The following is a 55016-nucleotide window of genomic DNA, read 5'->3' as shown; positions in this document are numbered from 1 at the left end:
CACCCGATCAAACGCGCGCACCACCTCGACCATGCCTTCGGCTCGCGGGCTCAAGCGCAGCAGATCGGCGCCACCGTTGACCAGCGCGGGGTAATCCGCGAGCAGGTTGGTGACCTCGGCCGACATCGTCTGAATGCCGTTCAAGGTGAACAACGCCTGCCCTTCCTGACTGCTCAACGCCATGCCATCCGGGTAGTTGATGCAGCAGAACTGGCAGTCATCCTTGGGCCGGTTTTCCGCGCGGGCGGTGAAGCAACGCGCTGAATAGGCCAGCGGCAAATGGCCGTAGGCAAAGATTTCCACTTCGGGCAACGGTCGGCCCAGTTCGCGCACCTGCGCCAGCACATCGGCGATCAGGCCCTGGGAGCATTCCACAGGGGGCACCCAGCGCTGCATGCCCGCGTCGAGCAGTTGCACCAGGGCGTGGCCGTTATACAGGTTGAGCGCCGGGCCGCCGACAAAGGGCAATTTGCGCTCGATCAACATCTGCACGGCGCCCATGTCGTTGGCCTCCACCAACAGCTCGCCGTTGTCGCACAGGCGGCGCAGGCTCGACAGTTCGGAGGCGGCTTCGATCAGCGTGAGACTCGACAACACGATCTGCGCCTGGCTGCTTGCCTGCAATTCACGCCCCAGGCCCAACCATTGATCCAGCGATAGCGCGCGGCGTTTGGCGCACACGGTTTCGCCCAGGTAAATCACGTCCAGGGGCAAGCCGGCCATGTCCGCATAGAAGCGGCCCAGGTGTTGCTTGTCCCAATAAAACAGCACCGGTCCCAGGCTGAGTTTCATCTGTGTCTCCTCACTGCCATGCACGATGGTAGGCGCCGAGCGTGGTCTGGCTGCCTTCGGATAACCCAGCCAGCACCTGGCGCCATTGGTCCTTGACCACAAAGCTGGCCGGCGCGCTACGGTGGACGTCCAGCGCGGCGCGCCAGACACGGGTGACTTGTTCCACATAGGCCGGGCTGCGTTGCCGGCCTTCGATCTTGACCGCTGCCACGCCGATGGCGCTGAGTTCGGGCAGCAGGTCCAGGGTGTCGAGGCTGGTGGGTTCTTCCAGCGCATGGAAGCGCTTGCCGCCCACCAGGAAGCGGCCTTTGCACAGAGTCGGGTAACCGGCGGGCTCGTCGGGGGTGTAGCGGTCGATCAGCACTTCACTGAGGCGTGCGCTCAGGCCGTCGGCGTCGTCGCTCCAGCGCACCGCCTTGGCCGGCGAACACACGCCGCACAGGTTGGGCGACTCGCCGGTGATATAGGACGACAGATGGCAACGGCCCTCGGCCATGATGCACAGGCTGCCAAAACCGAACACTTCGATGGGCACCGGACTGCTCGCGGCCACCTGCCTGACCTGGGCCAGGGACAGCACCCGTGGCAATACCGCACGGCGAATAGCGTAGCGCTCGGCATAGAACTTCAATGCCGCCGCGTGGGTGGCCGAGCCCTGCACCGACAGGTGCAACGCCATCTGCGGGTGCTGGCGGCTGGCGTAGTCGAGTACGCCGGGGTCGGCGGCAATCAGGGCATCCACGCCGTGGTCCGCCGCGCGGTCGACCGCACGTTGCCAGCGTGCCCAAATCTTCGGCTGCGGGTAGGTGTTGACCGCCACATACAGCTTGCGCTGGTGCTGGCGAATAAAGTCAACGGCACCGTCGAACTGCTTGTCGTCCATGTTCAGCCCGGCGAAATGCCGGGCGTTGGTGTCATCGCGAAAGCCTACATACACCGCATCGGCGCCTTGGCGCACGGCGGCTTTGAGCGCAGGCAGGTTACCTGCCGGACAGACCAGTTGCATGAGAGCTCCTTATTCAAAACCGGCAAAGGACAGAAATGGCACCGCCGCGCCCTTGAGCACTTGCTGCTCGCGCTCGACGATCACCAGGCCATCGGCCCAGCAGGCCGGGACGAGCATCGCCGAGCTTTGCTGGGGGTGCAGGGTCGCGCGCAGTTGCCCATCGCTGCCAGGGCTCAAACGTGCGCGCAGGTACTGGCGGCGCTTGTTGGGTTTGCCCCATTCAAAAGCGGCCGGCACGCTGACGGGCACCGGCAGTACCCGCTCCGTGCCCTGGGCCCGCAGCAGGAACGGGCGCACCACGATCAGCGCCGTGACCAGCGCGGCCGTCGGGTTGCCCGGCAGGCCGATCCAGTGTTTGCCCGCCACTTGGCCAAACGCCAGGGGTTTACCCGGCTGGATCGCCAGGCGCCAGAACTCGACCTTGCCCAGGGCCTGGATGGCCTGTTTGAGGTGATCTTCTTCGCCCACCGATACGCCGCCGGTGGTCAGCAGCACGTCGCATTCGGACGAAGCCAGCAGCAGCGCATCGCGGCTGGCCGCCAGCGCGTCGGCCATCACGCCGTAGTCATGCACCTCCACTCCCCAACCGCGCAGCAACGCCGCGACGAGGTAGCGGTTGCTGTTGTAAATCTGCCCCGGCGCCAGTGACTCGCCGGGTTCGCGCAGCTCATCGCCACTGCTGAGCAGGCACACCCGCAGCGGCCGGTAAACCTTGACCCGGGGGATGCCCGCCGCTGCCAGCAAGCCGATTTCCTGGGCGCGCAGACGCTTGCCGACGCTCAACACAGGCTGTCCACGTTGCAGCTCTTCGCCGCGCTTGCGCACGTGTTCGCCCAGGCGCAACGGCGGGCACCAGATACGTTGGCCATACACCCGACAGCGTTCCTGCGGCACCACGCTGTCGGCGCCGTGGGGCAGTGGCGCGCCGGTAAAGATCCGCACGGCTTGCCCGGCCTGCAACGGCACGTCACTGCTGTGCCCGGCAGCGATGCGCCCGCTCACTTCCAGGTAACCGCCCTGCTCCGGTACGTCGAACGCACGCAGTGCATAGCCGTCCATGGCGCTGTTGTCCCAACCCGGCAGGTCGAGGGGTGAGAACACTTCTTCGGCGGTCACCCGCCCGAGGGCCTGGGCCAAGGCGATCACTTCGGTGGACGGCGGCGGCGGTGCCTTGGCCAGCAACTGTTCAATGGCCTCCTCCACCGGCAGCAGGTCGCCGCTGTCGCATACGTTCATGAGCGTACCTCACAGGCGGCGAGCGCCTGGTCGGTCTGCGGCTTGAGGTGCGGCACGAAGTTGCATGGGCCGGTGCGGCTGTCCAGTTGGCCGACCAGAATCTGATCCCACGCCGTGCGACAGGCGCCCGGCGAGCCCGGCATGCAGCACACCAGCACGCCATTGCTGATGCCGGCCAGCGCGCGCGATTGCAGGGTGGACATGCCGATCTCCGCCAGGGACACCTGGCGGAACAATTCGCCAAATCCGTCCACCTGCTTGTCGAGCAACGGCAGCACCGCCTGAGGCGTGTTGTCGCGCGCAGTGAAGCCGGTGCCGCCGGTCATCAGCACCACTTGCACCTGGGGGTCAGCGATCCACTGGGAAACGCGCGCGCGGATCTGGTAGATGTCGTCCATCACGATGGCGCGGTCGATCAAACCGTGGCCGGCGCGCTGCAGGCGGTCCACCAGGGTTTGCCCGGAGGCGTCGGTGGCGTAGGTGCGGGTGTCGCTGATGGTCAGCACCGCGATGTTCAGGGAAACAAAACTGCGTTGGGTCAGATGGGCCATGATCCAGGCTCCAGGCATTGAAAAGTGCGCTCAGCCTGCACCGCAATGGGCGCAGGGCCTATTCCTCCGAGGAGGTATGCCTTCAGGGGGCCAGGCGCGTGCGCTGCCACTCGCCGGCATACAGGCGGAAGTCGAGGCGGTCATGCAAACGGTCGGGCCGGCCTTGCCAGAATTCGATGCGCTGCGGTTGCAGGCAGTAGCCGCCCCAGTGTTCGGGCCTTGGCGGTTGCCGGCCGGCAAAGCGCTCGGTGACCTCGCGCAAGCGGCTTTCCAGCTCGCTGCGATGGGCCAGGGGCTGGCTTTGGGGCGAGGCCCAGGCGCCCAATTGGCTGGCGGTCGGTCGCGCGTCGAAGTAGTCATCCGAAAGCTCTTCTGCTGCGCGCGCCACTGGGCCTTCGACGCGCACCTGCCGCTCCAGGCCCGGCCAGAAAAACGTCATGGCGGCGTGGGGGTTGTCCGCCAACTCCTGGCCTTTGGAGCTCTGGTAATTGCCAAAAAAGAAAAACCCGTCGGTGCTGAAGCCCTTGAGCAACAGGATCCGGCAATGGGCATGGCCCCGGCTGTCCACGGTGGCCAGCGCCATGCTGTTCGCCTCGGCTGGCGGGACTTCGGTCTTGCGTGCCTGCTCCAGCCATTGGCCGAACAGCACCAGCGGGTTGTCCTGCGGGGCGTCATCGCGCAGGCCATAGAGGGTGTAGTTGCGGCGCAGTTGCGCGAGGGACAAGGGCATGGGGCGGTCCTCCAGGAAGTTCGGCACAGTGTGGGAACTACCGCCGTGTTATCCCTTGACCGCGATCAACATTCGTCCGCGGCATGACGCCGCACAGCGCTACCACAGCGACTTGGCCAGGATCACGATCAGCACCATGTGCGCCAGGATGCTGCGCCGGATCCACGCCGCCCGTTTGGGGCTCAGGCGTTTGTGGGTCAGCCAGTGCGCCAGCAACAGGTAGTGGCCGATGATGCTCAGGGCCAGAGTGATTTTCAGGCTCAACAGCAGCGCGAATCGCCCGGTCCACGGCATGCCCCAGTAGTGCCACGCCAGGCCGATGCCCGCGCCGTACAGCAGCAGCACCACGCCATGCAGCACCTGGCGCGAACGCCGGGCAATCGCGTGCTCAGCGGTGAACTGCGCCGACCAGGCCAGTTCCTGCCGGGCGCTGTGCCAGATCACCACTTCAAAAAACAGCGTGCCGATAAAAGCGATGGCCGCCAGCAGATGCACGATCAATAACCACGAATACAGCATCGGTCTCTCCTAGCCGGGGTGCCCATCGACGCGCGACTGCATCAGCATCGGCCCGTAGCGCCACAGGTACAGCCCAAACCCGACGGACCAGCACAACCCGGCCAGCCACAACCCCGCCATCGGCCACACCGGCACCAGCAACACGCGGCACACACAGGCCAGGTTCAGCAGTGCAAAGGCCGGGGTCATCCCGCCCGGCGGCTGCAAGGGCCGGCCGGTATGGCCCAGGCTGACCCGCGCGATCATCGCCAGGATCAAGCCGCCCATGGCGCCCACGGTGAGCGCATGCACCGCCAGGCTGGGGTTGAGCGGCGCACCGATATGCCACAGCGCCATGCCCAGGCAGGCTACGGCGAGCCAGGCATACGCCAGGTGCAACGACCAGAGCAACGGCACCCGCCACAGACCACGATCATGCCAACGGAACAGGCGGATCAGGTGCCCCAGCCCGAGCGCAGCGAACAGCAGGCCGATCCACGGGCTTGCGCCCAGTGCAGGCCCGACGGCATACAGCACGGCGATCAGCAGCGAGCCACCGAGCAACGTAAGGTCCAGCCACGCCCAAGGCTTGACCGCCTCGACCCGGCCCAACCCGCGCTGGGTGAAAAACGGAATCACCCGCCCGCCGATCAGCCCCATCATCGCCGCCACCAGCCATAGCCCGGTCAGTACCGACTGGCGCTGCAAGCCCGCGTCGTTGCGCAGCAAACCATACAGCGACAGGGCATCGGCCACCGTTAGCAGCGCCAGCACCAGCACGATCGGGTAGTTGCGCTTCTGCTTCACCTGCCACAGGCTCCAGCCCATCACAGCGGCGACGGCCAGGGGAAAAGTCAGTTCCAGCACCGCCAGCAGCGGCCAATGCAAGTTGACCAGCCACCCCAGACGCGCCGCCAGCCAAAGCCCGGCGAGCAACGCCAGCGCTTTGCCGCTGATGCCTGGGCGGCCGGTCCAGGTCTGCACCGCCGTGAGCAGGAACCCGGCGATGATTGCCAGGCCAAATCCGAACAACAGCTCATGACGATGCCACGCCAGCCAACCGCCGGCGGGTTGCCAACTGCCGGTGCGCCCGCCCAGGGCCAACAGCCATATGGGGATCGCCAGCGCCGCCAAGACACAGGCGCCGAGGAAGAATGGCCGGAAAGCCAGGCGAAACAACGGGGTAATCGACATGGCCTTGCGCCGATCGAGCACTTGCATAACACGGTCTCCCTTGAAGGACTGCGGCAATCTTGCGCCGATGCCTGCGCGTTGCCCTTGTCGCAGATCAAGTCGCATACCCACCGCAACGCTTACGCTTGCACCTGCAACTTTTGCCGTGCTCTGGAGCCATGATGAAAAACGCCTATGTCCCCCTCGCCTGGTTTGTGATCCTTGGGTCCATGCTGGCCGCCGCCAGCGGCCTTTCGCTGGGGCTGGTGTGAACGCCCCACTGCTGTTCAAGGAGCCGGGCACGGTGCTGCACCGCGTGCACCACCAGATCCTGCGCAGCCACCACCTGTTCGAGCCGTTGAACGAGCAGGAGTTGGACGAGTTGATGGGCAGCAGCCAATTGCTGAGCATCGACAAGGCCGAGCCGCTGTTCCGCCAGGGCGAACCGGCCGATGCGTTTTACTTCGTGATTGCCGGTGCGGTGAAGATCTACCGCCTGACCCCCGATGGCCAGGAGAAGGTGTTCGAGGTGATCGGCGAACGCCAGACGTTCGCCGAAGCCATGATGTTGATGGACACGCCCAACTATGTGGCCTGCGCCGAAGCGGTGTGCCCCACCCAGTTGTACCGTTTGTCCAACGCCACTTACATGCGGCTGCTGCACAGCAACAGCCGCCTGACCTTCGCCCTGCTCGGCACGTTGTGTGTGCGCCTGCATCGGCGAGTCAACGAGATCGAGACCCTGTCGCTGAAAAACGCCACCCACCGTGTGGTGCGCTACCTGCTGACCCAACTGATGCGCCTGCACAGCACCGCCGCGACGTTCGAACTGCCGATGGCCAAGCAACTGATTGCCGGGCATCTGTCGATCCAGCCGGAGACCTTTTCGCGGATTATCCGGCGGCTCATCGACGAAAAAATCATCACCCAGGACGGGCGTCAGATCGCCATTCTCGACCGGCCGCGCCTGGAGCAATTCGAGTGAAAACCTGCCTGTACTGCCAGCACCCCTTACGATGAAGCCGTTCATATGCAGAACCTGAAACGGCGAGGATCCTCTCTAGCTGAAGGGTTTGATGAGGCTCGATTGGGTTGACGGGCAAGCTCAGGGTGTGAAGGCGCAGTGTCAGGCACCGGATTGGTCGACTGATCCACCGCTTTCGCGAGCAAGCCCGCTCCCACATTCCGGATTCGGTTCACTTCGGGCAATAGGCAACTCAAACAACCCGCACAACTCATCCACCCGCGTGCGCCCCGCCGGCAGCACGCACAAGAACTGCGCCGACAATTCAATCAGCCCCTCACAGTTCCACTGCTCCAGCAGCGGCCAGATCGTCGAGAAATGCCGTGCGAACATCACCCCGTAACGCCGCTCGATGGCCTGGATATCCAGCTCCAGGTCACAGGCCAGGCGCTCTGCCACGTACTCGCGCAGCGCATCGCCGGTGTCGCACTGCCAGCCCTGGCACGTGGCGAGCTGGCCGTTGCCCAGCGCCTGTGCGTAGCGCTGTTCGTCCGTGGCGTTCTGCGCGCACAGCGTGTCGATCTGGCTGATGGCGCCCAGGCCCAGCCCGATGTGATCGCAGTAACCATGCAGGGTGAAGCCTTCGCACGTGCGGCTAAGCCGGCCGCGTTCCTGGGCCTGGGTAAGGTCATCGTCGCCTCGGGCGAACTGGCCCAGGCCGATGTAGTGGTAACCCGCTGCGTCCAGGCGTGCGAAGCACAGCTGGCGCATGGCGGTTTTATCCGCCGCGCTGCACAGGGCCTGGGCCGGTTGCGCCGGGTAGCGACTTGGCGGCGTGGCGTAGTCGAACACCTGCAAGCGGTCCGGCTCCAGGGCGATCAGGCTGGCCAGCTTGGCCTCGAAACTGGCCAGGGTCTGCCAGGCGCTGCCGTAGCCCAGGTCGACACTGACCGAGCGGAAGTCGAAGGTCCGCGCGGCATCGATCAACGACTCGATCGGCGCCGGGTCGCGGCAGTACGCCCGGGAATAGTCGTCCTCGGCACGCGCATCGGGCACGCCAATGCACACGCGATTGAACCCCAGTTCGCGCAACACGCCGACGCTGGCCCAGTCGGTATGCCGGGGGTCGAGGTCGATGCCGTAGTCGCCGCGGTCATGCTCAAGGAAATGCAGGCGCTCGAACAGCGGCGCCATCAGCGCCTGCACATCGCCGACGGGCGCCGGGCCACGCCACTGGAAGTAGTCCACCGGTTGACGGCTGCCGAGGTGGCAGCCGACCAAATGGATTTCCTGGGCCAAGCTGCGTCGGTAAGCCTCAGGCGCGCTGGCCGGCCAGCGCAGGGTCAAGGCCAGCGGGCGTTGCCGCTGGCGGCTGCCGCGCAACGCGCGCAACACATCCAGAGAGCCGACGCCCGCGTGGAATCTGCGAATATCGGCGTGCCCATTCAGGTCCAGTACGCCTTGAGCGTGGCGTGCACGTGCGAGAGGAATGACGGTGTGCATGACAGGCTCCGGGGCCGGCGGCGGTCAGCCATTGTCCGGTGCGACGCCACGGCGCACCTTGATATGCATCAAAGGCCCTACCAACTGAGGTAAAACATGCTCTTGGCCAACAGCACAATCGCGACCATATGACCGAACAGGCTCAGGTGGATAAACCGCACGTAGCCCGCACTCACCCGACCACGGCGCATGCGCAGCATCGTCAGCACAAAGTGCAGCAGCACACTGGCGGCGAGGATCAGCTTGAGCGTCAGCAATGTACCGAACGACGAGGAAAAAGGCGCTGCCAGTACCGGCAAGTAACGCAACCAGACCATCCCCACCCCGGCACCGAACAACACCAGCAACACCCACGGCATCAGGGCCCGGGCGCGCTGGCCAATACCTTGCTCCACCAGGAGCATGACGCGCGCGGGCAATTGCCGATGCAGGCGCCCCAGGATCAGCACCTCGAAAAACACCGTGCCGATAAAGATCAGCGCCGCGAACAAGTGGGCGAGCAGAAACAGCAGGTAGAGCATGGTGGCCTCGCAGGTCGCGTTGAGGCTTCAGTGTGGCGGCCTCAGCGCGATGGGGCCTTGATGCTGATCAAGCCAGGCAACACGCCGCGACGTTCAATGCACATCAACACATCGTCGTGACAGAGGTTGCACAATGGATTCGGCAGAATCTCAAGGCACCGGCAACCACCCCCTGAAGCCACCCGGCGCCGTCAACGGGCACCAGGCAAAATCCCAGGGTGGGATTGGCAATGCCAGGTACTCAGCATCGATCAGCCGTGCGTCTTTCCAATCGAAAACCGTTGATGAGCGCCATGCCAGGACCACGCCTTCGGCCTGGCTGTCGTCCGTATTGACCCAGCACGCGGCCGCCGCCGCCATGAACGCCTCGATGAGTTCGTCGTCGATCTGCGAGCGATACACCGAGCCCAGCAGCCAACGGCAGACGTTCAGGTGGTAGGTCCAGTCCTGCGGCGGACGGTTGTGGTAGGCCCAGGTCATGAAGCTGCGAAACAGGTTCAAGCCCTCGGGCGGGTCCAGCTTGAGCAGCGCCGGGCAGATGTCGAACAGGCTGTGCCAATACGGAAGCAGGCGTGCATCCAAGTGCACGAAGCTACGGCAATTGCCGGGGTATTCAGGGCACGGCGGTTCCGTGTGCAGGCGACGGGACGCCTTGCTGCCATTGATGGTTGGCTTGGGGCGATTGGCGCCTGCGGGCAACAGGTGGTTCATGGGATGCACTCACAGTCATGACGATGGCACACCTCCCGGTCAAGGGAGGCCCAAGGCATACGTCAGGCTGCGGGGGAAGCGCGGGGGTTGGCCGAGGGCCAGGCATAACGCGGCGGCGCCTTGTTGCGTTGTTCATGGGCCGGGCGCGGGGGTTGGCCCAGGCCCAACAGCCAGGCCAGGCCGACCAGAAACACCAGGGCAAGCGTCAAAGCGTTGCAGACTGGGCAGGCAAAGTAGTTCGAGATGTTACTGGAAGCCGGGCTGCCCGACCCTTGGTCGGAAAGTGGCGCCTGCTTGCCCTCCACCGAACAGAACGCCCCGCCAATGCCGTTGAGCACCTGGCCCGTCATCTGCCCATGCCCCAAACCGCAGACGAACAGGTTCATCAGCACGCAGAAGTACAGGGCCCAGGCGATCAGCGAACGGTCGGGGTGGCTCGATTTCATGGCGGCGACTCTACCACCGCCGCCGCAAAAGCATGAAGCGCGCCGCGCCCCCTGTGGCAGAACGTCGCAGATTCCGTGCCGCAGCCAGGGTTGGTAGACTGGCGCCCTGCTCCTTTACTCCTTTTCAAAGCCTGATGTGTAGATCCAGAGCAATGCAGGCGTTTCACAGGACGCACCGCTGATGAGTACGTTATTCACCCGCCGCAAAGTGCTGACCGGTATGGGCCTGCTGGGCCTTGGCGGCCTGCTGGGCGGCTGTGACTACAGCCCCAAGCTGGATTTCAAGTACGGCAAGGACCTGAGCGACAAGATCATGGGTCGCACCTTCAAGCTCAAGAACACCGACGGCGAAACCGTCACCCTGAGCTCGTACCGTGGCCTGATGCCGGTGGTGTTTTTCGGTTTCACCCAGTGCCCGGCCGTGTGCCCGACCACCCTGGCACGCGCCGCCCAGGCCAAGAAACTGATGGGCCGCGACGGCGAAATCATGCAAGTGGTGTTTATCACCCTGGACCCGGAACGCGACACCCCCGAGATGCTCGACAAGTACGTCAAGGCCTTCGACCCCAGCTTCGAAGCGCTGTACGGCACCCCGGAAGAAATCGCCGTGGCCGCCAAGGAATTCGGGATCTTTTATGAAAAGATTCCTGCCGGCGACACCTATACCCTGTCCCATACCGCCACCAGCTTCGTGTTCGACACCCGTGGCAACCTGCGCCTGGGCCTGCAGGCGTCCCTTACCGCTAAAGAGTGCGCAGAAGACCTGCTCACCGTCATGGAGGTCTGCTAATGACTGCCGTTCAACACCTCAAACGCACCCTGATCGGCCTGACTCTGCTGGGCCTTGCCGCGCACGCCAACGCCGAGGTCCGAGTGACCGACGCCTGGGTTCGCGCCACCGTGCCGGGCCAACCGTCCAGCGGCGCGTTCATGACCGTCACCGCCGACAGCGACAGCCAACTGCTGAGCGTGGCCTCGCCCGTGGCCAAGGACGTGCAGATCCATGAAATGAGCATGAAGGACGACGTGATGCGCATGGGCCCGGTGGATGCAGTGGCGCTGCCGGCCGGCAAGGCCGTCACCCTCGACCCCAACGGCTACCACGTGATGCTGATGGGCCTGACCGGACAGATCAAGGAAGGCGATCAGGTGCCGCTGACCCTGACCGTGCAAGACGCCAAGGGGCAGAAGCAGACGATTGAACTGAAGGCCGCGGCCCGTGGGATGGATGGGATGAACCACAGCAAGATGCATTGATCGGGGGTATGGATTTTTGCTCAATCCACAATAAACAGCCTCGCCCCGACTCCTGTCGATGAGCGATGGCCCTCCCTCTCATTGCCCACCTGGTAACTCATTCCGGCCGTCAGCGTGAACTGGCGGCCATCTTCCAGTTCCGTGTGCAACTCGCCCTCAATGCACAGCAGGATGTGCCCTCTCCAGCACCAGTGATCCGCCAGGTAACCGGGCGTGTACTCGACCATGCGCACGCGGGTGGTGCCGAAATGGCAGGTGCGCCACACCGCATTGCCGGTAGCGCCTGGGTGGGTTGTGGGTTCGACCGTTGACCAGTCGGTAGTGCCAAAGGGGACAGCGGTCAGGTCCATGATGGGCTCGGTGGTGGTGGTTAATGTGGCTTGAGGCTATCGGGCTGGAACGACGGGTGATAGACACAGATCGAACGCTTTTGCGGGATACAGGTATTCTGCGGACACTGCTCTTACGGATACGCTTATGCAGATCGACCCTGCTTACGTCCTTTACGAAACCGAACACTGGCTGCTCAACCATCACCTGGCTTCGGCACTGCCGGGCTACCTGATGTTGGGCGCCAAGGCGCCCATTCACTCCCTGGCCGCTATGCCGGAAGCGGCACTGGCCGAGTTGGGTGGATTGCTCGCGAAGACGCAACGGGTGATGGAGGCGCAACTCCAACCCAAATGGCTGTATATCAGCCGGTATGGGCACATGCCGGGATTCGCGCTGCATTTTCATTTCATCCCGGTGTATGAGTGGGTGGAGGAAGCATTTTGGCAGGATGAGCGATATCGACTGCTGCAAGGCTTTGGCGCGCAACCTATGGCACAGACGCTGACCGACGGGGCTGAGTTGACGTTGTTCGTATGGCGGGAGTTTGGGGAAAGCGCCACACCGCCGCAGGTTCAGGGGGAATCAGTCGACCAAGTGACCACACGGCTGCGCGCAGCATTTCGGTCGGTGTGATGGCACCTGTGGGAGCTGTCGAGCTTTAGCGAGGCTGCGAAAGCGGCGAGTCAGGCGACGAAAATCGCCAGCAGTACCGGCCCCTTCGCAGCCTCGCTGGGGCTCGACAGCTCCCACAGGGCCCGGGGCTGTGGCCGACATTTCAGCGGTCATGAAGATCGAATGTGGAGCTGTTGAGCTTTAGCGAGGCTGCGAAGGCGGCGGGTCAGGCGCTGAAGATGCCAGCAATGCCGGCCCCTTCGCAGCCTCGCTGGGGCTCGACAGCTCCTACAGGGATTTGCGTTGTGTTCGCCACTTCAGCAGCCATGGAGATCGAGTGTGGGAGCTGTTGAGCTTTAGCGAGGCTGCGAAAGCGGTGGGTCAGGCGCTGAAGATGCCAGCAATGCCGGCCTCTTCGCAGCCTCGCTGGGGCTCGACAGCTCCCACAGGGATTTGCGTTGTGTTCGCCACTTCAACAGCCATGGAGATCGAATGTGGGAGCTGTCGAGCTTTAGCGAGGCTGCGAAAGCGGTGGGTCAGGCGATGAACATGCCAGCAATGCCGGCCCCTTCGCAGCCTCGCCGGGGCTCGACAGCGCCCACAGAAAACCCCCTCACCCCCATCAGTACCGCGCACTGTCAAAACACCCTGGGTCTTCATCCAGGTATTTCTTCATGCGCCGCCATAAGGTGGTGGTGCTGATGTGCAGACGCCTGGCCGCTTCTTCACGGTTGCCGCGTACGCTGGCGAGCGCTTCATGCAGTAGCGCCAACTCACTTTTGATCGGGGCGTGCGGTTCATTCGTCACGCCCTCGGAGAGGTCTTCCAGCACATCCTCCAGCCACGGCTGCGCAAACGGCTGGCCCTGGCTCATCACCGCCAGGCGTTCGACGATATTGCCCAATTGCCGGATGTTACCCGGCCATGGGTAGGCGCTCAGGCGCGCCAGCAGTTCTTCGGATGGCTCGGCGGCGTCCATTGGCAGGTTGCGCAGCAGGTGACGCACCAGTTCGGGGATGTCGGCGCGGCGTTCACGCAGCGCTGGCAGGTGCAGCTTGAGCACGCAGATGCGGTAGAAGAAGTCTTCGCGAAACCGCCCCTGGGCCACCAACTGCGGCAGGCTTTTGTTGCTGGCGGTGATGATGCGGATGTCGACGGGCGTGACCTTGTCATCACCGATACGCACCACCTTGCGCTCCTGCAGCGTACGCAGCAACTTGACCTGGATATCGGTGGAGGTCTCGTTGATTTCATCGAGGAAGATAGTACCAGTGTGCGCGAGTTCAAACACGCCCGCCTTGCCTTCGTTGAGTGCACCGGTGAACGCGCCCTTCACGTAGCCGAACAGCTCACTCTCGAGCACGCCCGGCGCAAACGCCGCGCAGTTGATCGCCACGAACGGGCCTTGCCTGCGGCGCGAAGCGTTATGGATGCTCTGGGCGAACAACTCTTTGCCGGTGCCGGTGTCACCTTCGATCATCACCGTGCTGTCCACCGCCGCGTAGGTCTGGGCCAGGCGCTTGGCTTTCGCCAGTGCCGGGCTGGTGCCGATGATGTCATCGAAGGTTTTTTCGGCCAGATGCTGGCGCGCCAGCACGCGCCGCATCTTGCGTTCGATAGCGGTGATTTCAGTCTGACTTTGCAGGGTGGCCACGGCGCCGATCACCTGGAGGCCCAGCGTGATCGGCGCAATGCTCAAGGTCAGCGACAGGCGCCCCAAGGTAATCAGCGCCCCACGCACCGGGCGCCCATGATTGAGCACTTGGCTGAAGTAGTCCTGGACCAGCAGGCCGTCGATGCTGTCGCCGACGCCCACGCTGCCCAGGTAGCCGGTGGCCACACTGTTCATATTGGTGACGGTACGTTGGCTGTCGACGCTGAAAATGCCCTCGGACACGCAGTTGAGGATCGACTGGATCATTTCATAGCGGCTCTGCAGCTCCAGGCTTTTGAGCCGCCGTTCTTCCTCGATCTGCAAGAGGTGAAGCGCTTCATCGATGGCCTCATCGGCCGCATCCGCGTCAGCCTCGGACATGATGTAATGCATGCCCCGTGCGAGCACCGCCTGGCGCAACGAAAGACCGCCAATCGCCACCTCGATGCCCTCGGCCAGCAAACGGTCAAGCTGCGCTTCGGTGGCCTGGTTGCTGCCCAGCGGATCGATCAGGCAGATCGATACCCGAGGCATGAATGGCCGGGCTTTCTCCAGGATCGTCGCGTAGCCCTCGGACGTCGCGAGAAAGGCGATCTTCCCCGAGACCTGCTGCGCCCGATGATAGGCATTGATGCAGTCGAAGAACGTGTGCTTGACCTCGACGATCGGCACGCGCAGTTGCTCACGCAAAACGCTGGCGGTGCGGCCACGGCTGATGATCACGCTGACGCCTCCCTCGATCAACTGGCGAGCCTTGAGCGCAGCGTCTTGCTGGGCCGCTTCGACCACCACCAGCGACAACCCACGCTGTTCAAGGATGCCGCGCATCACGGCAGTCAGGGTACTTGAAGGGGAAATGACGGCGATGGTGCCTTGCATGGCAGGTCTCGGATAACGCGAACGGGGATTGCAGACTATTTCACATCGTTATTATTTGAAAGATCTTGAAATCAACACGTGCACCATCGGTTTCGATAATCCGCTCTAACACGTTGTTTCTGAAAACAATTTAAGTCATGGCACAGCGCTTGCTCTTCCTTCATCAATAAAAAAGACAATGAAGGGAAACACTGCATGGATATCGTCTTCATCGGGTTTGGCGAGGCCGCCTACCACCTCTGCGCGGGCCTGCGCACCACTGGCGAGCTACGCATCGGCGCATTCGACGCGAACGTCAGCCAGCAACTGCAGCAACGCGCCGAACAACTGCACGTAACCCTCTTCGACTCACTGGAACACGCCTGCCATGGCGCGCGCTTCGTGGTGTGCCTGACCAGCGCCAGCAGCGCGCTGGGCATCGCGCAGAAGGTCCTGCCGCTTCTGGTGGCCGGGCAAACCTACGTCGACATGAACTCGGCCGCGCCCACCGTCAAACAGGCCATCGACCAATTGCCTCGCCCCACCGGCGTGGACTTTTGCGACAGCGCCGTGATGGGCACCGTGCCCGGCAATAACCACCGCGTGCCGATGCTGTTGGCCGGCAGCGGTGCTGCGGCGTTTGCCGATGCCTTCACGCCACGGGGCATGCGCTTGACCGTGCTGGAAGCCGAAGCCGGTGCCGCCTCCGCGATCAAGATGCTCAAAAGCGTGGTCATGAAAGGCCTGCCGCAATTGCTGCTGGAAGCGTTCCAGGCCGGCGAGAAATTCGGCGTGCTGGACACCTTGGTCGCGTCCCTTGGCGACTCGTTGAACGGCAAGACCATCGAGCAACTGGCGGATACCTTCACCGCGCGCACGCTGATCCACGCCAAGCGCCGCAGCGCGGAAATGGACGACGCAGTCGCCACCCTCGAAGCCGCTGGCGTCGACGCCGCCATGACCCGTGCCACCCAAGGCCAGCTGGATAAATTGGCCGCTACCGACTGGGCCAGCCTGCTCGGCCCCGACGGCAGCGACATGGATTTTCGCAGCGCCATCACCCGCCTGACCGCCCACGCCTGAGAGCCCGCCATGAACACTGAACAGTATTTCCCCCTGCCCGACCTGATCCCGGCCGACCTGCTGGAACGCTTTCGCCAGCTCAGCCCGGCGCAACTGTGCGATGGCATGCAAAGCCTCGGCATCCCGCGCAACGGTTGCATGGACGCAAACCTCATGCCTCTGGATGAACGCAAGGTGATGCTCGGCACTGCCTACACCGTCGACACCGAAGATGGCGACAACTTCCCCATCCACGTGGCCGTGTACCAGGGCCAACCGGGCTACGTGCTGGTGGTGGCCGGCAAGGCCTACCCCGGCCGCGCGTACATCGGCGACCTGATGGCCGGTGCCGCCCAGGCCGTGGGCCTGGCCGGCATGGTCATCGACGGCTGCGTGCGCGACAAGGTGCCGTTGGCGCAGCTGGAGATCCCGATCTACGCCAAGGGGTTCATGCAGCGCAGCCCCGGCAAGCAAGGCCCCGGCAAGATCAACGCCACCGTGACCTGCGCGGGTGTCGACGTGGCGCCGGGCGACTTGGTCTTCGGCGATTACGACGGCGTCACCGTGGTGCCCCGCGCGCGCCTGCTGGAAGTGCTGGAGGCCTCCGAGAAAAAAAGCGCCTATGAAAACCAACGCCGCGAGGTGATCGACGCCTACACTCGCGCCCGAGACAGCGGCCAGCCCTTGCCGGCGCTGGCCCCGGCCTGGGTCACCCAACTGCTGGAAGGCCAGTAACCCCCGAGGCTGTACCCGGGGCGCGTCGCGCCCCAACCTGCTGCGCTCACTATAAAAATAAAATGTGGAGACGTTCAGATGCTGACCGTTCTGGGCTATGTGTTGATCACCTCGTTTCTGTGGCTGGTCATCAAGCAAAAACTCTCGCCGTTCACCGGCTTGATCGTGGTATCGCTGGCCGTGGGGGTGCTGGTGTGCCTGATCAGCGGCGTGCCGATGGGCACCATCATGACCTGGGTGCGCGAAGGGCTGTTCTACTCGCAGAATGAGGCCGGCAAGGTCTCCCTCGGTACGGTCAACCCCACGGTGATGATCCTGTTTGCCGTGTTGTATTTCAGCCTGATGATGAACGTGGGGCTGTTCGATCCGCTGTGCACCTTCCTGATTCGCAAGGCCAATGGCGACCCGCTGAAAATCATTCTGGTCACGGCCTTCACCTCCGCCGTGGTCACCCTGGACGGTGACGGCACCACCACCATCCTGATTATCACCACGGCGTTCCTGCCGCTGTACAAGCAGATGGGCATGAAGCTGTCGAACCTGGCGATGTTGATCATCCTGCCGTGCGGCCTGGGCAACTGCCTGCCGTGGGGCGGGCCGTTGGCGCGGGCGGCAGCGGTGCTGAACGTGGAGGTCAATACGCTGTTCGTGGCGATTTTGCCGATCCTCGGTGTGTCGTTTCTCTATGTGTTTCTCATGGCGTACCTGATGGGGATCAAGGAGCGCAAGCGCCTGGGTTTCGTGAAGGGGGAAAAAGGCATCGTGACGCCCGAGCAGATTGTGCAGATGGTCAATGTGATCAAGGACCACGACAAGCCGCTCAAGCGTCCGAGTTTGTTCCTGTTCAACCTGGCCCTGACCCTGGGCATGCTGGTCATCCTCATCGCCGGCTGGGCCAGCGGCGCGGTGGTGTTCATGCTCGGCACCGCGATTGCGCTGACCGTCAACTACAGCGCCGTGGACCAACGCGAGCGCATCACCGCCAACGGCGGCGACGCCGTGGCCGTGGCCTCGATCATCCTCGCCGCCGGCTGCTTCCTGGGGATCTTCAACGGCAGCGGCATGGCCGGCGCCGTGGCCGAACACATGGCCAGCCTGATCCCGGACTCCATGGGCAGCCATACTGCGCTGATCTTCGCCTTCCTCGGCGCCCTGGCCTGCTACGCCCTGCCGGTGGATGCCTACTACTTCGGCATCCTGCCGGTGGTGGCCCCCATCGCCTACAAGTTCGGCATCAGCCCAACCGAGATCGGCGTGGCATCGTTCATGGGCCAGTCGCTGCGTTACGCCAGCCCGACGGTGGCCTGGTTGTTCCTGTTGATGAACCGCACGGAGATGACATTCGGGGAGTACCAGAAGGAATTCTTCAAATGGTCGATCCCGATGTTTTTCATCTTTTTGATTACGGCGATTGTGACGGGGGAGTTGCCGGTGGGCTAATGGCTGAATGATCCATGTGGGCGCTGGCTTGCCTGCGATTTCGGTGTGTCAGCGAAACCGCCATCGCAGGCAAGCCAGCTCCCACAGGCTGAACAGTGTCCAGTCAGTGATTCAGTCGTTTGGTCATCGGGACACACGCCAACGCCAACCCCGAAGGCGAGTGATAAGTCGCCTCTTCATCCCCCACATACCCGCAGGCCCGGTAGAAACTCGCCGCATTCAACGTCGCATCGAGCACCACGGTTTCAACCTGCAGCCCGCGCGCAACGTGCTCAAGGTGATCGAGCATCGCCTTGCCATAGCCGCGCCCGGTGAATTCGGGGAGCACAAACAATGCGCCGACTTCGTTGTTGTCCAGGTCGAGCATTCCGGTCACCACCGGTTGGCCCTCCACACTCCCCAGGTAAAACAACTTGTCCATCAGGGCGCTGTACCCGTCCTCGGCGTTACCCTGTGTCCATCTCATCATTTGCTCGCGCGTATAGGCGCCGATGCATTGGCTACGGATAGCTTGCAAGCGAATGTCGAACGCCACCTGGGCATCCTCCGGGGTAGCCCGTTTTATCTCCAGCATTTGTGTCTCCTTCCATGACCATATCGTTGTTGCGCACTCCGGTGGTGCAATATGAGCGTCCCGGATGTAGGCCATGGATGTCAGAATCCCTTGAAGTCCGAGGTAGCTTGACGCCATTTTTTCCTGATGCTGTCCAGGCGCTCGTAGATGTAACTGAAGTTGAACTGTTGCAAAGACGCGCGCCCATGCGCCAGAGAATTGCGATCACCATACAGGCCACGCAGCTCGGCTAAATAGTTCTTGAAATAGCTATCGCGCCCCAACATCCCTTGCCAAGCATCAATAATGCTTCCCAGGGAAACATGGCCATCGTCACGACTCAACCGTTGAAACCGTCGATAACGGGTGTTCGCGTTATGACTCACTGCACCGCGTCACGCACAGTCCCTGCGAATACCACCTTCACATGCCGCAAGCAACGCTAATGACGCAAATGCCTCATGCTCGTCTTCCTTGCGCCGAACGAAGTCTTTCCACTCCTTCTCCGTCATGAACATGATTTGGTCGAGTGTGTCTTTCGAGATGTGTTTGGATTTTGCGCCATCCGCTATCCGCTTCAGATGCCGCAGGCCATCCAGACTAACGAAGTACCAGTTCCTGGCTTCATCGATAGTGGGAAATCGCTCCGTCATCGGCGTTCACTCCCCGACAATCGATTCGAACAGTCGTACCAAACCTACATCGTCAAAATCGAACCCCTTCCGTACACCAATACCTGGGTAAACCCGCCACAACCAGTCGCGCCTGCTAACATCGGCAGACACGCCCTCAGGTTGCTGGGCAATCAATTTGATCCTGTTGCCACGGCCGGTCTCTTCGACATCCACCCTGCCAAGACCGCCGATGATCACACTGGCTATCGGCGTGAACTGAACCACACCCGCGGGCATTTGAACACGCAACCCAGGGGCCGTGTATGAACCCAGCGTGTCTTCTGAAATAAGGTGGGACGTTGATACAAAGGCAGACGGATCGAGGCCAGCGTCGATCAATGAATGGCGGATATGCAAAAAAAGCTGTTCAAGCTCATCAAGCCAGCGCTTCTTGCGCTCCTCCCAGCCGACATGCCGCTCTCGAGAGTGCTTTTTTGCCTGCTGCTCGCTGATAAATCGTTTCAAATCGGTCATGAGCGTTCTCCTTGGCTGAAGCCTACCCCAGTTGGCATTGTGCCGATAACCACCATTAAGTAACTGCATGCAATCGGCCTTAACCCACCTCCCTTGCATCCGATATTTATGCTCACTTCCCAGCTTAATAATATTTTATTTATAGCCCCCCTCCCCCTAGCCTTGAAGTCATGCCAACGCTGAATCCAACTGCATGATGCAAGGACAGAGACATGACTCAAGCAATAACAAAAACAGACACCCTGGTGGTGGGCGCCGGTCAAGCGGGCGTGGCCATGAGTGAGCATCTGAGCAAGCAAGGCGTGCCACACCTGGTGCTGGAGCGCAGCCGCATCGCCGAGCGCTGGCGCACCGGGCGCTGGGATTCGCTGGTGGCCAACGGGCCGGCCTGGCATGACCGGTTTCCCGGCCTGGCATTCGACACCGTCGCCCCGGATGGCTTCGCGCCCAAAGAACAGGTGGCCGATTACTTTGTAGCCTATGCCCGCAAGTTCAATGCGCCGATCCGTACCGGCGTCGAGGTGCTGTCGGTTGTACGCAATATTGGCCGTCAAGGATTCACCGTGCACACCAGCGAAGGCGTGATTGAGGCCAACCGCGTCGTGGCGGCGACCGGGCCGTTCCAGAAGCCGGTGATCCCGGCCATCGCGCCCACCGACACGGCGCTGCACCAGATCCATTCCGCCGACTATCGCAACCCTGCGCAACTGCCGGCCGGCGCCGTACTGGTGGTGGGGGCAGGCTCGTCCGGTGTACAGATCGCCGATGAATTGCAACGCTCCGGACGCCAGGTTTACCTGTCGGTCGGGGCCCACGATCGCCCGCCCCGCGCCTACCGCAACCGTGACTTCTGCTGGTGGCTCGGCGTGCTGGGCGAATGGGACCAGGCGGCGATGAAGCCTGGCCGTGAGCACGTGACCATCGCGGTCAGCGGCGCCCACGGCGGCAAGACCATCGACTTCCGCGAGCTGGCCCAGCAAGGCATGGTCCTGGTCGGCCTCACGCAAGCGTTCAACGGCACCGTCGCCACGTTCCAGCCGAACCTGGCGGAGAACCTGGCGCGTGGCGATGAAAATTACCTGGCGCTGCTGGATGCGGCGGACGCCTACATCGAGCGCAATGGTCTGGACTTGCCACCGGAGCCCGAAGCCCGCCGGGTGTTCCCGGATGCGCAGTGCATCCAGCAGCCGATCCTGGAACTGGATCTGGCCGAGGCCGGTGTCACCACCATCATCTGGGCCACCGGTTTTGCGGTGGACTACAGCTGGTTGAACGTCGCGGCCTTCGACGCCGCCGGCAAGCCGCAGCACCAGCGCGGCGTGTCCAGCGAAGCGGGGATCTACTTTCTCGGCTTGCCGTGGCAGTCACGTCGCGGCTCGTCGTTTATCTGGGGGGTCTGGCACGACGCCAAGTACGTGGCCGACCACATCGCCATCCAACGGCAATACCTTGAATACCGCGAACCCGCCCCGCTGGCTCACCCATCCCCTGTCAGCGCCTGATCCCTCTATTGCCGGAGTTTTTTTCGATGCCTACTCACACTCGCATCCGCATGTTCAACACCAAGGTAACCTACCCCAACCAGAGCCTGGACAACGACCTGTGCCAGGCCGTGCGCGCCGGCAATACCGTGTACGTACGCGGCCAGGTCGGCACCGATTTCGACGGTAACCTGGTCGGCCTTGGCGACCCACGTGCCCAGGCCGAACAAGCCATGAAAAACGTCAAGCAACTGTTGGAAGAAGCCGGCAGCGACCTCAGCCATATCGTCAAGACCACCACTTACCTGATCGACCCGCGCTACCGCGAGCCGGTGTACCAGGAAGTCGGCAAATGGCTCAAGGGCGTGTTCCCGATTTCCACCGGGCTGGTGGTGTCGGCCCTGGGCCAGCCGCAGTGGCTGATGGAAATTGATGTGATCGCCGTTATTCCCGAGTAAGGAGTTGCACATGACCTTTTCAATTGTCGGTCGTTGCGCCGAAACCGGCCAATTGGGCATCGCCATCAGTTCCTCGAGCATTGCCGTGGGCGCCCGTTGCCCGTGGCTGCGGCCCGGTGTGGGTGCGGTGTCGACGCAGAACATCACGCTGCCGGCGCTGGGCCCGGATGTGCTGGATTTGCTGGAACAGGGCCTCGCGCCCGCCGACGCTATCGACAAGGCCCTGACCCGCAACGGCTACAGCCAGTACCGGCAACTGACGGCGATCGATCACTTGGGCCGCAGCGTGCATTTCAGTGGCAGCGAAACCCTCGGCACCCACAACGCGGTGTCGGGCGAACAGTGCGTGGCGGCGGGCAATATGCTTGCCGACCGCGCGGTAGTCGAGGCGATGGTCGCGGCTTTTGAAAAAGGCGAAGGCCAATTGGCGGATCGCCTGCTGGCCGCGATGCACGCCGCCATCGCCGCCGGCGGCGAAGCCGGCCCGGTGCATTCCGCGGCGCTGGTGGTGGTGGGCGAGCTGACGTGGCCGATCATCAACCTGCGCGTGGACTGGGCAGATGACCAGCCTATCCGTGAACTGCAAAAACTCTGGGACGCCTACCGTCTGCAAGTGCAGGACTACATCGACCGCGCGCTCGCTCCGGACCGCTCGCCCGGCTACGGCGTGGCCGGAGACGAGCGATGAGCAGCAGCCGCGAACTGCTGCGCACGCTGGTGGGGTTTGACACCACCAGCCGCGAATCCAACCTGCAATTGATCGAGTTTGTGCGCGATTATCTGGCAGGGTTCGGGGTGGCCAGCGAGTTGATGTTCAACGCCGAAGGCAGCAAGGCCAACCTGTTTGCCAGCGTGGGCCCGGTGCAGGCGCCGGGCATTGTGCTGTCGGGGCATACCGATGTGGTGCCGGTGGACGGGCAGCCGTGGACAGTGCCGCCGTTCGCACTCACCGAACGCGACGGCAAGCTGTTTGGCCGCGGCACGGCGGACATGAAAGGCTATATCGCCTGCGTGTTGGCGCTGGTGCCGGCGCTGGTTGAGGCCCCCTTGCGCATGCCGGTGCACATCGCCCTGTCTTACGACGAAGAGGTGGGCTGCCTGGGCGTACGCTCGTTGCTCAAGGTGCTGGAAGACCGCCCCGTGAAGCCGCTGCTGTGCATCATCGGCGAACCGACCGAACTCAAGCCGGTGCTCGGCCACAAGGGCAAGTTGGCGATGCGCTGTGATGTGCAGGGCGAGGCGTGCCATTCGGCGTATGCGCCGTATGGGGTGAATGCGATTGAACAAGCCGCAGAGTTGATTGGTGAGCTGGGACGGATCGGGCAGCGGTTGCGGCAGACTCAGGACGCACGCTTTGACCCGCCCTTCAGCACGGTGCAGACCGGCGTGATCAGCGGCGGCAAGGCACTGAATATCGTCCCCGTCGATTGCCGGTTTGATTTTGAGGTGCGCGCATTGCCGGCCCAGGACCCAGGCGCGGTGGCTGATGAACTGAAGGCCTACGCCGAGCAGCACGTGCTGCCGCGCATGCGGGCGGTGAGTGCGCAGAGCGCGATTCGTTTTACCGAATTGTCGGCGTATCCTGGGTTGGCGACGGATGAGCGCAGCCAGGCGGCGGAGTTGATCGCAGCGTTTTGCGGCTCGCGGGCATTCGGCACGGTGGCGTTTGGCACTGAAGGCGGGTTGTTCGATGCGGTGGGCATTCCCACGGTGGTGTGCGGGCCGGGCAGCATGGACCAGGGGCATAAGCCGGATGAGTTTGTGGAACTGGAGCAGTTGGCGGGGTGTGATGCGATGTTGCGGCGGATGCTGGATTGGATTCGCCTTTGAAGGCAGTACCTATTTAATGTGGGAGCGGGCTTGCTCGCGAATGCGGTGTGTCAGGCACTGCTGTTTTGACTGGCCGACCGCATTCGCGAGCAAGCCCGCACATTTTGGTCTTGCGCTCAGCCCAAGAGCCTGGCCAGCTCTTCGCGGCAATAATCCACAAACAATTGCACCGGCTTGGTCAGCGGCGCACGCCGCAGCCAGACCGCCGACAAGCCTGAACCGGTCACGGTCTCGGCCAACGGCACACACACCACTGTCTGCCCATCATAGGTGTACTCGCTGAACGGCTTGGTCACCAATATCGAGAACCCGAACCCGCGCCCCACCATCCCCCGTACCATCTCGATCGACGGCGAGCTGAATACAATGTTCGGCGTCAGCCCCCGCTCTTCAAAAATGCTCACGAAGTAAGTCCGGCTCGGCAGCACATCCAGCAAAATCATCGGTTCCAGCACCAGGTCCGCCAAGGACACCTTGGCTTGCTGCGCAAAGCGGTGGTCCGCCGGCAGCAACGCATAAGGCTGCTGCGGCGGCATCAACGGCGTGGTCTCGATGGTGCCGCCCAGGTCGTGCTCGAACAGCATTGCCACATCGATGCTGCCCGCCGTCAGCGCCTGCACCAGCTCCTGCTGCTCGCCATCGCGAATACGGATCTCCACACCCGGCCAGCGCGCCTTGAAGCCGGCGATCAAACGCGGCAGGTACAACGGCGCGACGGTCTCAAAGCAGCCGATATCGATCTGCCCGGCCACCACGTCATTGTCCGCCAGGGCATTTTGTTCGAATTCATGGGCGACCCGCAGCAGCTCCAGCGCCTTGCGATAGAACCGCGCGCCGCTGGGCGTCAGCGAGACACCCTGAGCGTGATGGCGGATAAACAGTTGCACGCCAAAGCTGTCCTCCAACTGCTTGATGGCCGTGGACACCGACGGCTGCGCGATATACAGCTTGCGCGAGGCCTCGGCGACGCTGCCGCACTCGGCCGTGGTGACGAAATATCTGAGCTGGCGCAGGTTGTAGGCAGCCATCAAGGTCTCCATAAACGCGGGAATTCGCCCCATGCCGGTGCGAAAAAAGCCGACTTTTTGTATCAATTAAGGCCCATGCAACATACCGGAGCAAAAACGCGGACGAGCGATATTTTTTAAGGTCTGTAGCAACAAACTTACTAATTTACCTGCCCGCGTCCATTGCAGATGATCGCTGCAACAACAAAGCGTCGCCCACGCGCCGCACAGCGAAGTACGTCCACGTACTCACTTGCCTTGGAGCTCGTTATGGTTACCACTGCAACATCCTCCGCCCCGCTCATCGAAAAACACACCATCGGCTACGTGCCCCTGGAAGATCGCCATGGAAAGGTCAGGGACCTGTTCACCCTGTGGTTCGGCGGCAACATCGCGCCGTTGCCGATCGTCACCGGCGCGCTGGGTGTGCAACTGTTCCACCTCAACCTGATCTGGGGCATCGTTGCCATCCTCGTCGGCCACCTGGTCGGCGGCGTGCTGATGGCGCTGCACTCGGCCCAGGGCCCGCAGATGGGCATCCCGCAGATGATCCAGAGCCGCGCCCAGTTCGGCTCCCTCGGTGCCTTGCTGGTGGTGGTGATCGCCGGCGTCATGTACATCGGCTTCTTCGCGTCCAACATCGTACTGGCGGGTAAATCCCTGCACGGCGTGGTGGATGCAGTCCCCGTGCCGGTGGGCATCGTGATCGGCGCCATCGGCTCCGGGATCATCGGCATCATCGGCTACCGCTTCATCCACGTGCTCAACCGCATCGGCACCTGGGTGCTGGGCGCGGGGATCGTGCTGGGGTTTGGCTACATCTTCACCCACGTACAAACCAGCGACTTCCTGACGCGCGGCAGCTTCAACATCTCCGGGTGGCTGGCGACGGTTTCCCTGGCCGCGCTGTGGCAGATCGCATTCGCGCCCTACGTTTCCGACTACTCGCGTTACCTGCCCGCCGACGTACCCGTCGCGTCGACCTTTTGGACCACCTACCTCGGCTCGGCCCTGGGCTCGAGCCTATCGTTCATCTTCGGCGCCGTCGCCGTGCTCGCCACGCCGGTGGGCATGGACACCATGGAAGCGGTCAAGCTCGCCACCGGCGCTATCGGGCCGTTGATGCTGGTGCTGTTCCTGCTCAGCGTGATCAGCCACAACGCCCTCAACCTGTACGGCGCGGTGCTGTCGATCATTACCCTGGTGCAGACCTTTGCGTACCGCTGGATTCCCACGGCGAAAAGCCGCGCGGTCATCTCGATCATCGTGCTGGCAGCCTGCGCGGTGGCGGCGGTGTTCGCCTCCAAAGACTTCATCGGCCACTTTGTAGACATGGTGCTGGTGTTGCTCGTGGTGCTGGTGCCGTGGACGGCGATCAACCTGATCGACTTCTACGCGATCCACAAGGGCCAGTACGACATCGCCTCGATCTTCCGCGTGGATGGCGGGATCTACGGGCGCTACAACCCGCAGGCTTTGTTGGCGTACGCGGTGGGGATCGCGGTGCAGATTCCGTTCATGAGCACGCCGCTGTATGTGGGGCCGATTTCGGAGCACATCAACGGCGCGGACCTGTCGTGGGTGGTGGGGTTGGTGGTGACGTCGCCGTTGTATTACTGGTTGGCGAGTCGGGACAGTGCGTATAAGCGTCGGATGGAGGGAGGGAAGTTGGTGGGTGGGGTTTGATCAATCAACACCTACCTTCATAGAGCATCTCAGCATCACTCGAATCAACCCCGTTGACCCGAGTGATGCAGCTTTTACTTTCAGGATTCGAAACCTTTATGCATGTGCCGTTACAAGTCTTTCTGGCAGATCTCTGATGTCCGGATACAGTTCAGAAAAGACTTGGAATACAGGTACCCATGAAACGCAAAGTTCGAATCCTGATTTTATGCAAAACCTATCCTTCGCCCAGTGCCAAATATGCTGAAACGTCGTGTGTCGCCGGCATGGACGAGAGCGGCAATCTGATACGGCTCTACCCGGTTCCCTTTCGTCTAGTTACCGGGGACCAGCAATTTGCAAAGTGGCAATGGATTGAGGCATTCATCGAAAGAAGCCCCGCTGATCGCAGGCCAGAAAGCCATAAGATTGGCATAGGCAGCATCTGCCCGGGAAAAACACTTCCCGCCGGGGATTGGCATGAACGACGCATATGGCTGGACAAGCTGAAGGTTTATGACAACTTTGACGCGCTGGAAACAGCCAGGATCGAGAGCAACGTTACGTTAGGTTTGATCAAGCCGTCACGGATTGCCGCGTTACGCATTCAGAAGTCAGCGTCCGAGAAATGGACGCCGGAGCTGATGGGCACCATCCATCGCTTTGCGGGGCAATGGTTGATTGTCAGCCTGATCTATCCGCCTAAGCGACAGACCGAAGATACACATCAGATGCGCCTGCTTTAACGGGCAGGTGCTGTGTTGTCAGGGAACCTTCCAGTTCCTCGGCTGCTTCGGCGATCAAACTGCGATGGCAAAAGCTTGCATCTGCCTCATAGCACACCATGCAAATTCGCTGGCCAAGCACACTGGACACTAACGCCTCCAGTACCGGCCCCTGCGTGCGAACATAGGCTCTGAAATCGCGGGCATAAGTGCCCCATTCGCCATCTTCCTTGTACTGCTTGCGTACCGGTTTCGGGCATCCCAACGCCCGATTGTGTTCATAACCGATACCTTCAGCGGCCAGGCGCTGAGCAAAGGCATTTTTCGAAAAACCCTTTTTGCGTGACAACGGGTACTCGCGCACGTCAAGCACCTTGTCGATACCCGCCTGTTTGAGACGTGCGATGAATGCATCTATGGTCAGGCCCTCATAGCCTGCTGTGTAAAGGGTCATGCGGATTCTCCTGGAGCCTCCCGGCACGATCAAAACTTAAAAAAGCGCCGCGACTATAACATCGGCAATTATTGACCGCGCGCCGAGGGTGACAGGCGGAGCGGATATTGCGTAACAAGCAAATGGCTCTTGTGTACAACGCGATTCAGCAAATCAACTTCGTCATCGGAACACATTCCAAACAGTGACAACCGCCTTGTCCGTCTACAACCCTCAGGTAAAACAGGGTGGGTGGGATTTGATACATCCTCTCGGTTGCGCCTGTGCGAAGGTCACTTTATAGTTCGCCCCGTCGCTGGCTTTGGTCGGCGATAGGGTTTCGCAGCCCTACAAAATAGAATCAACCTGCACAGTCATCAGACCCTCAGGCGGAGCCCGCCTGCGTCTTGTTTATGGCGGCTGTGCGTGGGAGACCTTCGGGTCTGCCGGGGGTGATTCTTCCTGGTCTGCGAACCCGCGCACAGTTGCCACCCAGTCTGTTTCGCAGCAGCAAGGTGGCAGTTCTTTTTACCCAAAATAGAATCGAACCTTATGACTAATCAAAATCCGCCCCGCCGCTTCACCCCCATGTCCCAAACCGCAACCGACTACCCGGTGCTGCTGATCGACAGCGACGCACCGCTCGGCGAGTTGCACGCCTGCGCCAGCGAGCGCTTGAACGCGGCGCTGGCCTACCTGCACCTGATGGCCTGTTCCAACGTGTCCGACTATGCCGAACACGACATCAATACCGTCGCCAACACCGCCCGGATCATGGTCCAGGATGTGGCGGATGTGTTTGCCGTGATCGAGCGGCGGGGGTTTGGTTCGCCTGCCGTGAGCTGATGTGATGTGAGCTGTGAGAGAACCCGCTTAGGCGGGTTTTCTGGTTTCCGGAGGGCTGAAAATTGCGGACTAACCGGGGAATTTAGGGTGTCTTTGCGGCCGCCTTCGCAGCCTCGCTAAAGCTCGACAGCTCCCACAGGTTCCTCTGGGAGCTCCAGGCCTCGCGGTTCTGGCCTGGCTTATGTATCGAGACGTTTGTGGCATCACGCGCTGCTCAAGACGCCAATGTGTTTCACCAAGCAGGAACCTGATGTGCGTCCCTGCTATCTGACAGCCCGCCTGCGTTTACACACAAAGATCAAAGACATGCCTGACAGCCACGCAAGCGTTTCTGTGAATGCAGTGCGAGGCGGTTTTAAGCGGTTACATACGCTTGAATCCGCCTGATTGATATGGCCCAGAAGGCCGCTGTAGCCTGCGATGCGCCCCGTCAGTTCAGGCTCCGGCGGGCGCCTATTTATCCATCAGAGAGGTAACGCCATGTCTTCAGTCACCGGTTTCAACCCCCACCTGTCCGCGTATCAAGCATTTGCAACCCGCATCGATAACGACCGGCCACGCCACAACCCGCTGGATCACACCGCAGGCGATGATGCCGAAGTCTTCGACCCCAATACGCAAAGCTGGCAACCCACCCAGGCCGCGGGTAATGGCCGATCTACCGCCCTCGGCGATCCTTACCGCGAGGCGATAGATGTCGAGATGAGGCATCCCTATTAACTCGGGAAATCCCCCTGATAACACACCGGCGAACTGCCCGCTGCACGCCGATCCAGCTCTTGCTCCAACCACTGCGCCAGCACCACCGCGTTGTTGGCTTGTGGGTCATGGGCGGCATAAATCAGCGTGAGCGTGCCGGCCTCGGCGAGGTCCAGCAGTTTCCACCAGTGGGCTGGCTGGGCGCTCAGCTCCTGGCGGTAGGCGCGGGTGAACTGTGCAAAGTTCAATGCGCCCGACTTGAACGCCTTGCGCAGTTCGGTGGATGGCGCGACGTCCTTGACCCATTCATCCAGCACCAAGGCGTCCTTGCGGCAGTTACGCGGCCACAGGCGGTCGACCAGGATGCGTTTGCCGTCGTCCGGGCTGGCAGGGTCGTAGGCCCGTTTGCATTGGATCATGTCACCAACTCCCCGACGCGCCACCACCGCCACTGGAACCGCCACCGCCTGATGAGCTGCTGCTGGAACTTGAGCTGGAACGGCTGGAGCTTGAACCAGACCCGCCCGAACCGGAGCCCGACTCGGCGATGCTCTGGACAAAAATAATAAACGCCACAACGGTGGCCAGCGGTATCGCCACCAGCCAGCCCTGGTAACCGTGCCCGAACAACATGCCTGCCGCGACGTAAATAACCACCACCGCCAGCGCACGCAGGATAAAAAAGCGCGGGCGCTTTTTCCACGAGGCCTTGATGATCAGGAACAAGCCAAAATACAGCCCCAGCACCAGCGCCACACCGAACGGCCACGCCAGCCAATGGATATAACTGACCGCCACAAACCGATTGGCCACCACCACCGCGAGAATGTAGGCCAGCAGCCCCATCACGCAATAGAACGCGGTGCGCGCCAGCCACAAGGCGCCGAAGATAGCGCCGCCCACCAGCATGGTCAGGGGCAGCACCAGCAGGTACACAGCCCATTCGTGGCCACCGGCAAATACCACCAGCGCTACCGTGCCCAAGGTCATGGTAATCAACGCGCCGCGCCAACCCAGCTTGCGCGCGGCAATCAGCACGCCGCCGACGGCACCGAGGATAAACGCCAGCAATACCGCGAATGCCTGCAGCGCACCCTCTGGCGCGGCGACCGCGGGCAGGTCACCGCCCTCCACCAGCAGCACCAGGGCATTCACGCCCTGGGACACACCGCCTGCGTAATCCCCCTGGCGAAACGCCGGCGTGATGTGTTCTTCAATGATTCGATGCGCCAACAGATCGGTGACGGTGCCCTCCAGGCCATACCCCACCTCAATGCGCACCTTGCGATCACCTTTGGCCACCACCAGCAGAATGCCGTCGTCGACGTCCTTGCGCCCCAGCTTCCAGGCGCGGAACAGTTGGTTGGCGTAGTCCTCGATGCTGGCCTCGCCCGTGGTGGGCACCAGCAACACTGCAACCTGTGCGCCTTTGCGCTGTTCAAGATCGGCGAGCTGGCTTTTGAGCCGCTCGGTGGTGCCGCTGTCGAGGGTGCCGGTGAGGTCGATCACCCGCTGGTCGAGGGCGACCCCGAGGGGCGAAGTGTCAGCCTGGGCGGTCATCAACAGACCGGCGCACATACATACCAACAGACTCAAAGCCACTTGCCGAGACCACCGCAGCATATTTGTTACCTGAAGTTTCTTCCGAAGCCGTGGACTGTAACCTATCCGCGCCATGGGCGCGTGCCCCAGAGTTTGTGTGCAAAACGTGCGCGAGCTGGCCAGGGTTCACGCGAGGATGTGGCGGTGAGTGCCTGCGCCACACACGGCACCACGCTTACCGTCACGGTTCAGCCTACGTAAGCGCTGCCCTGCATCACCGGTTCGACACTGCCGGTCAATACGACCCCACCCTCGCCTGCCCACTGCACCGTGACCGTGCCGCCATCGCACTGCACCCGCACCGTGGCATCCAGCAATCCACGCCGGATGCCATTAACCACCGCCGCGCAGCAACATGAACCGCTGCCCAGCGGCGTACCGCCGCCACGCTCCCAGATGCGCAGACGGATATGCCCTCGGTCGAGCACCTGCACGAAATGCACATTGGTCTTCGCCGGAAACAACGGGTGGACCTCCAGCGCAGGGCCCAAGGCCGCCACATCGACAGTCGCGATGTCCTTAACGAAAAACGTACAGTGCGGATTGCCCATGCCGCACGCCGCCGGGTCGCCTTCGATGGGCAAGTTGCGCGTATCCAGCGCTTCGGCCAACGGCACCGCCGCCCAGTCCAGCGACGGCTCGCCCAAGTTCACTGACACCTGCCGGCCCGGTGCACGCACGCAGGTGAGCAAACCGCGATCGGTGCGCAGCACGACTGAATCGGCGCCGGCTTCATGCATCAGGCGATCGGCCACTCCGCGCGTGGCGCTGCCGCAGGTTTGCAGCGGCGTGCCGTCGGCGTTCCAGAACTGGATACGCGCGGCGGCATCCTCGCAGTCGAGCACCACAGCCAGCTGGTTGAAGCCGATCCCGGTGTGGCGGTCGCCCAATTGGCGGGCGATTTGCGCCGTGATGGGATCGTGCAGGCCTCGGCGATCGATGATGACGAAGTCATCGCCATGGGCGTGCATCTTTACGAATGGCAGGGGCATGGGCGGTTGTCCTGTGGGTGGCGTGTCATCCGGGCCGTTTTCAGTAAAAGCTGGGCAGTGCCATTGGTTGAGAAGGTCCGGCCCGTTCGGCGTTTTCAAGCAGGATCCCGAATCGCTCAGCCAGCGCCTTGCGGCCTGTGGAGGTCAATGCAAGCGCCCGACTGTCGAGGTCCTGGATAACCCAGCCGCGGCGGATGACGGCCTGCAGAACAGCCGCGCCGAGCGCGCCGGCAAGATGAGGGCGCCGCATGCTCCAGTCCAGGCACGAGCAGGCGAAACGACGTCGCTGCGCCCTGACCTTGTCTGTGTCGATACCGAGTTCGGCCATGGCTGTTTCGCCGGTCGCTGTCAGTGTGTAAGCGCCCTCCCCGGCAACGGTCGGTGCCAACCAACCCGACACCATGAAATGGTCGTGAAGCCGCACCGCCAAGGTACCTGCCATGTGGTCATAACAGGTACGCGCGAACTGCAATCGGGTGGGCGTTGCGCACACAAAGCGTGAGTCCACGTTCTGGCCGATGACCATCAGCGTCTCGATAGCCTGGGCCACTTGCGCGTCCGCCAGGCTGTAGTAGCGATGCCGGCCCTGCGTATGCAGCCTGATCAACCCATCCTCTTTGAGTCTTGCCAGGTGCGCGCTGGCCGTGGAGGCACTCACCTCGGCAATCACGGCCATTTCGGTACTGGTGCGGGCGTGACCGTCCATCAGCGAACAGAGCATTTTCGTTCTTGCAGGTTCGGCGATGGCGCCGGCTACCCGAGAAACTGCGCTGTCGTTACCGAGGGCATCCATATTTCGTTCCTGAGCGAATCATCGGGTTCAAAGGTGTTCGATAGTAGCGGTTCTTCGTCGACAGGACCTACGCAATGACGCCTTTTGAAGCGGTTACACAGGCTGATCCCTACGTTTATTACGCGAGTCTCAGGCAGCAGAACGGTCTGCTATTCGATACGTCTCTGCGCTTATGGATTGCGAGCAGTGCCAACGCGGTCGAAGCCGTGCTGAGGCATCCCGACTGCTGGGTACGCCCCTTGAACGAGCCTGTGCCAGCGGCCATTGCGCAAAGCGCCGCAGGCAGGGTTTTCGGCCGGTTGATGCGCATGAACGAGGGCGCGCGGCACCTGTGCCCGAGAATGGCGATCGAACCGGCGCTGGCGGCCGTCGCCCCGCAAGGCCTTGCAGGCACTGTGTCACGCGTGGTCGAGGGCCTCGATAATCCGGGCGATAACCTTGATCAGTTGATGTTCACGTTACCGGTGTGCGTCATTGCATCGGTGATCGGCGTCCCGCCCCGCCAGCTACTTGAGGTTGCCAAGCTGACCCGGGATTTCGTCGCCTGCCTGTCGCCGCTGAGCGACGACGTTCAGCTCGGCGAGGCCAATGGCGCGGCCACTCGGCTCAGCCAGGTATTCAGTGAGCTGCTCAATAAAGACGCTGAAGGTAGCTGCTTGTTGAGCGCGCTGCGCAACAGCGGTGAAACCCGTGCCTGGGAGGATCGTGATGGGTTGATTGCTAACCTGATCGGCCTGGTGTCACAGACCTGCGAGGCCACCGCCGGCCTGATCGGCAATAGCCTGGTTGCGCTCCAGCGTCAGCCTGACCTGCTGGAAACCCTGCGAGCCACGCCACTGCTGGCTGCGGAGTTAGTGGCAGAGGTGGCGCGTTTCGACCCGGCGGTGCAGAACACGCGGCGGTTCGTGGCCAAGCGATGCACGGTCGAGGGCCGCGTCCTGGAAGCGGGCGATAGCGTTCTGGTGTTGCTCGCTTCAGCCAACAGAGACCCCGCCGCGAACCCGGACCCCGATCGTTTCTTGCTCAATCGCGCTGGACGGCGCACCTTCGGTTTCGGCTCGGGAAGACATGAGTGTCCCGGCCGCCAACTGGCAGGGAGCATCGCCGCCGAGGCGATTCTGGCATGGCTGCATCGGCAGCCGGCCGCATCTGCCCGTGTCTATCAATGGCGCTACCTGCCCTCCCTGAATGGCCGCATCCCGCAGTTCGATCAGGATCGGCGCCCCCAACCCTGATCGCCGCCATTGTCCAAGCATGGCCAAACACGCGACAATCCCAGCGTTGCGTTGACGCTGCGACCTGCCCAGACTCAATTGAACACTCACCCGGAGTGCCCCATGCTCATCGTCTTCAGCGGCCTGCCCGGCACAGGCAAAACCACGATTGCTCGAGCACTGGCACAGCATATCAGCGCCGTTTACCTGCGTATCGACCTGATCGAACAGGCCATTCGCGATGCCGGCGTGCTGGCGGGCGATGTGGGTACCAGCGGCTACGGCGTGGCGAATGCGTTGGCGCTGAGTAACCTGCGCTCGGGCCAAACGGTGGTCGCCGATTGCGTGAACCCGGTCAGGGAGAGCCGCGAAGCGTGGAAGCGCGTGGCGGCAACGGCAGGCGTGGCGTTGCTGGATGTCCAGGTGATTTGCTCGGACCGGCAGGCGCATCAACGGCGAGTCGAGACCCGCGCGGGCGATATTCCCGGCCTGGTTCCGCCCACGTGGCCATCCGTTCTGGCGCATGAGTACGAGGAGTGGGATGAGGTGCCGGTCACGCTCGATACCGCCCTGCTCACACCGGACCAGGCTGTCGCACTAATCCTGACGCGCCTTCTGTAGTGAGCGGGCTTGCCCCGCGCTGGGTGGCGAAGCCGCCCCAATAAGAACACCGTATTACCCCAGTTATAACGCATTGCCTTATTTAGGGCGGCTTCGCCACCCAGCGCGGGGCAAGCCCGCTCACTACAAGAGTCAGAGCACACTGCCCATCGCCTTCATCAACACCAGATCCCGCGCGTAAATATCCGGCGCATACACCAAGCCGCCCTGGCGATCGACCTCCACCGTCCAGTAACCCAGCAACACCGGCACCGGGGTCGCCAGCCTGAACTCGTGGGTCACGCCGGTGGCCAGCAGTTCATCGGTGCGTGCGCGTTCGGCCGGGCTTACCAGCAAATCCCTTAATAACAAGGGCTGCTCGACCCGCACACAGCCCGAGCTGAACGCCCGTGGCCCTTTGGTGAACAGCGGCTGGCTCGGCGTGTCGTGCAGGTACACCGAATACGGGTTGGGGAAGCGCATCACGATCTTGCCCAGCGGGTTGCGCGGGCCGGCTTCCTGGCGCAGCAGGATATTGCCGGGGCGCGCCCAGTCGATCAGTTCGGGCGCCAGCGGGTGGCCTTCGGCGTCGAGCACTTGCAGGTTTTGCTGGCGCAGGTATTCCGGGTTCAGGCGGATGGCCGGGAGCTTGTCCTCGCGCATGATGGTGGGCGGGATGGTCCAGGTCGGGTTGAGGGTCAGCCGCGTGATCCGGGATTTGAGCAGAGGCGTCTGGCGTTCCGCGCGCCCCACTTGCAGGCGCGTTTGCCATACGGGAATGCCGCTCTGGTAGACGCTCAGTTGCGCGGCGGCCACGTTGACCAGCACGCCTTCGGGCTCCAGGTCCTGGGCCAGCCAGCGGAAGCGTTCGAGGTTGATGCGCAGTTGCTCGCGGCGGATCGACGGGCTGATGTTGAGTTCGGCCACGGTGCCGGCGCCAATCACGCCATCGGCCTGCAACGAGTGGCTGAGCTGGAAGGCCTTGACCGCCTTGACCAGTTCGTCGCGGTATTGCTGGCCGCTGGGCGCCTCGGCGAGGTAGCCACCGTTGACCAGGCGCTGTGCCAGTTCCGGCACGCGTGGGTCTTCCATGCCGGGGCGCAACAGCGGGCCGCTGGCGACCGGGCCCCAATGCGGCAACGGCTGCTGGCGCACACTGGAATAGGCGTTGCGCAGGCTGCGGTACAAATCGGCACTGGGCCTTGCCTGGTCGAATGCCTGGACCATGTCCTGCAGGCCCAGCGCGGCGAAGGCCAGCACCTCGGTGTCGGGGTCGCGGTCCGGCGGCCGGGAATGCCACAGCGGCTCGAAGCGCGATTGCTGCAGGCGTCCGTAATGCAGGTCGTGCAGGGCTTGCAGGTAGCGCTGGCTGATGTCGATATCGCTGCACAGCACATTGGCCGCGGCATCCACGGCGGGCAGGCTATAGTGGGTGGGGTCCAGGCCGTCGTCGGCAAGCATCAGCAACTGGGATTGCAGCGCTTGGCGGCGTTCATCGGCAGACCACAGCGGCGCATTGCCCTGCTGTTGGTAGAAAACTTGCAGGCGCAATTGGCCGGCGACGTCGATCTGCGGCGCCAGGCCGGGGCAGACACTGGGCAGTTGCGCCAGGGCCTGTTGCACCGGGGCCAGGTCCACCGGCGCAGGCATGGCGACCGGCAACGGTTCTGCCGGCCGCGCTTGGGCTGTGGCGACCAATGGTGCAACGAGCAGGCAAATGCTCAAGTAACATGCGTGTTTTTTGAACAAGACTTGCTCCAATCCACAGTGGGGGGTTGTACTGTAGATGCTGACTTTCATGTGCCGGGTCACGATGTCCGCCCTGGGCCTGTTCACCCTGAGCCTGGCTATGTTGAGCAATTCTGCGCTCGCCGCCAATGGCACCCCTCCTTCCTTGTATAGCAGCCTGGCGCGATCGGCTCCAGAACTCAATCCCACGGTGCTCAAAAGCGCACTGAGCGCGGTGCAATGCGCGGTCAACAATGGCGAAGAACGCTCCGAGCGCCTGGCCGTGATTGATTATTCCCAGCCTTCGACCGCCCGTCGCCTGTGGATTTTCGACCTGCGCAAGAAAACCCTGGTCCTGCGTGACCTGGTGGCCCATGGCGCCAAGTCCGGGGAAAACTTCGCCACCGAGTTTTCCAATCTCGAAGGCAGTCACCAATCCAGCCTGGGCCTGTTCCGCACCCAGGAAAGTTACCTGGGCACCCACGGTTACTCGCTGCGCATGGACGGCCTGGAACCGGGCTTCAACGACCTGGCCCGCGACCGCGCGATTGTGATCCACGCCGCCGATTACGTCAGCCCGCTGTGGAGCAAACGCGAAGGCCGCATCGGCCGCAGCCAGGGTTGCCCGGCCGTGCGCCCGCAAGTCGCGCGCCAAGTGGTGGACAAGCTCAAGGATGGGCAGTTCATGTTCTCGTGGTACCCGGACCAGCGCTGGCTGAAGTCGTCGACCTACCTCAATTGCAAACCCCAGCAGGTGGCCAGTAGTCGTACAATCCGTGGCGGTTAGCCTGTCTTCATCGATAAAAGAGAGCGTCGAATGCTTCTACACACGTCCACCTGGATTGAGATCGGTCAGTTCCTGGAGCGCAGCCGCACGGTGGTGATCCCCATCGGCTCCAACGAGCAGCATGGCCCCACCGGCCTGTTGGGCACCGACTGGATGTGCCCGGAAATCATCGCCCATGAGGCGCAGAAGAACGCCGACATCCTGATCGGCCCGACCTTCAATATCGGCATGGCCCAGCATCACCTGGGCTTTCCCGGCACCATTTCGCTGCGCCCCTCCACCTTTATCGCCGCCATTGGTGATTGGGTGCGCTCGCTGGCCGGGCATGGTTTCGACAAGATTCTGTTTCTGAACGGCCATGGCGGCAATATCGCCACCATCGAAGCGGCGTTCTCCGAGCTGTACGCCGAAGCGAGCTTCGCCCGCCGCCCGGCCGGGTTTGCGCTGAAACTGGTGAACTGGTGGGACCTGGAAGGCGTGACCGACCTGGCCCAGCGCCAATTCCCGGTCGGCCATGGCAGCCATGCCACGCCGTCCGAGATCGCGGTGACGCAGTGGGCGTACCCGGATTCGATCAAGACCGCCGACTACTCGCCGCGAATCGCCAATACCGGGCCGATCCGTGAAGCGCTGGACTTTCGCGCACGGTTTCCTGATGGGCGTATGGGGTCCGATCCGGCGTTGGCGACGGTGGAGAAAGGTGGGGAATTGGTGGCGCTGGCTGCGCAAGGGCTGATCAAAACAGTTAACGCATTCAGCAACGAAGCCAAACCCTGAGCCTTACACCAATCCAAAATGTGGGAGCGGGCTTGCTCGCGAATACGGAGTGTCAGACCCGAATGAGCTAACTGACACACCGCCTTCGCGAGCAAGCCCGCTCCCACATTTGGGGCTATGCGGCGTCGGCAGCTATATGCATTCCTGCGCAGCAAGCTCCAGCCGCGACGGCTTGATCGCCGAGGCCAACGGCTTGCGTTCATACAGGAACACCTTGCCGCCCTCCTGGGACTTGTAGGCTTCCAGTACATCATCGGCGGCAAACTTGCTGGTCAACAGCACTTTGGCGTGGCGCGAGTTCTGCGTCACGGTGGAGGTGATGCCATGCTTTTCCAGCTTGGGCAGCACACATTTCACATAGGCCTCGGGGTCCTTGGCGGTCTGCAGGGTCAGTGTCGGAGCGTTGGGGGCGGACACACACCCCGCCAGCAACAGGGAACCAAAGGCCAAGCCCGGGGCGAAAAAAGCGCGCATGAAAAATTCCTGACTATAAAAAATAAAAGTTCACATCAACCCGCACGTTGCCCAGCGTGAAGCAGCGCCTTGAGCGACGCATCGAACTGCTTCAAGGCGTCGAGCTGCACATCCCGCTGCTGCTCGATCTGCGCGGCAACTTCCGGCGCGGCCTTGTCATGCACCCACACCGACGGCACCTGCTTGTGCACCGCGCCCTCGGCCTTGGCGATGTATTGCAGGTTCGCGTCGTAGAACCGCGCAATAAACCGCGCCTCGACCTGATCGTTACGCTGGGTCAGCAGTTGGTTATGGGTATCGAGCATCACCACCACGTCGGGGCGAGCCTGCACCAGGGCGTCCAGGTTGTCGTACACGGTGACCGACAAAAAAGTGCCTTGCAGCGAGCTCATCAACCAATCGATGGCCAGCTCCGGGTCGGAGCTGTTGACGAACGCCTGGCGGATACGCCCGTCGAGGGCATCCTTGGCGCCATTCAAGGCCATGTCGTGGTAGCGTTCAAGGTAGCTGAGATTATCGCGGGTATTATCGCTCAACAACACACCCACCGATTGCGCATGCTGCAGGGAGTTTACGCTACCGACGATAGGTAGCAAATGGCCTGCATGCAAATCATCGGCGATCGCCGCGTTGTTGATCACGACAGTGCCCAGCATCACCATCATTAAAGCCAGCTGAATAAACGTCCTCATCGCGCATTTCCTTGAAAGCGTCTCGATGGGGCGATTTTGCGCTTTTGCTGCAAAAACAGAACTTGCGATCCGTGATGGTGACTATTATCTGAACCGATAGTGCACCTATAAAACCTATAAGGACCACGCCATGAAGCCCCACCAGAAAACCTTCGACCGCATCCGCGAAGCCGTCCTGCCGGAATTTCGTGAGCGGGTCGCCGATTATCTGGCCGACTATGAAGGCGTGCTGCAAGACCCCGCCGTTGACGCCACCCAATTCCAGGCCAGCGCCCATCAGCTGCGCGGTTACCTGCGTGGCTTGAACACCACGCGGGTGCTGGGCATGGCGGATTGGGAAGACCTGGACCGGCGCGTCGCGCAAATGGCCCAAAGCCCTACAGCGCAGGGCGTTGCAGGTTGACCCACGCCTGCACGGACGGGCGCTGCCACTGGCGTTGCGCGTAATCCACCAGTTCGGCCGGTACCTGATCGCCATTGAGAATCAGGCGGTTGAGCATCACCGCCAGGTCCACGTCGACAATCGACCACTCGCCGAACAGATACGCCGCATTACCCGCCAACAGTGTCTGCGCGGCGCTGATCAACTTGGCGGCTGCCGCTTCGGCCGCGGGTGACAACGGCGGCATTTTCTGCCCGTAGAACACCACCAGCGTCGAGCGCTCCTGGCGGATCGGCAGCAAATCGCTGCGCAGCCACGCCTGCACCTGCCGCGCCCTCGCCCGCTGCCGGGTGTCAGCCGGGTACACCGGCGTCTGCGGGTGAACCTCTTCCAGATACTCCGTGATCGCCGACGACTCCGACAGCGCGAAGTCACCGTCCACCAGCGTCGGCACACGCCGGGTCAGGGACAGTTGGGCAAAGTCAGCCGCCAGCTGCTGCGCGGCGTCCAGGTCCAAGGTGAGCGTGTCGAAAGCCAGGCCTTTTTCCCGCAGGGTGACGAACACCGACAGGGCGTAGGGGCTGGTGAACATGTGATCAACATACAGACGTAACGCACGCTGGCTCATAACGAATCTCCTTGAGTGAGCCACCACGCTACGAGATGTGCGATGAGAAAGACAATGCGCTGTTTTTATGGGGGCATTCCTTGGTGGAATACCGCTTAACCCGCGAACCCACCCTCGTCCAGAAACGCTTGCTCGTCAGCGGTGGAGGCTCTGGCCAGCACGTCATTACGGTGGGGGAAGCGACCGAACCGCTGGATAATTTCGGCATGTTGTTTGGCCCACCGGTAGGTGTTGGCATCCAGTGGGTGGTTGAGGGTCAGCGACCGCTGCTGGTCGGCCGGGTCTTCCGAATGTTCGAACGGCAGGTAGCAGAACGCACGCAACGACGGCTCGATCTGCTGATCCAGGCCGGCGTCGACCATGCGCTGGGCGTAAAGCCGTGCCAGTGGGTCGGTGGCGAACATATGGGCGGTGCCACGAAATGCATTGCGCGGGTATTGGTCGAGCAGGATCAGCAACGCCAGCGCCCCTTGCGCCGAGTCCAGCCAGCTTTCCAGCTCACGCCGGGCGGCTTGCAGATGGGCGGTGTGGAAGGTGTCGCGGAAACTGGCGTCGAAGGCTGCGTTCTTGGCGAACCAGCGTTTGGGGCCGGCTTGTTTCCAGAAGTCGATGACGGCGTGTGGGGTGGTCATGGTCAGGGCCTGCGCAGACGATTTCGTCTGACCGTATCAGAATCCAGGGCACGGCGAGGATCAAATGTGGCTGGCTTGCCTGCGATAGCCATAGGTATCTACACAACTTTGGCTCGACGCTGAAACCCAGTGAACAGCGGCTTCTGTGGCGAGCGGGCTTGTCCCGCGTTGGACTGCGAAGCAGCCCTAAAATCGGGCTCTGCGGAATGTCTGATACACCGCATTCTCCTTACTGGGGCTGCTTCGCAGCCCAACGCGGGACAAGCCCGCTCGCCACAACAGCCCGTTCTCTGGGGTTTCAGCGTCAAGATACCTATGCGCCTCGCAGGCAAGCCAGCTCCCACATTGATTTGGGTCTTGCTTTAGAAATCAACAGTGGCCGACAGCTTGACCGTACGCGGCTCACCCTGGGTCAGATAATTGTTGGTCGTCGACGCCGACGCCCAATACGCCTTGTTCGCCACGTTCTCGACGTTGGCGCGCAAGGTGATGTACTTGTCGTCAGCCTTGAAGCCATAGCGGGCGCCGAGGTCGACGCGGGTCCAGGCGGGGATGCTCAGGGTGTTGCTGGCGTTGACGTATTCGCCACCGGTGCGCAGCAGTCGCGCGTTGACGGCGGCGCCCTGCAGGCCGGGAATGTCCCAGTCGGCGCCGACGTTGTACTGGAAGCGCGGCACGCCGGCGGCGCGGTTGCCGTCACTCAGACCGTTGGAGGTATTGTTCAACTCAGTGTTCATCCAGGTCGCACCGGCCAGCAGGCGCAGGCCGTCAAGCGGTTCGCCGAAGACGTTCAGCTCAACGCCCTTGTTGATTTGCTCACCGTCGACGCTGAAGGTGCTGGTGCCATTGGCATTGGTGTTGGTGGCGCTGCTCGGCTGCTCGATGCGGTAGACGCCCAAGGTCGCGCCAAAGGTATCCCAATCCAGCTTGACCCCCGCCTCCGTCTGTTTGCTGCGGTTAGGCGCAAACACCTCGCCGGGGTTGGTGACGTTGGTCAACGGCGCAGTCGGCCCCTGGGCCAGCCCTTCGATACGGTTGGCGTAGAACGACACGTGCTCCCAGGGTTTGACCACCAGCCCATATACCGGCGTGGTGATGGTCTCGGCATAGTTGGCATTGCGCACACCGGTGGTGGTGTTCCAGCCATCCACTTCGATGGTCTGGCGCCGCACGCCGAGTGTCAGCAACACGCGGTCATCGATAAAGCCCAGGGTGTCGGACACAGCGGCGCTTTTGATGCGGTTCTTGCCTACGATGCGCGGGTCATGGATATCGCCGCCGAAGTAAGTGACCGAAGGACGCGGAATCTGCACCGGGTTGTACAGATTGCCCGGCTGACGATTGGCCTGGGTGATCGCTTCAAACGCCGAACGCTGCTCCCCCCAGATGCCGGACAAACCGACGTTGACTTGGTGGGTCACCGGTCCGGTATTGAAGTGCCCGTTCAGGCCGGCCATGGCGCTCTTGTTGTCTTCGTCATGGGGCGAGTACAAAAAGCCCACGCGGCCACTGCCATCGTTGCCCACGTACAGCGACGAATACTGGCCATTCTCCCGTGTGTGCTTGGCGCCGCCGCCTACGTAGGCGGTCCAGCTTTCATTCAAGTCGTACTCGGCGTTGAACATGCCGTAGGTGTCTTCCAACTCGGACCAACTCCAGTCCTGGGCGTAGTTGTGCCTGGCCGATGGCGCCTTCGGCACCTTGCTGCCATTGGGATACACCACGGAACGGCCATTGTTGATGCGCTCTTTTTGGTAGCCGAAATCGGTGGACACGCGCAGGCGATCACCCCGGTAATCCAGGGCGACCGCCACCAGTTGCGAGCTTTTGAATTCGTCTTCGATGGCCGTGTCGCCGCCATGCCTGGCCAGGTTGACGCGCGCGCCGAAGCGGTTGTCTTCGCCGAACCGCTGGCCCAGGTCGAGGTGGCCGCCGCGCTGGCCATCGGTGGTGGTGTCGAGGGTGATGCTGCGGGTGGGTGTGTCTTCGGCGCGCTTGGGCACCAGGTTGACGCTGCCGCCAATGCCGCTGCCCGCCGGCGACACGCCGTTGACGAACGCATTGGGGCCCTTGAACAATTCGACCCGCTCCAATGCTTCGGTGGTGATGATCTGCCGTGGCAGTACGCCGTACAGGCCGTTGAAGGCAATGTCATCGGTATTCAGCGGCAGCCCGCGAATGGTAAATACCTGGGAAAAATTGCCGAAGCCTGACGACTGGCGCACCGACGCGTCATTGAGCAGCACATCCCCCACGGTGCGCGCCTGCTGGTCAGCGATGGTCTTGGCGGTATAGCTGACCACACTGAACGGCACGTCGTTGATCGAGCGATTGCCCAACACGCCCAAACGCGCCGAACGCGCGACCTGGCCACCGGCATAGGTATCCGCCTGCGCGCCGCTGTCGCCGCTGATGGTGGTCGCACCCAGTTGCAGCGCATCGCCCGTTGCTTCGGGCACCAGGGTGTAACCGTTCGCACCGGTGCTTTGCAGCGTATAACCGCTGCCTTGCAGCAACTGCATGAGGCCCGACTGCGCAGTGAAGCTGCCCTGCAAACCGGCGCTTTGCTGGCCGTTGAGCAGCGTGGAATCAAATGAAAGCGGCACGCCGGACATCGCCGCGAACTGCGCCAGCACATTGCCCAACGGCCCCGGCGCAATGCTGTAGCCGCGCGCCGCGCTGGCCGACCCCGTGTCCGCCGCCACGGCGCTGTGCAACGGTGCGATGGCCGCAAGGGCGATGGCCAGGCTCAAGGCCTTCAAAGGGCGGATGGGGTGCGGTGTGAAGGTCATGGGCATTCCTGTCGGCGCGGTGCGATGTTGAGGGTTCTTCCCTTACACCGGGCGACAACGAAAAAGGTATCAGCAACGGTCGACAATAATCTCAGCGCGGCTCTAGGGTCACCCAGTAACCGGTCAAGCTGCTGACCTTGACCGGCAAGGTGTCCTGCAGCAGGCGCAGGCTGGCGTCGGTGTCGCGCAGGGGAAACGCCCCGGACACGGTCAGCCCGGCCACACTGGCGTGACAACGCAGCACGCCGTGACGGTAACGCCCCAGCTCATCGAGCAGATCGGCCAGGCGCATGTGCTGGGCCAGCAGCATGCCGTTTTCCCAGGTCGTCGCACTGATATCCAATGGCTGCACCGCCTGCACGGTGTCGCTGCCAAAGGCACTTTGTTCACCAGCCTTGAGCACCCGCCCGGCGCTGGCGTGCTGCGGCAACATTTCTACCGCGCCCTCAAGCACTGCCACGCGGCTGCTCTGCTCGTCCACCCGTACGCTGAAATGTGTGCCCAGGGCGCGGGCGGTGCCGTGGCGGGTCTGCACGATAAACGGGCGATGGGTCGGTGCGGGGTCTTTGGCGGTGGTGACCTTCACTTCGCCCTGCAACAGGTCGATGCGTCGCACCTGATCGGTGAAGGCGATATTCAGCGAGCTGGCGGTGTTGATCAGCAGGTGCGTGCCGTCGGGCAAGCTGACGTTGCGTTGCTCGCCCACTGCGGTGTGCTGGTCGGCGGTCCATGGCTGCCACGGTTTTTGCCGGTACGCCAGCCAGCTCGCCGGCCCCGCCAGCAACAACAGCCCGAGCGCTTGCCGCCGGCCCAGGGATTTTTTGCGGCCGATGCGCTTGAGGGTATCGCCGGCAATCGCGGCCGGCACGCTGTCGAAATCCTCCAGGATCGCCTGCGCGCGTTGCCAGGCCAGGGCGTGCTGGGCGCTGCGGCCCTGCCATTGGGCGATGGCGCGGCGGTCGTCGTCGGTGGCGCTGCCGGATTGCAGCTGCACCATCCAATCGGCGGCTTCGCCGAGAATCTGCGGGTCGATGGAGGGGGTCATGCCACGCTCAGGCACGCAAGGAATGCGTCGCGCATGTAGCGTTTGACCGAGACCAGCGACACCGCGAGCTCATCGGCGATCTGTTGGTAGGTGAGGCCATCGATCTGCGACATCAGAAAGGCTTGGCGGGTTTTCACCGGCAAGTCGCGCAGCATGGCTTCGATGCGGTACAGCGCTTCGAGGATCAGCCAGCGGGTTTCCGGCGACGGAACCTCCTGCTCGGGCAGGTGCGCGATGGTCTCCAGGTAGGCGCGCTCGACTTCCTGGCGGCGCCAGCTGTCGATCATCAAGCCCTTGGCGATATGGGTAAGCAACGCGCGCGGCTCGCTGCCGAAACCGGCGCCGTTCTGGCGGGTGAGCAAGCGCATGAACGTATCGTGGGCCAGGTCGGCCGCATCGCTGGCATTGCCCAACTTGCGGTCGAGCCAGCGGTACAACCACCCGTGGTGTTCGCAGTACAAATCCTGGATAGGCCGATTGAGGGAGGACGACATGCAAATCACCGGCGCGCTGGCCAAGGAGTAATTAAGAATTGATCGCATTCTAATCGGAGCAACGAATCGCGGCAACGCGCAAATTAATGTTATAGGATAACGCCCCACTTCCACCCTGCCCTGCGAATCTCGCCCATGACTGACGCTGTTCCCTTGCGCCAACGCCTGCTTTCCATCGACGCCCTGCGCGGCCTGGTGATCCTGTTCATGCTGCTGGACCACGTGCGTGAAACCTTCCTGCTGCACCGCCAAGTCAGCGACCCGATGAACATCGACAGCACCGAGCCGGCGCTGTTTATCAGCCGTACCCTGGCCCACCTGTGCGCGCCGGTGTTTGTGTTGCTCACGGGTTTGTCGGCCTGGCTGTACGGCCAGAAATACCAGGGCCGGCGCGATGTGTCGGCGTTCCTGTTCAAGCGCGGGCTGTTCCTGGTGGTTCTGGAATTTACCCTGGTCAACTTCGCCTGGACCTTCCAGTTGCCGCCCAGCGTGATCTACCTGCAGGTGATCTGGGCGATCGGCGTGAGCATGATCGCCCTCGCCGCGCTGGTGTGGCTGCCGCGTCCGCTGTTGATCGGCTTGGCGCTGGTGATCATTGGCGGGCATAACCTGCTGGATGGGCTGCATGTGGGCGCGGGGTCGGCGTTGCAGGTTCCGTGGTCGATCCTGCATGAGCGCAGTTGGATCGAGGTGGGCGACGCCCTGCGCCTGCGCGTGACCTACCCGGTGTTGCCGTGGATCGGCGTGATCGCCCTGGGTTATGGCCTTGGCCCGTGGTTCGCCAACAGCCTGGAACCGGCGTTGCGCCAGCGTTACCTGTTGCTCGGTGGCGTGGGCGCGTTGGTGGGGTTTGTGCTGTTGCGGGCGGCCAACGGGTATGGCGAGAAACCGTGGCAGGCATATGCCGACGGCGCGCAGACGTTAATGAGCTTTTTTAACGTGACCAAGTACCCGCCATCGCTGCTGTTCCTGGCGCTGACCTTGGGGATTGGCTTGCTGCTGTTGCTGGCGTTTGAACGGGCCGGGCACAAGCGCTGGATAGGCATCTTGGCCACGTTCGGCGCAGCGCCGATGTTCTTTTACCTGCTGCATTTGTATGTGCTGAAAATGCTCTACGTCGCCTGTGTGGCGCTATTTGGCCTCAATCACGGCAACTATTTCGGCTTCGACAACATCGGTGCCATTTGGCTGGTGTCGCTGTTGTTGCCCTTGGCGCTTTACCTGCCAGTGCGCTGGTTTGCCGGGCTCAAGGCACGGCGCCGCGACCTGGCCTGGCTCAAATACCTGTAGAAACGGGTAGCTGTTCTGTGGGAGCTGGCTTGCCTGCGATTGCCATAGGTATCTACACATCTTTGTAGTGAGCGGGCTTGCCCCGCGCTGGGTGGCGAAGCCGCCCCAATAAAGACACCGCCGAGTTCCAGATAGAACCGAGTCGCCTGGTTTGGGGCCGCTTCGCAGCCCAGCGCGGGGCAAGCCCGCTCACTACAGAGAGATTTTTCAACCTTTGAAAGTTGTGTAGATGTCTATGCTGCGATTGCAGTGGGTCAGCTCCACATGTATTGGCTGACAGGCCGCTATCGCAGGCAAGCCAGCTCCCACAGGAACCCGTTCCTACATTTAGATTGCGTCAGGCCAGTTCGGCCCGCAATTGCCGCGCTGCCGTCACCATATGAACCAACGCCGCTTCCGTCTCCGGCCAACCCCGTGTCTTCAACCCGCAATCGGGGTTCACCCACAACCGCTCGGCCGGTATCCGCTTGGCCGCCTTGCGCAGCAGGTTGGCCATTTCCGAGGCCTGCGGCACACGCGGCGAGTGAATATCGTAGACCCCCGGCCCAATGTCATTCGGGTAAGCGAAGGCTTCAAACGCCTCAAGCAACTCCATGTCCGAACGTGAAGTCTCGATGGTGATCACGTCGGCATCCATCGCGGCAATGCTCTCGATCACATCGTTGAATTCGCTGTAGCACATGTGGGTGTGGATCTGGGTTTCATCCCGCACGCCCGAGGCGCACAGCCGAAACACGTCGGTGGCCCAATCCAAATAATGCTGCCACTGCGCCTGGCGCAACGGCAAGCCTTCGCGGAAGGCAGCTTCGTCGATCTGCACGATCTTGATGCCGCCGGCTTCCAGGTCCACCACTTCGTCACGGATCGCCAGGGCCAACTGACGGGCCTGCGTCTCATGACTCACGTCTTCGCGGGGGAACGACCACATCAGCATCGTCACGGGGCCGGTCAGCATGCCTTTCATGACTTTATCGGTGAGGCCCTGGGCGTAGCGGATCCACTCCACCGTCATGGCTTTGGGGCGGCTCAGGTCGCCGAAGATCACCGCCGGTTTCACGCAACGCGAACCGTAGCTCTGCACCCAACCGAAACGGGTGAACACATAACCGTCCAACTGCTCGGCAAAGTATTCGACCATATCATTGCGTTCGGCTTCGCCGTGCACCAGCACATCCAGGCCGAGGTTTTCCTGCACCTCAACGGCATGCTTGATCTCGCTGTGCATGGCTTCGACGTATTCGGCTTCGCTCAACCGGCCGGCTTTGTAGGACTGGCGCGCCAGGCGGATCGCGGCGGTCTGCGGGAACGAACCGATGGTAGTAGTCGGAAACAACGGCAGGTTGAGGCCGGCACGTTGCTTTGCGATGCGTTGGGCAAACGGCGACTGGCGCCGGCTGTCCTTGGCGGTGATGGACGCGACACGGGCCTGCACCGCAGGTTTGTGGATGCGCGGCGAAGCGGCACGGGCCGCTTGCACGGCGCGGCTTTGCGCCAGGGCGGCGAGTACGTTTGGCGCTTGCGGCGCGTTCACCGCTTGCGCCAGCACGGCGACTTCAGCGCACTTTTGTACGGCAAACGCCAGCCAGCCTTTGAGCTCGGCATCCAGCGCGTCTTCACGGCCCAGGTCCACCGGGCTGTGCAGCAAGGAACAGGATGGCGCCACCCACAGGCGGTCGCCCAATTTCTCATGGGCGTGCTGCAAGGTCGCCAGGGCGTTTTCCAGGTCGCAACGCCACACGTTACGGCCGTTGACCACGCCCAGGGACAGCACCTTATAGGCAGGCAGGCGGTCAAGGATGGTCGGGTACTGGTCCGGCGCACGCACCAGGTCAATGTGCAGGCCATCCACCGGCAGGTTGGCGGCCAGGCCCAGGTTCTCTTCCAGGCCGCCGAAATAGGTAGCCAGCAGCTTTTTAAGCGGGTCGCGCTGGATCTGGTTATAGGCGCGCTCAAAGGCGTTTTTCCAGTCCTGGGGCAGGTCCAGCACCAGGATCGGCTCGTCGATCTGCACCCACTCCACGCCCAGTTCCGCCAGGCGCTGGAAGATCTGGCCGTACAGCGGCAACAAGCGGTCAAGCAGGTCGAGCTTGTCGAAGTCGCCGCCCTTGGCCTTGCCCAGCCACAGGTAAGTCAGCGGGCCGATCACCACGGGCTTGACCGCGTGGCCCAGGTCACGGGCTTCCTGCACTTCTTCGAACAACTGATCCCAACCCAGGTGGAAGTGCTGGTCGGCGCGAAATTCAGGGACCAGGTAGTGGTAGTTAGTGTCGAACCACTTGGTCATTTCCTGGGCATGGGCACCGCCGCAGCAGCTGTCGCTGACGCCACGGGCCATGCCGAACAACGTGTGCAGGGTGGCCTTGCCATCGGCCGGGCGGAAACGCTCCGGGATCACGCCGAACATCAGCGAGTGAGTCAGCACCTGGTCGTACCAGGCGAAATCACCGGCCGGCAGCAGCTCGATGCCAGCCTGTTTCTGCAGGTCCCAATGGGTCTTGCGCAATTCACGGCCAACGGCGCGCAGGCCGGCTTCGTCAAGCTCACCCTTCCAGAACGCTTCCTGCGCTTTTTTCAGTTCACGATCGCGTCCAATGCGCGGGAATCCGAGGGAATGAGCGACTGCCATGACTTACAACTCCAATGTTGATATGAATGGCAGGCATTGTCGGCAGACGCACATGATGAGACAAACTCATTCTACTCCAGATGATCACAAGATCCATTCATGTTGAATGTTGTAGTGAGCGGGCTTGTCCCGCGCTGGGCTGCGGAGCGGCCCCAAACCACGCGACCTGATTCTATCTGGAGCACTGCGGTGTCTTTATTGGGGCGGCTTCGCCACCCAGCGCGGGGCAAGCCCGCTCACTACAAGTATCGGGGCAGCAGGCACCGATGGGAGATGTCAAAAAATGGATGCAACAACTTGCGCAGACTTCTCGATACATAAACTGAGCGACCTGCCGGAACAGATCTGCAAATTGGAAGCGCAGGCCGTCGCCGAAGGGTTCAGGTTCGTCACACGACTGATCAAGGAATGGGAAGAGCGCTCCAATCGATTTGATCAACCGGGTGAATGTCTTCTTGGCGTGTTTTATGAAGCGCAGTTGGTGGCAATCGGCGGTCTTTCCTGTGATCCCTACACAGGCCCTGGCATCGGACGACTGCGCCGTGTCTACGTCGCGCCCGCGTCACGTGGACGCACTGCAGGAAAAGCCCTCGTGCAACAGTTGCTGGACGAAGCCGCCCCGCATTTTCACTTGGTGCGCCTGTCGACCGATAGACCCGAGGCCGCAGCGTTTTACCTTCGTTGTGGCTTTCATCAGGTCGTTGATAAGACTGCAACGCATGCAAGGCGGTGCTCCAGATAACTTCTCTTCCAGCAGCGCCACCGCCATCGCAGCCTCACTCAATCTATCAATCCCTGAGCGTCATAGAACGGATACGGCCCCGGGTACTCCCCGAACACGCCGTTGTGGCTGATCAAACCTTGTTGCGCTTGCCAGCGATGCAACAAATAGCCCGCCGGCTCCAGGTTGAAATGCGCGGGCGCCGCGTCTTGCAAATCCAGCACGATCTGGTGGGACGTGCCGGGGCAGACACAACTGAGGCTGCCGCCGAAACGGCGCTGCATCGGCCGGTGAAGATGCCCGCACAACAGGCGCTCCACTTGCGGATGGCGTGCCACCACCCGCTCCAGGCCGGCGGCGTTGATGAAGGGTTCGCGGTCCATATGGCCGATGCCGCTGATGAACGGCGGGTGATGCAGGATCAACAAGGTCGGCGCCTGCGGGCGCATCGCCAGTTGCTCATCGAGCCACTGCAATTGGCTGCCCTGCAACTGGCCGCCGTGGCCGCCGGGGATCGTGGAGTCGAGGCCGATCAGGCGCAGCGGATGGGTGTCTACCACCCAGTCCAACGGGCCCTCTGCCGACAATGGCAGGTAGGCGTGATCGCGGAACGCATCCAGCAACGGCCCACGCGTGTCGTGGTTGCCGGGCACCAGGTAGCATGGCATGTGCAGGCGCGCGAGTTCAGGGTGCAGCACGGCGTATTCATCGGCACGGCCGAAGTCCACGAGGTCGCCGCTGATTACTACGATGTCGGGCCGTGGGTGGCTGGCGTTCAGATGGTCGACGGCGCGGCGCAGCGCGCCCAGGGTGTCCACCACGCCATAGGTGAGGCGCTGGCCGGCTTTGAGGTGCAGGTCGCTGATCTGGGCGACGAGGAATGGACGATTCACAGTGGATTCTCACGCATTCAGGGTGAACAACATGTGCGGCGCAATCGCCAGGGCGATCGGCGCGCCGACGGCGTACAACTGGTTGTCGCTGCTGTCGACCAGCAAGGGTTGCGGGCCGCCTACGTCCACCAGCAAACGGCTTTGCGCGCCCTGGAAGAACTGCGCCAGCAGACGCCCGTGCAAGTGCCCTTCGCTCTCCATCACGCGCAGATGTTCGGGGCGGCAATACAGGGTGTCGGGCTGGTCGGAGCCCTGCCACGGCAGTTCGCCGCCGCAGACTTTCAAGCCCTTGGGCGACGAGCCGCTCACCGCGAAGGCGTTGAGGTTGCCGACAAAGCCTGCGACGAAGGCGTTGGCCGGTTTTTGGTAGATGTCCCGAGGGCTGGCCAGTTGCGCGATTCGCCCGTGCTCCATCACCAGGATGCGGTCGCCCAGAGCCATGGCTTCGCCCTGGTCGTGGGTGACAAACACCGAGGTGATGCCCAGGCCGCGCAACAGTTCGCTCAGCTCACCGCGCAGGCGTTCGCGCAGTTGCGCGTCAAGGGCCGCCAGGGGTTCGTCCAACAGCAGCACTTTCGGGCGTGGCGCCAGGGCGCGGGCCAAAGCGACGCGCTGGCGCTGGCCGCCGGAGAGTTCATGGATGCTGCGCTTGCCGTGCTGCTGCAACCCCACCAATTCAAGCAGCTCTTGGCAACGCTTGTTGCGTTCACGCGGCGCCATGCCGCGAACCTTCAAGCCATAGACAATGTTGCCGGCCACATCCAGGTTGGGGAACAGCGCGTAATTCTGGAACACCATGCCCACATCGCGGCGCTCGATGGGCAGGCGAGTCACATCCTGATCACCGAAAAACACCTGGCCCAGATCCGGGCATTCCAGGCCGGCGATCAGGCGCAAGGTGGTGGTTTTACCGCAGCCGGAGGGGCCGAGGATCGCCAGGGTTTCGCCGCCTTCGACGGTCAAATCCAAGTCATGCACGGCCACGGTGCCGTCGGCGAACGCCTTGCGGCAGCCTTGCAGGCGGATAGTAATAGCGGTCATCGACGCTCTCCACGGGACAAACGGGCACTGATGGCCTGCAGCGCGATCAGCAGCGGCACGATCATCAGCAAAAAGATCAGGGTGTAGGCGCTGGCGATTTCCAGGCGCGCCGAGGCGTAGCTGTCGGCCAGGCCCACCGGCAGGGTCTTGGTCATCGGCGTGTGAAGCATCCAGGTCAGGTTGAATTCACCCAGGCTCAGGGTGACCACCATCAACACGCCGGCCAGGATGCCCGCGCGGCAGTTGGGCACCACCACGCTGAAAAAGCGTTTGACGGGACCCGCGCCCAGGCTCGCCGCCGCCTCCTCCAGCACCGGCAGTTGCTGGCGCTGCATCACCGCCATCACCGGGCGCACCAGGAACGGCAAGGTGAACAGCACATGGCCGACCAGGATGAACAACCAACTGCTACGGAAGCCGCCGAACTGGCCGTACGTCAGCAGCAACGCCAACGCACTGGCCAACCCTGGCATAGCCACCGGCAGCACCATCAATTCCTCGAAGGCGCGGCTGAAGCGGTTGTTCATGCGCACCAGGGCATAGGCCGCCGGCACGCCGATCACGCAGACGCACACCGCACAAGCCAGGGCCAGTTGCAGCGACAACCACACGGTGGGCGAGTAGGCCTGCCACACCTGGATCAACCAGTCGAAGGTCAAGCCGCTGGAAACGCCGACAAAAAAGTTGCGCGTCAGCCCGGCCAGCAGCGACAGCAGCACCGGCACCAACATGAAGGCGCACACCAGCAGGGTAAACAAGAGTTGCGGCACAAACAGCGATGAGCGCTTCACAGCACAGTCCCCGAATTTTTCACCAGACGCCGCGTGAGCAGCAGCACCGCCCAGGTCACCGCGCCAAGCACCACCGACAGCGCAGCGGCGACGGCAAAGTTGGCGTAATTGGTGAATACGTTATAGATCGCCACCGGCGTGACGTTGAGCCGCGTCCCCAGGGTAAACGCCGTGCCAAAGGCGCCCATGGACGTGGCGAAGCAGATCGCCCCGCACGATGCCAGCGCCGGCGCCAGGCCCGGCACGATCACATCGCAGACCACACGCCAGTGCCCTGCCCCCAGTGAATGCGCGGCCTCCTCCAGGCTGCGGTCGAGGCTTTCGCAGGCCGCCATCACCGTGAGGATCACCCGGGGAATCGAGAAGTACAGGTAACCCACGAACAGCCCCGCCAACGAGTAGGCAAAGATCCAGCGCTCACCGGCCAACTGCAGGCCCAGCGCGGCAAACAAGCCCTGGCGCCCCGCGAGCAGGATCACCAGGAACCCCACCACCACACCGGGAAAGGCCAGCGGAAACGTGAGCAATGCCACCAGCGCCGAGCGCCCGAAGAACTGTTGACGGGCGAGGAACACGCCGCTGATGCCGCCGATCACCAACGCGACCAGCGTCACCACCACCGCCAGGATCAGGGTTTGCCCCAGGCTGCCCAGGTACTGCGCGCTGCTGAGCACCTGCCAGTAACCGCTGCCGGCGCTGTCGCGGCTCTCGGCACCAAGCAGCATCAGGTGCGCCAGCGGCAACAGCCAGAATGCGAGCAGCACTGCAAAGGCCGGGGCCAGCGCCCAGGCGGCGTGTCTTGCCGATGTTGCCACTTACTTGACCTCGTTCAGGTAACGGGCGGCGAAGGCTTCCTGCACAGCGGCCATTTTTTGGTAGTCCACCACACCGGCGCGGGCGTAGTCGCTGTCGGGCAGGAACTGCGCGGCCACGTCCGCCGGCATTTTCATCGGCCGCACCGGGCGCAGATAGGCCTTGGCCCAGAGTGCCTGGCCCTCATCCGAGAGCACGAAGTCGAGGACTTTTTCCGCGTTGGCGCGGTGCGGCGCATTGGCGACCAGGCTCATGACGTAGGGCACGCTGATGCTGCCTTCCTGGGGGATCACGAAAGCGACATTGGCCTGGTCTTTGTAGCGGGCGCGGTAGGCGTTGAAGTCGTAGTCCACCAGGATCGGCAATTCACCGGACAGTACCCGTGCGTAGGCGGTCTGCTTGGGCACGATGGGGCTGTTTTTCGCCAGTTTCTGGAAGTAGTCGATGGCCGGGGCGAAGTTGTCCAGGTCACCGCCCATGGCGCGGTTGATCGCCACTGCCGAGACGTAGCCGACGAAGGCGCTGGAGGGGTCGAGGTACCCGACCATGCCTTTGTACTCAGGCTTGAGCAGGTCGGCCCAGCTTTGCGGCACCGGCAAACCACCGAGCGCGTCGACGTTGACCATGATGCCCAAGGTGCCGGAGTGGATCGCGAACCAATGGCCGTCGGGGTCTTTCAAGCCGGTGGGGATCTGGTCCCAGGCCTTGGGCTTGTAGGTGTCGACCACGTCGGCTTTTTGCGCCTGCAGGCCGAAGGTCACGCCGTAATAAACGACGTCGGCCACGGGGGCGGCTTTTTCCGCCACCAACTGCGCCAGGGACTGGCCGGAGTTCTTATTGTCCAGCGGCACTTGCACGCCGGTGCCTGCGGCGATGGCCTTGAGCTGGGTGCCCCAGTCGGCCCAGTCCGGCGGGCAGTTGTAGCAAATCGCGGTGTCGGCGGCCTGGGCCAGGCTCGCGGCACCGCACAGCAGCACGGCGGCCAGGGTTTTACTGAATGCGCGCATCAAGGATCTCCTCATGGGGCTGGGTACTTTCGCCTGGCCGGATATGGCAAGGCAGGCAATGGGACGTCGGGGCGTTGCCGGCGATTTGCGCCAGCAGTTGGTCGATCACGGTGCCGGCCAGCAGCGCGATGGGCTGCACCACGCTGCACAGGGTCGGGTGCATCTGGGTACCGAGGCTGATGCCATCGAAGCCCATCACTGACAGTTGCCCGGGTACGTTCCAGGCGTTGCGGCGCAGTTCGGCGATCAGGCTGATCGCCAGGAAGTCGTTGGAACACACCAGCGCGGTGGGCGCCTCGGGGCTCTGCAGAAACGGCGCGATGGCCGTGAATTCAGCCTGGGTGTGGGCCGGCATTTCGATCACGGGGCGGCTCTTGAGGCCGTATTCCTTCATGGCATCGCAGTAGCCGGCGTAGCGCAGGCGGGCACGGTCCGATTGCAACGCGGGGCCGGCGACCATGCTGATCCGTCGGTGCCCGGCTTCCAGCAGGTAACGCGTGGCCAGGGCCATGCCTGCGCGGTTGTCGACCGACACGGCGCTGTAGTTGGGGTTGCTCGGCTGATGGTAGGCCAGCACGAAGGGCGTCTTTTCGGTGTTGAGGCTGCTGAGCACCGCGTTGCTTTCGGCATCGGTCACCGTCAGCACCAGACCGTCGACGCGCTGGCGCAGCAGTTCTTCGACCACCGTGCTTTCACGCTCGCTGCTGTAATCGGTGGTGGCCAGCACCAGGCTGTAGCCGCGTGACCGCGCGGCGCGTTCCATGGCCTGGAACTGCTCGGCGAACACCGGGTTGAGCAGGTTGGGCACCACTACACCAATCAGTTGGGTGGTTTGCAGGCGCAACTGGCGGCCCAGCAGGTTCGGCCGAAAGCCCAACTCACGGGCGGCGGCGAACACTTGTTCACGGGTGACCGGGCGCACCTGTTCCGGGGAAGCAAAGGTGCGGGCGGCGGTGGCGCGGGATACGCCAGCCAGGCGTGCTACGTCTTTCAGGTCAGTCATCGTCACTCGCTTGAGATCGATCTCATTGGCGAGGACAGTAGCGGGGGAATGTGGCAGGACGGTGGTGGGGAGATGACAGTTTGATGTCAGCGAAGCGGATGTACACCGATCAACCTGTGGAGGTGGCTTGCCTGCGATGACCATAGGTATCTACACAACGTTCAAAGGCTGACAAATCTCCCTGTAGTGAGCGGGCTTGTCCCGCGCTGGGTGGCGAAGCCGCCCCAAACCAGACGATCTGGTTTCATCTGGAACACTGCCGTGTCCTTATC

General features: G+C 62.6%; 60 protein-coding genes (1 of these 60 only partly in view). 22 read left to right on the top strand and 38 right to left on the bottom strand.

What is annotated here, in order from left to right; all coding sequences use genetic code 11:
- From H0Z09_RS09865 to H0Z09_RS09835, 7 genes are all read right to left on the bottom strand, one after another.
- Positions 1 to 792, bottom strand: partial view of a U32 family peptidase gene (locus H0Z09_RS09865; RefSeq protein ID WP_186690056.1) — the 5' portion only. The gene continues 99 nt to the left of window position 1, outside the view; 792 of the gene's 891 nt are visible here — the first part of the coding sequence; the start codon lies at positions 790 to 792; its stop codon lies beyond the left edge, outside the window.
- 10 nt (positions 793 to 802) lie between these two features.
- Positions 803 to 1798, bottom strand: coding sequence for a peptidase U32 family protein (locus H0Z09_RS09860; protein WP_186690055.1), 996 nt, complete (start codon positions 1796 to 1798; stop codon positions 803 to 805).
- Positions 1799 to 1807: 9 nt separating this feature from the next.
- Complete coding sequence (gene glp / locus H0Z09_RS09855; RefSeq protein WP_186690053.1) at positions 1808 to 3034, bottom strand: gephyrin-like molybdotransferase Glp; 1227 nt, start codon at positions 3032 to 3034, stop codon at positions 1808 to 1810.
- A complete protein-coding gene (gene moaB, locus H0Z09_RS09850; protein WP_186690051.1) occupies positions 3031 to 3585 on the bottom strand; it encodes a molybdenum cofactor biosynthesis protein B in 555 nt (184 codons plus the stop codon). The genes glp and moaB overlap by 4 nt, the downstream gene beginning before the upstream one ends.
- A gap of 82 nt (positions 3586 to 3667) precedes the next feature.
- Positions 3668 to 4315: a pyridoxamine 5'-phosphate oxidase gene (gene pdxH / locus H0Z09_RS09845; RefSeq protein WP_186690049.1), complete on the bottom strand. Its 648-nt coding sequence runs from the start codon at positions 4313 to 4315 to the stop codon at positions 3668 to 3670.
- A gap of 99 nt (positions 4316 to 4414) precedes the next feature.
- Positions 4415 to 4834: a hypothetical protein gene (locus tag H0Z09_RS09840; protein ID WP_186690047.1), complete on the bottom strand. Its 420-nt coding sequence runs from the start codon at positions 4832 to 4834 to the stop codon at positions 4415 to 4417.
- Between the two features lie 9 nt (positions 4835 to 4843).
- Positions 4844 to 6034, bottom strand: a complete 1191-nt coding sequence (locus H0Z09_RS09835; RefSeq protein ID WP_186690045.1) for an NnrS family protein — start codon at positions 6032 to 6034, stop codon at positions 4844 to 4846.
- Positions 6035 to 6254: 220 nt separating this feature from the next.
- Here H0Z09_RS09835 and H0Z09_RS09830 point away from each other — a divergent pair, with 220 nt between their 5' ends.
- A complete protein-coding gene (locus tag H0Z09_RS09830) occupies positions 6255 to 6971 on the top strand; it encodes a Crp/Fnr family transcriptional regulator (protein WP_346656788.1) in 717 nt (238 codons plus the stop codon).
- 141 nt (positions 6972 to 7112) lie between these two features.
- Here H0Z09_RS09830 and H0Z09_RS09825 read toward each other — a convergent pair whose 3' ends face one another.
- From H0Z09_RS09825 to H0Z09_RS09810, 4 genes are all read right to left on the bottom strand, one after another.
- Positions 7113 to 8453 (bottom strand): coproporphyrinogen III oxidase, encoded by a 1341-nt coding sequence (locus tag H0Z09_RS09825; RefSeq protein WP_186690043.1) that lies wholly within the window; start codon positions 8451 to 8453, stop codon positions 7113 to 7115.
- Positions 8454 to 8530: 77 nt separating this feature from the next.
- Positions 8531 to 8974, bottom strand: a complete 444-nt coding sequence (locus H0Z09_RS09820; protein ID WP_186690041.1) for a hypothetical protein — start codon at positions 8972 to 8974, stop codon at positions 8531 to 8533.
- A 150-nt stretch (positions 8975 to 9124) separates the two neighbouring features.
- Positions 9125 to 9685, bottom strand: a complete 561-nt coding sequence (locus H0Z09_RS09815; RefSeq protein ID WP_186690039.1) for a putative natural product biosynthesis protein — start codon at positions 9683 to 9685, stop codon at positions 9125 to 9127.
- A 62-nt stretch (positions 9686 to 9747) separates the two neighbouring features.
- A complete protein-coding gene (locus H0Z09_RS09810; protein ID WP_186690037.1) occupies positions 9748 to 10131 on the bottom strand; it encodes a DUF2946 domain-containing protein in 384 nt (127 codons plus the stop codon).
- 181 nt (positions 10132 to 10312) lie between these two features.
- Between H0Z09_RS09810 and H0Z09_RS09805 the strand changes: the two genes are divergently transcribed.
- On the top strand, positions 10313 to 10921 hold the full coding sequence (locus H0Z09_RS09805) for an SCO family protein (RefSeq protein WP_076950653.1): 609 nt from the start codon (positions 10313 to 10315) through the stop codon (positions 10919 to 10921).
- A complete protein-coding gene (locus tag H0Z09_RS09800; RefSeq protein WP_186690035.1) occupies positions 10921 to 11388 on the top strand; it encodes a copper chaperone PCu(A)C in 468 nt (155 codons plus the stop codon). The genes H0Z09_RS09805 and H0Z09_RS09800 overlap by 1 nt, the downstream gene beginning before the upstream one ends.
- 20 nt (positions 11389 to 11408) lie before the next feature.
- Here H0Z09_RS09800 and H0Z09_RS09795 read toward each other — a convergent pair whose 3' ends face one another.
- Entirely contained in the window at positions 11409 to 11738 is a 330-nt protein-coding gene (locus H0Z09_RS09795; RefSeq protein WP_186690033.1) for a DHCW motif cupin fold protein, read from the bottom strand.
- A 127-nt stretch (positions 11739 to 11865) separates the two neighbouring features.
- Between H0Z09_RS09795 and H0Z09_RS09790 the strand changes: the two genes are divergently transcribed.
- Positions 11866 to 12354, top strand: coding sequence for an HIT family protein (locus tag H0Z09_RS09790; RefSeq protein WP_186690031.1), 489 nt, complete (start codon positions 11866 to 11868; stop codon positions 12352 to 12354).
- A gap of 601 nt (positions 12355 to 12955) precedes the next feature.
- Here the strand turns inward: H0Z09_RS09790 and H0Z09_RS09785 are convergent.
- Positions 12956 to 14866 (bottom strand): sigma 54-interacting transcriptional regulator, encoded by a 1911-nt coding sequence (locus tag H0Z09_RS09785; protein WP_186690029.1) that lies wholly within the window; start codon positions 14864 to 14866, stop codon positions 12956 to 12958.
- Positions 14867 to 15061: 195 nt separating this feature from the next.
- On the opposite strand from H0Z09_RS09785, the gene H0Z09_RS09780 reads away from it, so the two are divergent.
- The 3 genes from H0Z09_RS09780 to H0Z09_RS09770 all read left to right on the top strand — a co-directional run bounded on the left by H0Z09_RS09780 (position 15062) and on the right by H0Z09_RS09770 (position 18082).
- Complete coding sequence (locus H0Z09_RS09780) at positions 15062 to 15928, top strand: DUF1932 domain-containing protein (protein WP_186690027.1); 867 nt, start codon at positions 15062 to 15064, stop codon at positions 15926 to 15928.
- A gap of 9 nt (positions 15929 to 15937) precedes the next feature.
- Entirely contained in the window at positions 15938 to 16642 is a 705-nt protein-coding gene (locus H0Z09_RS09775; protein WP_186690025.1) for an RraA family protein, read from the top strand.
- A gap of 78 nt (positions 16643 to 16720) precedes the next feature.
- Positions 16721 to 18082: a citrate:proton symporter gene (locus H0Z09_RS09770; RefSeq protein ID WP_186690023.1), complete on the top strand. Its 1362-nt coding sequence runs from the start codon at positions 16721 to 16723 to the stop codon at positions 18080 to 18082.
- 103 nt (positions 18083 to 18185) lie between these two features.
- Here the strand turns inward: H0Z09_RS09770 and H0Z09_RS09765 are convergent, their stop codons facing one another.
- The 4 genes from H0Z09_RS09765 to H0Z09_RS09750 form a co-directional block, all read right to left on the bottom strand.
- Positions 18186 to 18656 (bottom strand): GNAT family N-acetyltransferase, encoded by a 471-nt coding sequence (locus H0Z09_RS09765; RefSeq protein WP_186690021.1) that lies wholly within the window; start codon positions 18654 to 18656, stop codon positions 18186 to 18188.
- An 80-nt stretch (positions 18657 to 18736) separates the two neighbouring features.
- Entirely contained in the window at positions 18737 to 18979 is a 243-nt protein-coding gene (locus H0Z09_RS09760; protein WP_186690019.1) for a hypothetical protein, read from the bottom strand.
- A gap of 51 nt (positions 18980 to 19030) precedes the next feature.
- Positions 19031 to 19288, bottom strand: a complete 258-nt coding sequence (locus H0Z09_RS09755) for a hypothetical protein (RefSeq protein WP_186690017.1) — start codon at positions 19286 to 19288, stop codon at positions 19031 to 19033.
- 6 nt (positions 19289 to 19294) lie between these two features.
- Positions 19295 to 19783, bottom strand: coding sequence for a hypothetical protein (locus H0Z09_RS09750; RefSeq protein WP_186690015.1), 489 nt, complete (start codon positions 19781 to 19783; stop codon positions 19295 to 19297).
- Between the two features lie 212 nt (positions 19784 to 19995).
- Between H0Z09_RS09750 and H0Z09_RS09745 the strand changes: the two genes are divergently transcribed.
- Genes H0Z09_RS09745 through argE form a run of 4 tightly spaced genes read left to right on the top strand, consistent with a single transcriptional unit; the run spans position 19996 to position 23552 of the window.
- On the top strand, positions 19996 to 21285 hold the full coding sequence (locus tag H0Z09_RS09745) for an NAD(P)/FAD-dependent oxidoreductase (RefSeq protein WP_186690013.1): 1290 nt from the start codon (positions 19996 to 19998) through the stop codon (positions 21283 to 21285).
- A gap of 26 nt (positions 21286 to 21311) precedes the next feature.
- The gene (locus tag H0Z09_RS09740; RefSeq protein ID WP_076950664.1) at positions 21312 to 21722 is read left to right on the top strand and encodes a RidA family protein; all 411 of its coding nucleotides are present in this window, start codon (positions 21312 to 21314) and stop codon (positions 21720 to 21722) included.
- Positions 21723 to 21732: 10 nt separating this feature from the next.
- On the top strand, positions 21733 to 22410 hold the full coding sequence (locus H0Z09_RS09735; protein ID WP_186690011.1) for a DUF1028 domain-containing protein: 678 nt from the start codon (positions 21733 to 21735) through the stop codon (positions 22408 to 22410).
- A complete protein-coding gene (argE, locus tag H0Z09_RS09730) occupies positions 22407 to 23552 on the top strand; it encodes an acetylornithine deacetylase (RefSeq protein ID WP_186690010.1) in 1146 nt (381 codons plus the stop codon). The genes H0Z09_RS09735 and argE overlap by 4 nt, the downstream gene beginning before the upstream one ends.
- 116 nt (positions 23553 to 23668) lie before the next feature.
- Here argE and H0Z09_RS09725 read toward each other — a convergent pair whose 3' ends face one another.
- A complete protein-coding gene (locus H0Z09_RS09725) occupies positions 23669 to 24580 on the bottom strand; it encodes a LysR substrate-binding domain-containing protein (protein ID WP_076950667.1) in 912 nt (303 codons plus the stop codon).
- A 249-nt stretch (positions 24581 to 24829) separates the two neighbouring features.
- On the opposite strand from H0Z09_RS09725, the gene H0Z09_RS09720 reads away from it, so the two are divergent.
- Both H0Z09_RS09720 and H0Z09_RS09715 read left to right on the top strand, forming a co-directional pair.
- Positions 24830 to 26245 (top strand): cytosine permease, encoded by a 1416-nt coding sequence (locus tag H0Z09_RS09720; protein WP_186690008.1) that lies wholly within the window; start codon positions 24830 to 24832, stop codon positions 26243 to 26245.
- A gap of 179 nt (positions 26246 to 26424) precedes the next feature.
- Positions 26425 to 26970: a hypothetical protein gene (locus tag H0Z09_RS09715; RefSeq protein ID WP_186690006.1), complete on the top strand. Its 546-nt coding sequence runs from the start codon at positions 26425 to 26427 to the stop codon at positions 26968 to 26970.
- Here the strand turns inward: H0Z09_RS09715 and H0Z09_RS09710 are convergent.
- Positions 26927 to 27403, bottom strand: a complete 477-nt coding sequence (locus H0Z09_RS09710; RefSeq protein WP_186690004.1) for a DUF488 domain-containing protein — start codon at positions 27401 to 27403, stop codon at positions 26927 to 26929. The genes H0Z09_RS09715 and H0Z09_RS09710 overlap by 44 nt on opposite strands.
- A gap of 531 nt (positions 27404 to 27934) precedes the next feature.
- On the opposite strand from H0Z09_RS09710, the gene H0Z09_RS09705 reads away from it, so the two are divergent.
- Together H0Z09_RS09705 and H0Z09_RS09700 are read left to right on the top strand one after the other, a co-directional pair.
- Entirely contained in the window at positions 27935 to 28228 is a 294-nt protein-coding gene (locus tag H0Z09_RS09705; RefSeq protein ID WP_186690003.1) for a fructose-bisphosphate aldolase, read from the top strand.
- 480 nt (positions 28229 to 28708) lie between these two features.
- Positions 28709 to 28948 carry a hypothetical protein gene (locus H0Z09_RS09700; RefSeq protein ID WP_130925941.1) on the top strand — a complete coding sequence of 80 codons (240 nt, stop codon included), beginning with the start codon at positions 28709 to 28711 and terminating at the stop codon, positions 28946 to 28948.
- On the opposite strand, the gene H0Z09_RS09695 is transcribed toward H0Z09_RS09700, so the two are convergent.
- From H0Z09_RS09695 to H0Z09_RS09680, 4 genes are all read right to left on the bottom strand, one after another.
- A complete protein-coding gene (locus tag H0Z09_RS09695) occupies positions 28945 to 29346 on the bottom strand; it encodes a DUF488 domain-containing protein (protein WP_186690001.1) in 402 nt (133 codons plus the stop codon). The two genes, H0Z09_RS09700 and H0Z09_RS09695, sit on opposite strands and share 4 nt — an antisense overlap.
- Before the next feature lies 1 nt (position 29347).
- Positions 29348 to 30550, bottom strand: a complete 1203-nt coding sequence (locus tag H0Z09_RS09690) for a YgcG family protein (RefSeq protein WP_186689999.1) — start codon at positions 30548 to 30550, stop codon at positions 29348 to 29350.
- A 167-nt stretch (positions 30551 to 30717) separates the two neighbouring features.
- Positions 30718 to 31521: a diaminopimelate epimerase gene (gene dapF / locus H0Z09_RS09685; protein ID WP_186689997.1), complete on the bottom strand. Its 804-nt coding sequence runs from the start codon at positions 31519 to 31521 to the stop codon at positions 30718 to 30720.
- A gap of 40 nt (positions 31522 to 31561) precedes the next feature.
- A complete protein-coding gene (locus H0Z09_RS09680) occupies positions 31562 to 32314 on the bottom strand; it encodes a helix-turn-helix transcriptional regulator (RefSeq protein ID WP_186689995.1) in 753 nt (250 codons plus the stop codon).
- 74 nt (positions 32315 to 32388) lie between these two features.
- Here H0Z09_RS09680 and H0Z09_RS09675 point away from each other — a divergent pair, with 74 nt between their 5' ends.
- Positions 32389 to 33549 carry a cytochrome P450 gene (locus tag H0Z09_RS09675; RefSeq protein ID WP_186689993.1) on the top strand — a complete coding sequence of 387 codons (1161 nt, stop codon included), beginning with the start codon at positions 32389 to 32391 and terminating at the stop codon, positions 33547 to 33549.
- 102 nt (positions 33550 to 33651) lie between these two features.
- Entirely contained in the window at positions 33652 to 34149 is a 498-nt protein-coding gene (locus H0Z09_RS09670) for an AAA family ATPase (protein WP_186689991.1), read from the top strand.
- 132 nt (positions 34150 to 34281) lie between these two features.
- Here H0Z09_RS09670 and H0Z09_RS09665 read toward each other — a convergent pair whose 3' ends face one another.
- On the bottom strand, positions 34282 to 35877 hold the full coding sequence (locus tag H0Z09_RS09665; RefSeq protein WP_186689989.1) for a L,D-transpeptidase family protein: 1596 nt from the start codon (positions 35875 to 35877) through the stop codon (positions 34282 to 34284).
- A 37-nt stretch (positions 35878 to 35914) separates the two neighbouring features.
- Here H0Z09_RS09665 and H0Z09_RS09660 point away from each other — a divergent pair, with 37 nt between their 5' ends.
- Both H0Z09_RS09660 and H0Z09_RS09655 read left to right on the top strand, forming a co-directional pair.
- Positions 35915 to 36643, top strand: a complete 729-nt coding sequence (locus H0Z09_RS09660; protein WP_186689987.1) for a murein L,D-transpeptidase catalytic domain family protein — start codon at positions 35915 to 35917, stop codon at positions 36641 to 36643.
- 30 nt (positions 36644 to 36673) lie between these two features.
- Entirely contained in the window at positions 36674 to 37420 is a 747-nt protein-coding gene (locus H0Z09_RS09655; protein WP_186689985.1) for a creatininase family protein, read from the top strand.
- 132 nt (positions 37421 to 37552) lie between these two features.
- Here H0Z09_RS09655 and H0Z09_RS09650 read toward each other — a convergent pair whose 3' ends face one another.
- Both H0Z09_RS09650 and H0Z09_RS09645 read right to left on the bottom strand, forming a co-directional pair.
- The gene (locus H0Z09_RS09650; protein ID WP_076950680.1) at positions 37553 to 37894 is read right to left on the bottom strand and encodes a hypothetical protein; all 342 of its coding nucleotides are present in this window, start codon (positions 37892 to 37894) and stop codon (positions 37553 to 37555) included.
- 35 nt (positions 37895 to 37929) lie between these two features.
- On the bottom strand, positions 37930 to 38586 hold the full coding sequence (locus tag H0Z09_RS09645) for an ATPase (protein ID WP_186689983.1): 657 nt from the start codon (positions 38584 to 38586) through the stop codon (positions 37930 to 37932).
- A gap of 130 nt (positions 38587 to 38716) precedes the next feature.
- Here H0Z09_RS09645 and H0Z09_RS09640 point away from each other — a divergent pair, with 130 nt between their 5' ends.
- Complete coding sequence (locus H0Z09_RS09640) at positions 38717 to 38989, top strand: hypothetical protein (protein ID WP_186689981.1); 273 nt, start codon at positions 38717 to 38719, stop codon at positions 38987 to 38989.
- On the opposite strand, the gene yfcF is transcribed toward H0Z09_RS09640, so the two are convergent.
- The 5 genes from yfcF to H0Z09_RS09615 all read right to left on the bottom strand — a co-directional run bounded on the left by yfcF (position 38964) and on the right by H0Z09_RS09615 (position 44559).
- Positions 38964 to 39596 carry a glutathione transferase gene (yfcF, locus tag H0Z09_RS09635; protein WP_186689979.1) on the bottom strand — a complete coding sequence of 211 codons (633 nt, stop codon included), beginning with the start codon at positions 39594 to 39596 and terminating at the stop codon, positions 38964 to 38966. The two genes, H0Z09_RS09640 and yfcF, sit on opposite strands and share 26 nt — an antisense overlap.
- Positions 39597 to 39691: 95 nt before the next feature.
- Positions 39692 to 40228 (bottom strand): DUF924 family protein, encoded by a 537-nt coding sequence (locus H0Z09_RS09630; protein ID WP_186689977.1) that lies wholly within the window; start codon positions 40226 to 40228, stop codon positions 39692 to 39694.
- A gap of 362 nt (positions 40229 to 40590) precedes the next feature.
- Positions 40591 to 43020, bottom strand: a complete 2430-nt coding sequence (locus H0Z09_RS09625; protein WP_186689975.1) for a TonB-dependent receptor — start codon at positions 43018 to 43020, stop codon at positions 40591 to 40593.
- 91 nt (positions 43021 to 43111) lie between these two features.
- Positions 43112 to 44065: a FecR domain-containing protein gene (locus H0Z09_RS09620; protein WP_186689973.1), complete on the bottom strand. Its 954-nt coding sequence runs from the start codon at positions 44063 to 44065 to the stop codon at positions 43112 to 43114.
- Positions 44062 to 44559, bottom strand: coding sequence for a sigma-70 family RNA polymerase sigma factor (locus tag H0Z09_RS09615; protein WP_186689971.1), 498 nt, complete (start codon positions 44557 to 44559; stop codon positions 44062 to 44064). Before H0Z09_RS09615 ends, H0Z09_RS09620 begins: the two co-directional genes overlap by 4 nt.
- Positions 44560 to 44694: 135 nt before the next feature.
- On the opposite strand from H0Z09_RS09615, the gene H0Z09_RS09610 reads away from it, so the two are divergent.
- Positions 44695 to 45849 (top strand): DUF1624 domain-containing protein, encoded by a 1155-nt coding sequence (locus H0Z09_RS09610; protein ID WP_186689969.1) that lies wholly within the window; start codon positions 44695 to 44697, stop codon positions 45847 to 45849.
- A 337-nt stretch (positions 45850 to 46186) separates the two neighbouring features.
- On the opposite strand, the gene metE is transcribed toward H0Z09_RS09610, so the two are convergent.
- On the bottom strand, positions 46187 to 48475 hold the full coding sequence (metE, locus tag H0Z09_RS09605) for a 5-methyltetrahydropteroyltriglutamate--homocysteine S-methyltransferase (RefSeq protein WP_186689967.1): 2289 nt from the start codon (positions 48473 to 48475) through the stop codon (positions 46187 to 46189).
- Between the two features lie 283 nt (positions 48476 to 48758).
- Between metE and H0Z09_RS09600 the strand changes: the two genes are divergently transcribed.
- Positions 48759 to 49217 (top strand): GNAT family N-acetyltransferase, encoded by a 459-nt coding sequence (locus tag H0Z09_RS09600; protein ID WP_186689965.1) that lies wholly within the window; start codon positions 48759 to 48761, stop codon positions 49215 to 49217.
- Positions 49218 to 49255: 38 nt separating this feature from the next.
- On the opposite strand, the gene H0Z09_RS09595 is transcribed toward H0Z09_RS09600, so the two are convergent.
- Genes H0Z09_RS09595 through H0Z09_RS09570 form a run of 6 tightly spaced genes read right to left on the bottom strand, consistent with a single transcriptional unit; the run spans position 49256 to position 54744 of the window.
- The gene (locus H0Z09_RS09595; protein ID WP_186689963.1) at positions 49256 to 50089 is read right to left on the bottom strand and encodes a metallophosphoesterase; all 834 of its coding nucleotides are present in this window, start codon (positions 50087 to 50089) and stop codon (positions 49256 to 49258) included.
- Between the two features lie 9 nt (positions 50090 to 50098).
- Positions 50099 to 51130, bottom strand: a complete 1032-nt coding sequence (locus H0Z09_RS09590; protein ID WP_186689961.1) for an ABC transporter ATP-binding protein — start codon at positions 51128 to 51130, stop codon at positions 50099 to 50101.
- The gene (locus H0Z09_RS09585; protein ID WP_186689959.1) at positions 51127 to 51921 is read right to left on the bottom strand and encodes an ABC transporter permease subunit; all 795 of its coding nucleotides are present in this window, start codon (positions 51919 to 51921) and stop codon (positions 51127 to 51129) included. The genes H0Z09_RS09590 and H0Z09_RS09585 overlap by 4 nt, the downstream gene beginning before the upstream one ends.
- Positions 51918 to 52736 carry an ABC transporter permease subunit gene (locus H0Z09_RS09580; RefSeq protein ID WP_186689957.1) on the bottom strand — a complete coding sequence of 273 codons (819 nt, stop codon included), beginning with the start codon at positions 52734 to 52736 and terminating at the stop codon, positions 51918 to 51920. Before H0Z09_RS09580 ends, H0Z09_RS09585 begins: the two co-directional genes overlap by 4 nt.
- Positions 52737 to 53741, bottom strand: coding sequence for an ABC transporter substrate-binding protein (locus H0Z09_RS09575; RefSeq protein WP_186689955.1), 1005 nt, complete (start codon positions 53739 to 53741; stop codon positions 52737 to 52739).
- On the bottom strand, positions 53725 to 54744 hold the full coding sequence (locus tag H0Z09_RS09570) for a LacI family DNA-binding transcriptional regulator (RefSeq protein ID WP_186689953.1): 1020 nt from the start codon (positions 54742 to 54744) through the stop codon (positions 53725 to 53727). Before H0Z09_RS09570 ends, H0Z09_RS09575 begins: the two co-directional genes overlap by 17 nt.
- Positions 54745 to 55016 lie beyond the last annotated feature (272 nt).

The sequence above is a fragment of the Pseudomonas sp. SWRI18 genome, assembly GCF_014268345.1.
GTDB lineage: Bacteria > Pseudomonadota > Gammaproteobacteria > Pseudomonadales > Pseudomonadaceae > Aquipseudomonas > Aquipseudomonas cedrina.
This window is presented reverse-complemented; position numbering and strand designations above follow the sequence as displayed.

Coding starts and splice junctions, on each gene's coding strand:
- H0Z09_RS09700 (WP_130925941.1), top strand. CDS start 28,709: ATGTCTTCAGTCACCGGTTTCAACCCCCACCTGTCCGCGTATCAAGCA.
- H0Z09_RS09695 (WP_186690001.1), bottom strand. CDS start 29,346: ATGATCCAATGCAAACGGGCCTACGACCCTGCCAGCCCGGACGACGGC.
- glp (WP_186690053.1), bottom strand. CDS start 3,034: ATGAACGTATGCGACAGCGGCGACCTGCTGCCGGTGGAGGAGGCCATT.
- H0Z09_RS09600 (WP_186689965.1), top strand. CDS start 48,759: ATGGATGCAACAACTTGCGCAGACTTCTCGATACATAAACTGAGCGAC.
- H0Z09_RS09745 (WP_186690013.1), top strand. CDS start 19,996: ATGACTCAAGCAATAACAAAAACAGACACCCTGGTGGTGGGCGCCGGT.
- H0Z09_RS09780 (WP_186690027.1), top strand. CDS start 15,062: ATGGATATCGTCTTCATCGGGTTTGGCGAGGCCGCCTACCACCTCTGC.
- H0Z09_RS09660 (WP_186689987.1), top strand. CDS start 35,915: ATGCTGACTTTCATGTGCCGGGTCACGATGTCCGCCCTGGGCCTGTTC.
- H0Z09_RS09860 (WP_186690055.1), bottom strand. CDS start 1,798: ATGCAACTGGTCTGTCCGGCAGGTAACCTGCCTGCGCTCAAAGCCGCC.
- H0Z09_RS09615 (WP_186689971.1), bottom strand. CDS start 44,559: ATGTCGTCCTCCCTCAATCGGCCTATCCAGGATTTGTACTGCGAACAC.
- H0Z09_RS09800 (WP_186690035.1), top strand. CDS start 10,921: ATGACTGCCGTTCAACACCTCAAACGCACCCTGATCGGCCTGACTCTG.
- H0Z09_RS09575 (WP_186689955.1), bottom strand. CDS start 53,741: ATGCGCGCATTCAGTAAAACCCTGGCCGCCGTGCTGCTGTGCGGTGCC.
- H0Z09_RS09790 (WP_186690031.1), top strand. CDS start 11,866: ATGCAGATCGACCCTGCTTACGTCCTTTACGAAACCGAACACTGGCTG.
- H0Z09_RS09705 (WP_186690003.1), top strand. CDS start 27,935: ATGACTAATCAAAATCCGCCCCGCCGCTTCACCCCCATGTCCCAAACC.
- H0Z09_RS09725 (WP_076950667.1), bottom strand. CDS start 24,580: ATGGCTGCCTACAACCTGCGCCAGCTCAGATATTTCGTCACCACGGCC.
- H0Z09_RS09750 (WP_186690015.1), bottom strand. CDS start 19,783: ATGACCGATTTGAAACGATTTATCAGCGAGCAGCAGGCAAAAAAGCAC.
- H0Z09_RS09630 (WP_186689977.1), bottom strand. CDS start 40,228: ATGACCACCCCACACGCCGTCATCGACTTCTGGAAACAAGCCGGCCCC.
- H0Z09_RS09795 (WP_186690033.1), bottom strand. CDS start 11,738: ATGGACCTGACCGCTGTCCCCTTTGGCACTACCGACTGGTCAACGGTC.
- H0Z09_RS09835 (WP_186690045.1), bottom strand. CDS start 6,034: ATGCAAGTGCTCGATCGGCGCAAGGCCATGTCGATTACCCCGTTGTTT.
- H0Z09_RS09820 (WP_186690041.1), bottom strand. CDS start 8,974: ATGCTCTACCTGCTGTTTCTGCTCGCCCACTTGTTCGCGGCGCTGATC.
- H0Z09_RS09720 (WP_186690008.1), top strand. CDS start 24,830: ATGGTTACCACTGCAACATCCTCCGCCCCGCTCATCGAAAAACACACC.
- H0Z09_RS09785 (WP_186690029.1), bottom strand. CDS start 14,866: ATGCAAGGCACCATCGCCGTCATTTCCCCTTCAAGTACCCTGACTGCC.
- H0Z09_RS09645 (WP_186689983.1), bottom strand. CDS start 38,586: ATGAGGACGTTTATTCAGCTGGCTTTAATGATGGTGATGCTGGGCACT.
- H0Z09_RS09570 (WP_186689953.1), bottom strand. CDS start 54,744: ATGACTGACCTGAAAGACGTAGCACGCCTGGCTGGCGTATCCCGCGCC.
- H0Z09_RS09690 (WP_186689999.1), bottom strand. CDS start 30,550: ATGCTGCGGTGGTCTCGGCAAGTGGCTTTGAGTCTGTTGGTATGTATG.
- H0Z09_RS09805 (WP_076950653.1), top strand. CDS start 10,313: ATGAGTACGTTATTCACCCGCCGCAAAGTGCTGACCGGTATGGGCCTG.
- H0Z09_RS09765 (WP_186690021.1), bottom strand. CDS start 18,656: ATGCTGGAGATAAAACGGGCTACCCCGGAGGATGCCCAGGTGGCGTTC.
- H0Z09_RS09650 (WP_076950680.1), bottom strand. CDS start 37,894: ATGCGCGCTTTTTTCGCCCCGGGCTTGGCCTTTGGTTCCCTGTTGCTG.
- H0Z09_RS09610 (WP_186689969.1), top strand. CDS start 44,695: ATGACTGACGCTGTTCCCTTGCGCCAACGCCTGCTTTCCATCGACGCC.
- H0Z09_RS09740 (WP_076950664.1), top strand. CDS start 21,312: ATGCCTACTCACACTCGCATCCGCATGTTCAACACCAAGGTAACCTAC.
- H0Z09_RS09670 (WP_186689991.1), top strand. CDS start 33,652: ATGCTCATCGTCTTCAGCGGCCTGCCCGGCACAGGCAAAACCACGATT.
- H0Z09_RS09640 (WP_186689981.1), top strand. CDS start 38,717: ATGAAGCCCCACCAGAAAACCTTCGACCGCATCCGCGAAGCCGTCCTG.
- H0Z09_RS09735 (WP_186690011.1), top strand. CDS start 21,733: ATGACCTTTTCAATTGTCGGTCGTTGCGCCGAAACCGGCCAATTGGGC.
- yfcF (WP_186689979.1), bottom strand. CDS start 39,596: ATGAGCCAGCGTGCGTTACGTCTGTATGTTGATCACATGTTCACCAGC.
- H0Z09_RS09775 (WP_186690025.1), top strand. CDS start 15,938: ATGAACACTGAACAGTATTTCCCCCTGCCCGACCTGATCCCGGCCGAC.
- H0Z09_RS09620 (WP_186689973.1), bottom strand. CDS start 44,065: ATGACCCCCTCCATCGACCCGCAGATTCTCGGCGAAGCCGCCGATTGG.
- H0Z09_RS09625 (WP_186689975.1), bottom strand. CDS start 43,020: ATGACCTTCACACCGCACCCCATCCGCCCTTTGAAGGCCTTGAGCCTG.
- H0Z09_RS09755 (WP_186690017.1), bottom strand. CDS start 19,288: ATGACGGAGCGATTTCCCACTATCGATGAAGCCAGGAACTGGTACTTC.
- H0Z09_RS09840 (WP_186690047.1), bottom strand. CDS start 4,834: ATGCTGTATTCGTGGTTATTGATCGTGCATCTGCTGGCGGCCATCGCT.
- moaB (WP_186690051.1), bottom strand. CDS start 3,585: ATGGCCCATCTGACCCAACGCAGTTTTGTTTCCCTGAACATCGCGGTG.
- H0Z09_RS09655 (WP_186689985.1), top strand. CDS start 36,674: ATGCTTCTACACACGTCCACCTGGATTGAGATCGGTCAGTTCCTGGAG.
- H0Z09_RS09815 (WP_186690039.1), bottom strand. CDS start 9,685: ATGAACCACCTGTTGCCCGCAGGCGCCAATCGCCCCAAGCCAACCATC.
- H0Z09_RS09590 (WP_186689961.1), bottom strand. CDS start 51,130: ATGACCGCTATTACTATCCGCCTGCAAGGCTGCCGCAAGGCGTTCGCC.
- H0Z09_RS09680 (WP_186689995.1), bottom strand. CDS start 32,314: ATGGATGCCCTCGGTAACGACAGCGCAGTTTCTCGGGTAGCCGGCGCC.
- argE (WP_186690010.1), top strand. CDS start 22,407: ATGAGCAGCAGCCGCGAACTGCTGCGCACGCTGGTGGGGTTTGACACC.
- metE (WP_186689967.1), bottom strand. CDS start 48,475: ATGGCAGTCGCTCATTCCCTCGGATTCCCGCGCATTGGACGCGATCGT.
- H0Z09_RS09710 (WP_186690004.1), bottom strand. CDS start 27,403: ATGACCCTTTACACAGCAGGCTATGAGGGCCTGACCATAGATGCATTC.
- H0Z09_RS09675 (WP_186689993.1), top strand. CDS start 32,389: ATGACGCCTTTTGAAGCGGTTACACAGGCTGATCCCTACGTTTATTAC.
- H0Z09_RS09715 (WP_186690006.1), top strand. CDS start 26,425: ATGAAACGCAAAGTTCGAATCCTGATTTTATGCAAAACCTATCCTTCG.
- dapF (WP_186689997.1), bottom strand. CDS start 31,521: ATGCCCCTGCCATTCGTAAAGATGCACGCCCATGGCGATGACTTCGTC.
- pdxH (WP_186690049.1), bottom strand. CDS start 4,315: ATGCCCTTGTCCCTCGCGCAACTGCGCCGCAACTACACCCTCTATGGC.
- H0Z09_RS09810 (WP_186690037.1), bottom strand. CDS start 10,131: ATGAAATCGAGCCACCCCGACCGTTCGCTGATCGCCTGGGCCCTGTAC.
- H0Z09_RS09825 (WP_186690043.1), bottom strand. CDS start 8,453: ATGCACACCGTCATTCCTCTCGCACGTGCACGCCACGCTCAAGGCGTA.
- H0Z09_RS09770 (WP_186690023.1), top strand. CDS start 16,721: ATGCTGACCGTTCTGGGCTATGTGTTGATCACCTCGTTTCTGTGGCTG.